This window comes from Synechococcus sp. (genome assembly GCF_982614295.1).
Genome location: NZ_CEXBMR010000002.1, coordinates 11734 through 66662 on the forward strand (window position 1 = coordinate 11734; position 54929 = coordinate 66662).

The 54929-nt window shown below is 48.5% G+C and carries 61 protein-coding genes, 2 tRNA genes, 1 other RNA gene and 1 pseudogene (1 of these 65 running past the window's edge); 27 read left to right on the plus strand and 38 right to left on the minus strand.

Annotated elements, in window-relative coordinates; translation table 11 throughout:
* Positions 1 to 52 precede the first annotated feature (52 nt).
* Entirely contained in the window at positions 53 to 796 is a 744-nt protein-coding gene (locus AC2JC8_RS00525) for a TPM domain-containing protein (protein ID WP_484400801.1), read from the minus strand.
* 113 nt (positions 797 to 909) lie between these two features.
* Between AC2JC8_RS00525 and AC2JC8_RS00530 the strand changes: the two genes are divergently transcribed.
* Positions 910 to 2061 carry a class I SAM-dependent methyltransferase gene (locus AC2JC8_RS00530; protein ID WP_484594030.1) on the plus strand — a complete coding sequence of 384 codons (1152 nt, stop codon included), beginning with the start codon at positions 910 to 912 and terminating at the stop codon, positions 2059 to 2061.
* Here the strand turns inward: AC2JC8_RS00530 and aroB are convergent.
* On the minus strand, positions 2051 to 3166 hold the full coding sequence (gene aroB, locus AC2JC8_RS00535; protein WP_484594031.1) for a 3-dehydroquinate synthase: 1116 nt from the start codon (positions 3164 to 3166) through the stop codon (positions 2051 to 2053). The genes AC2JC8_RS00530 and aroB overlap by 11 nt on opposite strands.
* Before the next feature lie 72 nt (positions 3167 to 3238).
* Between aroB and AC2JC8_RS00540 the strand changes: the two genes are divergently transcribed.
* The 3 genes from AC2JC8_RS00540 to ssrS all read left to right on the plus strand — a co-directional run bounded on the left by AC2JC8_RS00540 (position 3239) and on the right by ssrS (position 5486).
* Positions 3239 to 4123 carry a carbohydrate ABC transporter permease gene (locus AC2JC8_RS00540; protein WP_484400775.1) on the plus strand — a complete coding sequence of 295 codons (885 nt, stop codon included), beginning with the start codon at positions 3239 to 3241 and terminating at the stop codon, positions 4121 to 4123.
* Positions 4124 to 4138: 15 nt separating this feature from the next.
* A complete protein-coding gene (locus tag AC2JC8_RS00545) occupies positions 4139 to 5287 on the plus strand; it encodes a 5-(carboxyamino)imidazole ribonucleotide synthase (protein WP_484400777.1) in 1149 nt (382 codons plus the stop codon).
* A gap of 15 nt (positions 5288 to 5302) precedes the next feature.
* Positions 5303 to 5486: non-coding RNA, 6S RNA (gene ssrS / locus AC2JC8_RS00550), on the plus strand.
* A gap of 48 nt (positions 5487 to 5534) precedes the next feature.
* On the opposite strand, the gene AC2JC8_RS00555 is transcribed toward ssrS, so the two are convergent.
* Positions 5535 to 5807, minus strand: a complete 273-nt coding sequence (locus AC2JC8_RS00555) for a DUF2103 domain-containing protein (protein WP_255130791.1) — start codon at positions 5805 to 5807, stop codon at positions 5535 to 5537.
* 8 nt (positions 5808 to 5815) lie between these two features.
* Positions 5816 to 6121 carry an ATP-dependent Clp protease adapter ClpS gene (clpS, locus tag AC2JC8_RS00560; RefSeq protein ID WP_484400778.1) on the minus strand — a complete coding sequence of 102 codons (306 nt, stop codon included), beginning with the start codon at positions 6119 to 6121 and terminating at the stop codon, positions 5816 to 5818.
* A gap of 68 nt (positions 6122 to 6189) precedes the next feature.
* Here clpS and petN point away from each other — a divergent pair, with 68 nt between their 5' ends.
* The 3 genes from petN (at position 6190) to AC2JC8_RS00575 (ending at position 7687) form a co-directional block, all read left to right on the plus strand.
* Entirely contained in the window at positions 6190 to 6291 is a 102-nt protein-coding gene (petN, locus tag AC2JC8_RS00565) for a cytochrome b6-f complex subunit PetN (protein WP_106499011.1), read from the plus strand.
* 17 nt (positions 6292 to 6308) lie between these two features.
* The gene (locus tag AC2JC8_RS00570; RefSeq protein WP_484400779.1) at positions 6309 to 6485 is read left to right on the plus strand and encodes a hypothetical protein; all 177 of its coding nucleotides are present in this window, start codon (positions 6309 to 6311) and stop codon (positions 6483 to 6485) included.
* An 83-nt stretch (positions 6486 to 6568) separates the two neighbouring features.
* Positions 6569 to 7687 carry a hypothetical protein gene (locus AC2JC8_RS00575; protein ID WP_484594032.1) on the plus strand — a complete coding sequence of 373 codons (1119 nt, stop codon included), beginning with the start codon at positions 6569 to 6571 and terminating at the stop codon, positions 7685 to 7687.
* Here AC2JC8_RS00575 and psb29 read toward each other — a convergent pair.
* Positions 7654 to 8319: a photosystem II biogenesis protein Psp29 gene (gene psb29, locus AC2JC8_RS00580; protein ID WP_484419845.1), complete on the minus strand. Its 666-nt coding sequence runs from the start codon at positions 8317 to 8319 to the stop codon at positions 7654 to 7656. The two genes, AC2JC8_RS00575 and psb29, sit on opposite strands and share 34 nt — an antisense overlap.
* Before the next feature lie 105 nt (positions 8320 to 8424).
* Here psb29 and clpP point away from each other — a divergent pair, with 105 nt between their 5' ends.
* Positions 8425 to 9015 carry an ATP-dependent Clp endopeptidase proteolytic subunit ClpP gene (gene clpP, locus AC2JC8_RS00585; protein WP_295457799.1) on the plus strand — a complete coding sequence of 197 codons (591 nt, stop codon included), beginning with the start codon at positions 8425 to 8427 and terminating at the stop codon, positions 9013 to 9015.
* A gap of 3 nt (positions 9016 to 9018) precedes the next feature.
* Here the strand turns inward: clpP and AC2JC8_RS00590 are convergent, their stop codons facing one another.
* From AC2JC8_RS00590 to pyk, 5 genes are all read right to left on the minus strand, one after another.
* Positions 9019 to 9291, minus strand: coding sequence for a DUF7219 family protein (locus tag AC2JC8_RS00590; RefSeq protein ID WP_484594033.1), 273 nt, complete (start codon positions 9289 to 9291; stop codon positions 9019 to 9021).
* 35 nt (positions 9292 to 9326) lie between these two features.
* Complete coding sequence (gene ftsH / locus AC2JC8_RS00595; RefSeq protein ID WP_484400784.1) at positions 9327 to 11246, minus strand: ATP-dependent zinc metalloprotease FtsH; 1920 nt, start codon at positions 11244 to 11246, stop codon at positions 9327 to 9329.
* Between the two features lie 70 nt (positions 11247 to 11316).
* Complete coding sequence (locus tag AC2JC8_RS00600) at positions 11317 to 11745, minus strand: NUDIX hydrolase (RefSeq protein ID WP_484400786.1); 429 nt, start codon at positions 11743 to 11745, stop codon at positions 11317 to 11319.
* Positions 11742 to 12971, minus strand: a complete 1230-nt coding sequence (locus tag AC2JC8_RS00605; protein ID WP_484400787.1) for an ABC transporter permease — start codon at positions 12969 to 12971, stop codon at positions 11742 to 11744. The genes AC2JC8_RS00600 and AC2JC8_RS00605 overlap by 4 nt, the downstream gene beginning before the upstream one ends.
* Positions 12972 to 12992: 21 nt before the next feature.
* Entirely contained in the window at positions 12993 to 14777 is a 1785-nt protein-coding gene (pyk, locus tag AC2JC8_RS00610) for a pyruvate kinase (protein WP_484400788.1), read from the minus strand.
* A 45-nt stretch (positions 14778 to 14822) separates the two neighbouring features.
* Between pyk and AC2JC8_RS00615 the strand changes: the two genes are divergently transcribed.
* Positions 14823 to 15152, plus strand: coding sequence for a nucleoside triphosphate pyrophosphohydrolase family protein (locus tag AC2JC8_RS00615; protein WP_484400789.1), 330 nt, complete (start codon positions 14823 to 14825; stop codon positions 15150 to 15152).
* The gene (locus tag AC2JC8_RS00620) at positions 15149 to 15622 is read left to right on the plus strand and encodes a hypothetical protein (RefSeq protein WP_484400791.1); all 474 of its coding nucleotides are present in this window, start codon (positions 15149 to 15151) and stop codon (positions 15620 to 15622) included. The genes AC2JC8_RS00615 and AC2JC8_RS00620 overlap by 4 nt, the downstream gene beginning before the upstream one ends.
* Before the next feature lie 42 nt (positions 15623 to 15664).
* Here AC2JC8_RS00620 and AC2JC8_RS00625 read toward each other — a convergent pair whose 3' ends face one another.
* Genes AC2JC8_RS00625 through ilvA form a run of 3 tightly spaced genes read right to left on the minus strand, consistent with a single transcriptional unit; the run spans position 15665 to position 18013 of the window.
* Positions 15665 to 15958 (minus strand): YggT family protein, encoded by a 294-nt coding sequence (locus AC2JC8_RS00625; protein WP_484400792.1) that lies wholly within the window; start codon positions 15956 to 15958, stop codon positions 15665 to 15667.
* Positions 15959 to 15994: 36 nt separating this feature from the next.
* Positions 15995 to 16486, minus strand: a complete 492-nt coding sequence (scpB, locus tag AC2JC8_RS00630; RefSeq protein ID WP_484400793.1) for an SMC-Scp complex subunit ScpB — start codon at positions 16484 to 16486, stop codon at positions 15995 to 15997.
* A gap of 3 nt (positions 16487 to 16489) precedes the next feature.
* Positions 16490 to 18013: a threonine ammonia-lyase, biosynthetic gene (gene ilvA, locus AC2JC8_RS00635; protein WP_484400794.1), complete on the minus strand. Its 1524-nt coding sequence runs from the start codon at positions 18011 to 18013 to the stop codon at positions 16490 to 16492.
* A 76-nt stretch (positions 18014 to 18089) separates the two neighbouring features.
* Between ilvA and dxs the strand changes: the two genes are divergently transcribed.
* On the plus strand, positions 18090 to 20009 hold the full coding sequence (gene dxs, locus AC2JC8_RS00640; protein ID WP_484594034.1) for a 1-deoxy-D-xylulose-5-phosphate synthase: 1920 nt from the start codon (positions 18090 to 18092) through the stop codon (positions 20007 to 20009).
* A gap of 30 nt (positions 20010 to 20039) precedes the next feature.
* Positions 20040 to 21254: an NAD(P)/FAD-dependent oxidoreductase gene (locus tag AC2JC8_RS00645; protein WP_484419843.1), complete on the plus strand. Its 1215-nt coding sequence runs from the start codon at positions 20040 to 20042 to the stop codon at positions 21252 to 21254.
* On the opposite strand, the gene psaK is transcribed toward AC2JC8_RS00645, so the two are convergent.
* The 3 genes from psaK to AC2JC8_RS00660 are packed head-to-tail and all read right to left on the minus strand — an operon-like array spanning position 21240 to position 22161.
* Complete coding sequence (psaK, locus tag AC2JC8_RS00650) at positions 21240 to 21515, minus strand: photosystem I reaction center subunit PsaK (protein ID WP_484401555.1); 276 nt, start codon at positions 21513 to 21515, stop codon at positions 21240 to 21242. The genes AC2JC8_RS00645 and psaK overlap by 15 nt on opposite strands.
* Positions 21512 to 21859, minus strand: a complete 348-nt coding sequence (locus AC2JC8_RS00655; RefSeq protein ID WP_484594035.1) for a DUF3593 domain-containing protein — start codon at positions 21857 to 21859, stop codon at positions 21512 to 21514. Before AC2JC8_RS00655 ends, psaK begins: the two co-directional genes overlap by 4 nt.
* Positions 21856 to 22161 carry a DUF2499 domain-containing protein gene (locus tag AC2JC8_RS00660; RefSeq protein ID WP_484401557.1) on the minus strand — a complete coding sequence of 102 codons (306 nt, stop codon included), beginning with the start codon at positions 22159 to 22161 and terminating at the stop codon, positions 21856 to 21858. The genes AC2JC8_RS00655 and AC2JC8_RS00660 overlap by 4 nt, the downstream gene beginning before the upstream one ends.
* 67 nt (positions 22162 to 22228) lie before the next feature.
* Between AC2JC8_RS00660 and csaB the strand changes: the two genes are divergently transcribed.
* Positions 22229 to 23326, plus strand: coding sequence for a polysaccharide pyruvyl transferase CsaB (gene csaB, locus AC2JC8_RS00665; protein ID WP_484401558.1), 1098 nt, complete (start codon positions 22229 to 22231; stop codon positions 23324 to 23326).
* Here csaB and rpmB read toward each other — a convergent pair.
* The 6 genes from rpmB to AC2JC8_RS00695 form a co-directional block, all read right to left on the minus strand.
* Positions 23279 to 23515, minus strand: a complete 237-nt coding sequence (gene rpmB / locus AC2JC8_RS00670) for a 50S ribosomal protein L28 (RefSeq protein WP_255130771.1) — start codon at positions 23513 to 23515, stop codon at positions 23279 to 23281. The two genes, csaB and rpmB, sit on opposite strands and share 48 nt — an antisense overlap.
* Before the next feature lie 56 nt (positions 23516 to 23571).
* The gene (htpG, locus tag AC2JC8_RS00675; RefSeq protein WP_484401560.1) at positions 23572 to 25509 is read right to left on the minus strand and encodes a molecular chaperone HtpG; all 1938 of its coding nucleotides are present in this window, start codon (positions 25507 to 25509) and stop codon (positions 23572 to 23574) included.
* Positions 25510 to 25595: 86 nt separating this feature from the next.
* Complete coding sequence (locus tag AC2JC8_RS00680; protein ID WP_484401561.1) at positions 25596 to 25820, minus strand: indolepyruvate ferredoxin oxidoreductase subunit alpha; 225 nt, start codon at positions 25818 to 25820, stop codon at positions 25596 to 25598.
* Positions 25821 to 25851: 31 nt separating this feature from the next.
* A complete protein-coding gene (locus tag AC2JC8_RS00685; protein ID WP_484401562.1) occupies positions 25852 to 27033 on the minus strand; it encodes an ATP phosphoribosyltransferase regulatory subunit in 1182 nt (393 codons plus the stop codon).
* A gap of 44 nt (positions 27034 to 27077) precedes the next feature.
* Positions 27078 to 27920, minus strand: a complete 843-nt coding sequence (locus tag AC2JC8_RS00690) for an inositol monophosphatase family protein (RefSeq protein WP_484419842.1) — start codon at positions 27918 to 27920, stop codon at positions 27078 to 27080.
* Between the two features lie 3 nt (positions 27921 to 27923).
* The gene (locus AC2JC8_RS00695) at positions 27924 to 28292 is read right to left on the minus strand and encodes a 2Fe-2S iron-sulfur cluster-binding protein (protein ID WP_484401565.1); all 369 of its coding nucleotides are present in this window, start codon (positions 28290 to 28292) and stop codon (positions 27924 to 27926) included.
* 54 nt (positions 28293 to 28346) lie between these two features.
* Between AC2JC8_RS00695 and AC2JC8_RS00700 the strand changes: the two genes are divergently transcribed.
* Both AC2JC8_RS00700 and AC2JC8_RS00705 read left to right on the plus strand, forming a co-directional pair.
* A tRNA-Ser gene (locus AC2JC8_RS00700) sits at positions 28347 to 28433 on the plus strand.
* An 84-nt stretch (positions 28434 to 28517) separates the two neighbouring features.
* Positions 28518 to 29558 (plus strand): PstS family phosphate ABC transporter substrate-binding protein, encoded by a 1041-nt coding sequence (locus AC2JC8_RS00705; protein WP_484594036.1) that lies wholly within the window; start codon positions 28518 to 28520, stop codon positions 29556 to 29558.
* A gap of 71 nt (positions 29559 to 29629) precedes the next feature.
* Here AC2JC8_RS00705 and pstB read toward each other — a convergent pair whose 3' ends face one another.
* The 4 genes from pstB to pstS form a co-directional block, all read right to left on the minus strand.
* The gene (gene pstB / locus AC2JC8_RS00710) at positions 29630 to 30445 is read right to left on the minus strand and encodes a phosphate ABC transporter ATP-binding protein PstB (RefSeq protein ID WP_484419840.1); all 816 of its coding nucleotides are present in this window, start codon (positions 30443 to 30445) and stop codon (positions 29630 to 29632) included.
* Positions 30446 to 30490: 45 nt separating this feature from the next.
* Positions 30491 to 31384: a phosphate ABC transporter permease PstA gene (gene pstA, locus AC2JC8_RS00715; protein ID WP_484594037.1), complete on the minus strand. Its 894-nt coding sequence runs from the start codon at positions 31382 to 31384 to the stop codon at positions 30491 to 30493.
* Between the two features lie 26 nt (positions 31385 to 31410).
* Positions 31411 to 32367: a phosphate ABC transporter permease subunit PstC gene (gene pstC, locus AC2JC8_RS00720; protein ID WP_484401928.1), complete on the minus strand. Its 957-nt coding sequence runs from the start codon at positions 32365 to 32367 to the stop codon at positions 31411 to 31413.
* Between the two features lie 87 nt (positions 32368 to 32454).
* Positions 32455 to 33444, minus strand: a complete 990-nt coding sequence (gene pstS, locus AC2JC8_RS00725) for a phosphate ABC transporter substrate-binding protein PstS (protein WP_484594038.1) — start codon at positions 33442 to 33444, stop codon at positions 32455 to 32457.
* Between the two features lie 115 nt (positions 33445 to 33559).
* Here pstS and dnaK point away from each other — a divergent pair, with 115 nt between their 5' ends.
* Genes dnaK through murQ form a run of 4 tightly spaced genes read left to right on the plus strand, consistent with a single transcriptional unit; the run spans position 33560 to position 37706 of the window.
* On the plus strand, positions 33560 to 35515 hold the full coding sequence (gene dnaK / locus AC2JC8_RS00730; RefSeq protein ID WP_484401016.1) for a molecular chaperone DnaK: 1956 nt from the start codon (positions 33560 to 33562) through the stop codon (positions 35513 to 35515).
* A gap of 8 nt (positions 35516 to 35523) precedes the next feature.
* Positions 35524 to 36372 (plus strand): DnaJ domain-containing protein, encoded by an 849-nt coding sequence (locus tag AC2JC8_RS00735; RefSeq protein ID WP_484401017.1) that lies wholly within the window; start codon positions 35524 to 35526, stop codon positions 36370 to 36372.
* Between the two features lie 9 nt (positions 36373 to 36381).
* Positions 36382 to 36783, plus strand: coding sequence for a DUF3110 domain-containing protein (locus AC2JC8_RS00740; protein ID WP_484401018.1), 402 nt, complete (start codon positions 36382 to 36384; stop codon positions 36781 to 36783).
* Positions 36780 to 37706, plus strand: coding sequence for an N-acetylmuramic acid 6-phosphate etherase (murQ, locus tag AC2JC8_RS00745; RefSeq protein ID WP_484401020.1), 927 nt, complete (start codon positions 36780 to 36782; stop codon positions 37704 to 37706). The genes AC2JC8_RS00740 and murQ overlap by 4 nt, the downstream gene beginning before the upstream one ends.
* Here murQ and mtnP read toward each other — a convergent pair.
* Positions 37685 to 38623 (minus strand): S-methyl-5'-thioadenosine phosphorylase, encoded by a 939-nt coding sequence (gene mtnP, locus AC2JC8_RS00750; protein ID WP_484401021.1) that lies wholly within the window; start codon positions 38621 to 38623, stop codon positions 37685 to 37687. The genes murQ and mtnP overlap by 22 nt on opposite strands.
* A 20-nt stretch (positions 38624 to 38643) precedes the next feature.
* Between mtnP and AC2JC8_RS00755 the strand changes: the two genes are divergently transcribed.
* Positions 38644 to 39081, plus strand: coding sequence for a peptidylprolyl isomerase (locus tag AC2JC8_RS00755; RefSeq protein WP_484401022.1), 438 nt, complete (start codon positions 38644 to 38646; stop codon positions 39079 to 39081).
* 16 nt (positions 39082 to 39097) lie between these two features.
* Here AC2JC8_RS00755 and ribBA read toward each other — a convergent pair.
* Positions 39098 to 40327: pseudogene (gene ribBA / locus AC2JC8_RS00760) on the minus strand (bifunctional 3,4-dihydroxy-2-butanone-4-phosphate synthase/GTP cyclohydrolase II); the annotation flags it as partial.
* 80 nt (positions 40328 to 40407) lie between these two features.
* On the opposite strand from ribBA, the gene argC reads away from it, so the two are divergent.
* Positions 40408 to 41487: an N-acetyl-gamma-glutamyl-phosphate reductase gene (gene argC, locus AC2JC8_RS00765; protein WP_484401023.1), complete on the plus strand. Its 1080-nt coding sequence runs from the start codon at positions 40408 to 40410 to the stop codon at positions 41485 to 41487.
* Here argC and purN read toward each other — a convergent pair.
* Positions 41478 to 42053, minus strand: a complete 576-nt coding sequence (gene purN, locus AC2JC8_RS00770) for a phosphoribosylglycinamide formyltransferase (protein WP_484401024.1) — start codon at positions 42051 to 42053, stop codon at positions 41478 to 41480. The genes argC and purN overlap by 10 nt on opposite strands.
* A gap of 93 nt (positions 42054 to 42146) precedes the next feature.
* Here purN and AC2JC8_RS00775 point away from each other — a divergent pair, with 93 nt between their 5' ends.
* On the plus strand, positions 42147 to 43844 hold the full coding sequence (locus AC2JC8_RS00775; RefSeq protein ID WP_484401026.1) for a M61 family metallopeptidase: 1698 nt from the start codon (positions 42147 to 42149) through the stop codon (positions 43842 to 43844).
* 247 nt (positions 43845 to 44091) lie between these two features.
* The gene (locus tag AC2JC8_RS00780; protein ID WP_484401027.1) at positions 44092 to 44673 is read left to right on the plus strand and encodes an N-acetylmuramoyl-L-alanine amidase; all 582 of its coding nucleotides are present in this window, start codon (positions 44092 to 44094) and stop codon (positions 44671 to 44673) included.
* 93 nt (positions 44674 to 44766) lie between these two features.
* Here the strand turns inward: AC2JC8_RS00780 and AC2JC8_RS00785 are convergent, their stop codons facing one another.
* Positions 44767 to 45432 carry a helicase DnaB gene (locus AC2JC8_RS00785; RefSeq protein ID WP_484401028.1) on the minus strand — a complete coding sequence of 222 codons (666 nt, stop codon included), beginning with the start codon at positions 45430 to 45432 and terminating at the stop codon, positions 44767 to 44769.
* Positions 45433 to 45721: 289 nt separating this feature from the next.
* Here AC2JC8_RS00785 and AC2JC8_RS00790 point away from each other — a divergent pair, with 289 nt between their 5' ends.
* Together AC2JC8_RS00790 and AC2JC8_RS00795 are read left to right on the plus strand one after the other, a co-directional pair.
* On the plus strand, positions 45722 to 47344 hold the full coding sequence (locus tag AC2JC8_RS00790; RefSeq protein WP_484401029.1) for a glucose-6-phosphate isomerase: 1623 nt from the start codon (positions 45722 to 45724) through the stop codon (positions 47342 to 47344).
* A gap of 91 nt (positions 47345 to 47435) precedes the next feature.
* Complete coding sequence (locus AC2JC8_RS00795; protein ID WP_484594045.1) at positions 47436 to 48776, plus strand: MFS transporter; 1341 nt, start codon at positions 47436 to 47438, stop codon at positions 48774 to 48776.
* A gap of 44 nt (positions 48777 to 48820) precedes the next feature.
* Here the strand turns inward: AC2JC8_RS00795 and AC2JC8_RS00800 are convergent, their stop codons facing one another.
* Positions 48821 to 49522, minus strand: a complete 702-nt coding sequence (locus AC2JC8_RS00800) for an HAD family hydrolase (protein ID WP_484419837.1) — start codon at positions 49520 to 49522, stop codon at positions 48821 to 48823.
* 67 nt (positions 49523 to 49589) lie between these two features.
* On the opposite strand from AC2JC8_RS00800, the gene acs reads away from it, so the two are divergent.
* On the plus strand, positions 49590 to 51560 hold the full coding sequence (gene acs / locus AC2JC8_RS00805; protein ID WP_484594039.1) for an acetate--CoA ligase: 1971 nt from the start codon (positions 49590 to 49592) through the stop codon (positions 51558 to 51560).
* Here acs and AC2JC8_RS00810 read toward each other — a convergent pair.
* Both AC2JC8_RS00810 and AC2JC8_RS00815 read right to left on the minus strand, forming a co-directional pair.
* Positions 51539 to 52267 carry a DUF1350 family protein gene (locus tag AC2JC8_RS00810; RefSeq protein WP_484594040.1) on the minus strand — a complete coding sequence of 243 codons (729 nt, stop codon included), beginning with the start codon at positions 52265 to 52267 and terminating at the stop codon, positions 51539 to 51541. The genes acs and AC2JC8_RS00810 overlap by 22 nt on opposite strands.
* Positions 52267 to 52722 (minus strand): peroxiredoxin, encoded by a 456-nt coding sequence (locus AC2JC8_RS00815; protein WP_484401035.1) that lies wholly within the window; start codon positions 52720 to 52722, stop codon positions 52267 to 52269. Before AC2JC8_RS00815 ends, AC2JC8_RS00810 begins: the two co-directional genes overlap by 1 nt.
* 60 nt (positions 52723 to 52782) lie before the next feature.
* Between AC2JC8_RS00815 and AC2JC8_RS00820 the strand changes: the two genes are divergently transcribed.
* Complete coding sequence (locus AC2JC8_RS00820; protein WP_484419834.1) at positions 52783 to 53547, plus strand: 3'-5' exonuclease; 765 nt, start codon at positions 52783 to 52785, stop codon at positions 53545 to 53547.
* A 4-nt stretch (positions 53548 to 53551) separates the two neighbouring features.
* On the opposite strand, the gene AC2JC8_RS00825 is transcribed toward AC2JC8_RS00820, so the two are convergent.
* The 5 genes from AC2JC8_RS00825 to msrA all read right to left on the minus strand — a co-directional run.
* Positions 53552 to 53836, minus strand: coding sequence for a 2Fe-2S iron-sulfur cluster-binding protein (locus tag AC2JC8_RS00825; protein ID WP_484401038.1), 285 nt, complete (start codon positions 53834 to 53836; stop codon positions 53552 to 53554).
* Positions 53837 to 53923: 87 nt separating this feature from the next.
* Positions 53924 to 53997, minus strand: a tRNA-Pro gene (locus tag AC2JC8_RS00830).
* Between the two features lie 32 nt (positions 53998 to 54029).
* Positions 54030 to 54362: a hypothetical protein gene (locus AC2JC8_RS00835; protein WP_484400901.1), complete on the minus strand. Its 333-nt coding sequence runs from the start codon at positions 54360 to 54362 to the stop codon at positions 54030 to 54032.
* Positions 54359 to 54706, minus strand: coding sequence for a hypothetical protein (locus AC2JC8_RS00840; RefSeq protein WP_484400900.1), 348 nt, complete (start codon positions 54704 to 54706; stop codon positions 54359 to 54361). Before AC2JC8_RS00840 ends, AC2JC8_RS00835 begins: the two co-directional genes overlap by 4 nt.
* Positions 54681 to 54929 carry the final stretch of a peptide-methionine (S)-S-oxide reductase MsrA gene (msrA, locus tag AC2JC8_RS00845; protein ID WP_484400898.1) on the minus strand. Its footprint extends 423 nt past the window's final position, so the window shows 249 of its 672 coding nt (coding positions 424-672); its start codon lies off the right edge, out of view; its stop codon occupies positions 54681 to 54683. The genes AC2JC8_RS00840 and msrA overlap by 26 nt, the downstream gene beginning before the upstream one ends.

The window sequence follows — 54929 nt, forward strand, 5'->3', positions numbered from 1 at the left end:
TCCACCCTGCTCAGATAACAGCCTTGAATGTGCTTTAAAAAGTTTTTAAGCGTTAACTGATTTTTGCTGATCCGGGTTTTGGCAAAGTTTTAAGGGCAATTAGATATGCCAATCCAGCACTAGTTAAGAAACCGAGGCAATTTGCTGCTAACGGCATTAAATCTGAAGTGCGAGTGAGGATTGGAGCCAAACCAAAAAATCCAAAAATTAGTAGCCAAAGGGGTGCCATAAGTAAGAGCCAATTCCAAGCAACCCTGATGCCTTCTTTTCTAGGAAAAGCTGCAAAACCAGCAACAAGGCCTCCAAGTATTGAGGCGGCGAAAGTGAGAAGCCATTGCTCTTCGGGTAGTCCGGGCACTACCTGACAACCACCTTTGTTCAAACAGAATTCAACTGCAGCTAAAGAATCAACAATTGCCCCATCTTCGCCATTGTCTTTTACATAATATTGATTGCCAAATCTGGTTTGCAGTTCCACCCAATAGGTGCGTGGCATCAAAGCAAACAATGCTTCTCCCACGTTGAAATTAAGCAGGTTGCCGCCGCGGGGATCTGCAACCAATAGCAAGCTGCGTTCATCTAAATCCCAATATTGTTTTACCGCTAGGCCAGGGGTGCGGTCGTATTGGGTAAGAACCCTCAACTTCCAGCCGCTTTTGGCTTCAAAATCGGTGAGTTCCGTTTCAAGAGACTGTCTTTGCTGGTCTGTGAGGGCTTTAGCTAGATCGATTACTGGGGTTGGGTGATCAGGCAATAAATCGGCGTTGTCGTAAGCCATAGCAGGCTCCGCCTGCATAAATGCCGTAGAACAAATAAGCAATAGACCCAACAACCACCTGGAAACCGCCCCGATAGAAATCACAGCAACTCATCCACTAAAACTCATTGTTATCGATCCATGGAGCAGCTGTGGCTGACAACTCAGAACTTTGGTTGCAGCAGCTTTTAGCTCAACATGGCGGAAGGGCTTCCTTCGCTGTAGTGATGGACTGGCTGCTGAACGATTCCCAGCATGGTTTCTACGGTAGTGGCCGTTGTTGTTTTGGCCCAAGGGGTGATTTTGTTACGGCGCCTTCCCTTGGCTCAGGCCTTGCAGATCTGCTTTTAAAACAATTGATTCCCTGTTTTGATCTGCTTTCAGCACAGCCCGGCAAGCTCAGTTTGATTGAGTGGGGCCCCGGCAACGGTTTGCTGGCGCTGCAATTGGTTGAGGCTCTGCTGGCCCTTAGCCCTCCATGGCTTGCCCGCTTGGAAATTGTGTTGCTGGAATCAAGCGCTCCCTTGCGCATGGTCCAACAGGAAACCCTCAAGAATTCAACTATTCCCTGCTATTGGCCTGAGCCAGATGAACTAATTAGCGAACCTAGACGGGGGATTGTGCTGGCTCATGAGTTACTCGATGCGCTTCCAGTTGAGCGGTTTGTGCTGTTTCAAGGCAATTGGCATGGCCTTGATGTGGTGCTCTCTTCAAAAGGTGAATTTGAATGGCACACAGGCAGGCCGCTTGCAGCAAAAAGTGTTGAACAGCTAGAGGCTATGGGTTTAGAAACAAATGGTGGCAACAGGCCGGAGGGTTGGTGCAGTGAATGGTGCCCCAGCCTTGAACCTTGGTTGCAGCAGGTGCGCCAAGGTTTGCAGCAGGGTTGGCTGCTAACGATTGATTACGGCCATCCGGCAAAGCGTTATTACGCACCTAATCGTGATGGAGGCACCTTACTGGCCTACCGAGCCCAAGTCGCCAGCCCTGAATTACTTGCTGAGCCCGGCAGTTGGGACATCACAGCCCATGTTTGCAACACCCTGGTGGAACAACTCGCAACCACTACTGGTTGGTGTTGGCAGGGGGCAGAATTACAAGGCGAAGCCCTGCTGCGCTTGGGGTTGGCGCAACTCTGGAGTGAGCTATCTACCCCAGGTATTGCCCCGATTAGCTGGCGCCTTGCCCGCCGCGAGGAATACCAGCGATTGGTAGATCCTTATCAATTAGGTGGGTTTTGGTGGCTGCAGCTGTGTACTCCGGGATTGCCAGGGATGGTGCAGTTGTTATCTGTTAGTGGCTGATGCTTGCAAGGGCCTCGATTGCTGCGTCAAGGGTTACATCATCACGAATTACCACCGCGCCAATTCCAGTTGGCAACACAAATCGCACCCTGCCAGCAATTACTTTTTTATCGCGTAATAAGCAATTTCGAACCTCTTCAGCTTCAAATCTTGGTGTTGTTAAAGGCAAGCCACAGCGTTCAATTATTTGGCGCTGGCGTTGTTGATCAGCGGCAGGCCATAAACCGAGTTGAAGGCTTAATTCACCTGCCGCCAGCATGCCTAAAGCAACCGCCTCACCATGTAAATACTTCTCGTAGCTCGTAAGAGTTTCCAGCACGTGACCAAGGGTATGGCCGTAATTAAGGATCGCCCGCAGGTTTCCCTCCCGTTCATCTGCTGCCACTACCCGTGCTTTTGCTGCAGCAGACCTTTTCAAGATTTGCAGCAGCAATGATTCACCAATCTCATCAATACTGCCAAGTTTGGCATGTTGTTCAAGTGCATCAAATAGCACCGGTTCACCAATAACACCGTATTTGATAACTTCTGCTAGGCCCGCTCTTACTTCTCTCTGCGGCAGGGTACTGAGCGTATTTGGATCAATTAATACAAGTTTTGGTTGATGAAAAGCACCAATTAAATTCTTACCACCAGGATGATTTACGCCGGTTTTACCACCAATAGAGGCATCGACCATCGCCAAAAGGGTGGTGGGTACCTGCACTACGGCAATACCCCTCAACCAGGTGGCAGCCGCAAAACCTGCCATATCTCCAATCACACCTCCACCAAGAGCAATAATTAATGAGCTGCGCTCTAATTGATGCGTATATGCGGCGTTATGAATTTTGGAAATGGAGGCAGGATTCTTTTGATCTTCTCCACTCGGCAGAAGTAGTAATTCAGTGAGAAAGCCCTCGCGGTTGAGGCCGTTTAGCAGTTGCTGCCCGTAATGCTGAGCAACGGCTTGTTGGCTTACCACTAAAACCCGAGCGCCAGATTTGAAGCCGAGTTTGCTTATTTCTTGCCCCAGCAATTCAATGGCACCGCAACCGATCTGAATCGCATAAGAATTCTCGCCAAGCTCAACCAAAACCTTGCTCAAGGCCTTATCAACGTTCATTTGACGCCATTTCCGCAGTAATTAATGTATGGCCATCTAGCCCCAGAATGGAGCGGTTTGTGGGATTGATGATTGTCTAGATCACCCCTGCTCCCTTGGCTGTTCATTGCACCAGCCCTCCTGCTCGTGCTGCTCACTGTGCTGCTGCCAGCCCTGATGGCTTTAGTGATGAGTTTTACCCGATCAGGACTTGATCTAGATGCACCGTTGCAATTCATCGGGTTGTCAAATTTGAGGCGATTATCAACTGATCCACTTTTTTTACGGGTTCTCGGCACCACTTTTTTATATCTGCTGGGGGTGGTGCCGCCAATGGTGGTGGGCTCCCTTGCTCTAGCGGTTTTAGTAAACCGTGCTCTGCCTGGAATGCATTTCTTTCGCGGTGCTTTCTACACTCCCGTGTTGGTTTCTGTGGTGGTTGCGGCTATTGCCTTCCGCTGGATTTATGCCGAAAACGGGCTGTTAAACGGTTGGGGTGGTTTCATTTTTGGTGAAAAATTTCAAGCAATTGGTTTCTTAAGCGACCCTAGCCTTGCCTTGTTTGCGGTGATGTTTGTAACTCTATGGAAAGGAATTGGTTATTACATGGTGATTTTTTTAGGTGGTCTACAGGGAATTTCAAAAGATCTCTATGAGGCAGCCGAACTTGATGGCAGTCGCGGATGGCGCCAGCATCTTGATATCACCCTTCCGCTGTTAAAACCCTATGTGGCATTGGTGGCTGTGATTTCATCAATTGCTGCAACAAAGGTATTTGAGGAGGTGTTCTTGTTAACCCAGGGCGGCCCAGCAGATTCCACTCGCACAGTTGTTTACTACGTATACGACCTTGCCTTTCAGGAATTAGATATCAGCTACGCCTGCGCTGCAGGGCTCGCTCTATTCCTGGTGGTTTTACTGCTTAGCCTTTTGCAACAGCTTCTCAAAGGGGCAGGGTTGCCTAAAATGTTGGATTAAGCAACGCAGCTTTTGATGCCCGTTGGAATAGTTGGTAGTGGTCAGCTGGCTGGGATGCTTGCTGAGGCTGCCCAAAAGATGGGCCTGGAACTTCACCTCCAGGCCAGTGATCCTGATGATGCTGCAGTTGCTCTTGCAGCAGCTGCAGTTTTTGGGCCCTCTGAAAATGGTGATGCCACTGCCCAATTGGCAAAACAGTGCAGGCGAATTGGCTTTGAAAATGAATGGGTAGATCTTGAAGCAATTCAGGCATTAGAGGTTGAGGGAGTTGAATTTCAACCCTGCGCTGAAGTGTTGGCGCAGGTGGTGGATAAACGCCAGCAACGCAACTTGCTGGAAAGGCTCAATTTGCCAAGCCCAGGCTGGTGTGACCTGGCAACTGTTGTTAGTGCTGGTGGAAAGCTGCCTGCGCAGTTTGAATTTCCATTGATGGCAAAGGCCGCCGCTGGCGGCTACGACGGGCGAGGTACGGAGAAATTGCTCAACCGTGCTGCCTTCGAGGCTCTAATGATGCGAGTGGATTGCCGCGAATGGATTCTTGAGGAATTGGTGAATTATGAAAAAGAACTCTCAATTTTGGTGGCAAGAAATTCAGCTGGCGAGATCAGCGTTTTCCCTCTGGTGGAAACCCACCAACACCAACAGCAATGCGAATGGGTGCTTGCCCCGGCCCATGTGAACCACGGCGTTGAAGCCCGCGCTCGTTCCATGGCGGTTTCAATTGTTACCGCAACCAACTACGTGGGGCTATTAGCCGTTGAATTCTTTCTTTCCCCCCAGGGTTTGCTGATAAATGAATTGGCGCCGCGCAGTCATAATTCCGGCCATTACACAATCGAAGCTTGTGTTACGAGTCAGTTTTGCCAACAATTAAATGTGCTCAGTAACCAACGGCTTGGTTCAACGGCCTTGTTGGTGCCTGGGGCATTGATGGTGAATCTGGTGGGCTTTGAAGAATCCCATAACACCTACCAAGAACAACGCAACTTATTGCAGGCTCTACCTCAGGCCCATCTGCATTGGTATGGGAAACGCTTAACCAGGCGTGGTCGCAAGCTTGGCCACATAACTCTGCTCCTGCAAGCTTGCGATCCTGTTTTGCGCCGCCGCGAGGCCTTGGAATTACTCGCGAATGTGAGAAGTATCTGGCCTAACCCAGCTTGAAAGCCTTAGATTTGAGTTGAACTGCTGCGTTGGTGTTTGCCCTTTCCAGTGTTCTGATCTGACTCCCTTTTCGACATGGGAGTGGTGTCGCGATGGTGACGTATACCGGCCCCGTAGCCGGAAATGAAGCCCCGCTTTCCTCTCCCTTCTGGTTCTTCCAGGTCGAAGACTGAGGGCACCACGGCATGGCGGTTCACCCCTTTCAAACACTTTCTAAATACTCTTTAAATAGTTTTTAATTTTAATTTTAATCGATTGCAGCCAGCAGTTCCTTCAAAGCAGCTTGGCTCAATTTAGTTACTACAAATACCTCTTGGGCACTACTTCCCCTACGGGCAATTAGTTTGTAACCGCCTTTAATTTCAGTAGATACACGTATCTTTAATCCCTCACAGCGTCCGTTAACCCTGCTGATAACTGCTGGGGTAACTGTATCTATATACGGTTTACTAGCTAAAATTTTCAGCAGGGGAATCAAGCCATCGAGGTAAGTGCTGTGGGTAATAACCAGCCTTCCCAATTTTTACCTCAGGCGCGCTCTAACGGAGCCATTGATAAACCCTCTGATCCGAGCTGCATGTGATAGAGCTCTGCTTGTTCCATCGGCCCCACCCAAACCACTGCCTGGCCTTCGTTATCAATGGCTTGGGCAAGGGCCCAAGCGCGATCAGGATTCATTGCGGGTATGTATTTCAATAAACAATCCACTACATGTTGAAATGTATTTATCTCATCATTTAAAACCACCACCTTGTAAGCCGGGTATGGAGCCCTTTCAAGAGTGGCGCTCCCGGATGGTTTGAGTTCGGGTGTGCTTGTCGTCACGGTTGACATCTAGATATTTTTATTCTGCTCCGCTCAGCGCCCCTTTCGGTAGGATTAACGAAATTGAACGCTTTCATATGTTGATCACTTTGGGCTGGGCTGCTCTAGCAGCTACTTTTACCTTCTCTATTGCGATGGTGGTGTGGGGTCGCAATGGTGATGGTTCGATTAATTTCTAAATCTCAAGTCGGCTGTAATGCCTGAATTACAACTCGATTTAACCTTAAACTCGGCTTTAGCTGGAGTGGCGGCACTGCTGCTGTTGTTTGTTAGTGGTGGAGTTGTTTATCTATCGGCGATGGAATGGAAAGACAAACGTCGCCGGTCGGCAGTGAGTTCCCCTCGCGCTCCTCGACGCCCCGGCAAAAATTGAAAGCCAGCTTTGGGGTATGCCTCATTCCCCTATTTGGCGGTTTTATTTTATGGATCACGGCCCCTAAGCCTCCGCAGGGTGATTTGAAATCACTGTTGAGCCAGGCATCCTTAGCCCAGAGATTGCCGATTCAGCCGCAGCAACCATTGCCGCGGATCTGGAAACAACGCCTGCCTCCGCTTTTAGCAATGCGCTTGTGGCGGCAAGGCAACGGTTCTTGGTTGCAGATTTGGGGCCCTCATGCGGATTCATCCCCTCTGCTGTTGGTGAGGGCTGGTAAAGAAGCGGATACGGTTCCTTTAAGCCTGAGGTGGGGCCCATATCGCGTAGTGGCGGCTGATGCTTTGGGTTTACAGAGTTTGCAGCAATCGCTTCGCAATCCAGCTCAGCATCGTTTTAGCCCCCGCTGTGCGGCCTTGGAGAGCTCAGATGCAGCCTTGTTTTGGTCCGGATCTGGCTTGGTGGCAACAACGGCTAATTGGTCGCCGTTTTTAATGCCGTTGCAGCAGGGCTGTTTCCAGTTGCAAGGTATGCGTTGGTGGGGAAAAACAAGGGGTGGCGACGGGGTTTTGCGCTCCACTGGCCCTATGCCACAACCCCAAGAGCCCGTTTGGCCAACCAGTGCAGCTCCTTTGTTATTGCAGGGAGAATCAATGGCCCCAATATTGGGCCCATTGTTAGAGCCTTTGCTTGATGGGGCTAGCAAAAAACTTTTACTGCAAAGCCCTTTTCAGCTGCAGCTGCTTTTTAATCCAGCGAATAACCCCTATCAAGCCAGCATTTGGATCACCCTTAAGCCCCAAGGCAAGCGAGCCCGGCAAGATTTTGAACAGCTTTTAGAGCGTTTAAAAACACAATTGCCAGTTGAACTGCAGCTAAAAAGCCGCAACGGTGTTTCTGAACTGCGAAACCCTAAGGGTTGGGTGCAGGCCGGTTGGCGTTGGCAGCAGAACAACAAGCTCCTAATTGTGCTGGGTGCTTCTCCAAATAATCAGCTGGCGCCGGGGGTGGTTTTATCTGGTTTCAAGCAGTTGTCTGGCCTCACGCTTGTGGCTGCTCCCCGGCTTCTAGATCAACGCGGCCTGTTGCCAGGAAATATGCCTTTGGTATTAAAAAAATCGGCCCTGTTTAAGGGCCATTGGCGAGCGGGTAGGGCAGGAGCTGCTGCTCAAGTGATAGGTGTTTCAGAAACGCTGGATTGACGCTCCCGCCGGCGTTTTACCGAAGCCACGGTTTCTTCCATCATTTCCACCGCTTGGGCCATCTTTTCTAAATTGCTTGCATAAAGACCCATGTCTTTATCAAGTTTTTCTTGTTGGAGCCCCATTTGTTCGCCAACGCTTGCAGCGCGCTTACGAATTGCTTCAGGTTCTTGATCATTGCCGCCGCTGAGATCCTGGATTAGGGCTATTAAGCCAACGGCATGGAGCCGGGAGTAATGAAAATCAGCGCGAGTTGCCTGTTGCAACACTTGCTTAAGCGGTTCAGGGGCCCCCTCTCCGCGGGCTTCTAGCCAGCTGCTGATCTCCTTTTCACCGTGGGGGAAAATTCCGTTTGTGAGTTCTGAGGCTTGCCGCCGCATTTCTTCGGTGCTCAGGCTTGTGGAAACGCAGAGAGCTTCAAAAAGGTCTTCCCTGCGATCCTCCGGTTGGAAGCCCTTGGTGAAATTGTCGAATACTTGGGTGAGCCCAAGGGAGAAGAGAGCATCTGCTTGGAAGCCCTGTTGGCAGGAAAGAAGATGCAATTCCACAAGTAGCTCATCCACCACACGGCGATAGAGCCCGGGGATCACCCTTGGATAAGCGGCGAAGAAACGCCTTTTGCTGTCTGCCACGGTTTGGCAATCACCCACTGGATTCCCTTTCTGATAAAAACGACCTTAGCGCTCGGCAGCCATAGGGCAGTTAGTAGTATTTGAGCAAATACTTTGAAGAACGCCATGATCCCTATTGTTATTGAAGATTCAGGTAGGGGCGAAAGGGCTTTTGATATCTATTCAAGGCTGCTAAGGGAACGCATAGTTTTCTTAGGTGAACCAGTTACATCCGATTCTGCAAACAGAATCGTTGCCCAACTTTTATTTCTTGAGGCTGAGGATCCAGAAAAAGATATTTTTCTATACATAAATTCCCCAGGTGGATCTGTTTACGATGGCTTAGGTATTTTTGACACAATGCAACATGTAAAGCCCGATGTGCAAACAGTTTGCGTTGGTTTAGCTGCCAGCATGGGCGCATTTCTTCTTGCTGCAGGAGCGGCTGGAAAACGCAGTAGTCTGCAACATTCGAGAATCATGATCCATCAACCTTTGGGTGGCGCTTCGGGTCAGGCTTCTGATATACGGATTCAGGCAAATGAAATTTTATATCTTAAGAATCGCCTCAATGAAGAGTTGGCCAGCCGCACCAATCAGCCTCTAGATAGGGTTAAAAAAGACACAGACAGAGATTTTTTTATGTCTCCTGTTGAAGCTGTTAGTTATGGGCTAATAGACAAAGTTATAGATCAACGCCCAATTCACGCAGTGTAACAGTTATTTGCTCAAAAGCTCTGAGTGGCTTTCTTTGAGTTGTTTCCATATTTGTTTGATTTCGGAATAAGCATGATCTTGGCTCACTTTTCCGTTTCCTTGCAAGGCAACGATTAAACCGACTCGTTCCGCAAATTGCTCTAAATTTTGATGGAAGGCTAGCTTTTCTGGGCTCCAATCTTCACCTCTATAACTTGTATGTGCTTCCAGAGGTGAGTGAGTGCCATCTAAGCCAGGGAAAATCGGACCTACAAATGCATTTAAATCTTCTGACATTTTTTAAAAGTGATTGATGTTTGTATTTTGATATATCAAGAGCCCGCAGGTAGCAAAGGAGAAAATCTTTCTTTTTCGGGAATAGAGGAAAACTGACTCACCACCTCTCTAAATTTTTCGCCATCAAGGCTTTCGCTTTCTATTAAGAGTTCAACCAAGCAATCCATGCAGGGGCGCTGCTTCTCAAGGAGCGCCAAGGTGTCTTGATAGCACTTATCAACAATCAGCCGCACTTGCCCATCAATGCGATTTGTTATTGAATCTGATACGTCGCTGCGGGTCATTAAATCTCTACCAACAAATACCTCTTGATTACCAGCTTCTAACGACATTGGGCCTAAATCACTCATGCCAAAACGGGTAACCATTTGGCGGGCCATACCGGCCACCTGTTGAATATCGCCAGCAGCGCCAGTTGTTACCTCAGCATGGCCAAAAACGATTGCTTCAGCGGCCCTTCCCCCAAGCGCCCCCATGATGCGGGCCCTCAATTGTGCGCGGCTCACAAGCATTTGCTCTTCATCTGGAGCAAACCAGGTGAGGCCCTGGGCCTGTCCCCTTGGGATAAGAGTTACCTTTTGCACCGGGTCGTGGTGCTGCACAAGCGTGCCCACTAGGGCATGACCAACCTCGTGATAAGCAATCAAGCGCTTGCTGCGCCCATCTGTGAGGGGCGTGCCTTCCATACCCGCAATTACACGATCAACAGCATCATCTATCTCAGCAAGGCTGGTGGCTGTTTTGCGACGCCTAGCAGTAAGAATCGCTGCTTCATTTAGTAAATTGGCAAGATCTGCACCTGTAAAGCCAGGTGTACGCCTGGCAATCATCTCTAGGCTTACATCTTCTGCAAGTGTTTTATTGCGGGAATGAACTTTCAAAATAGAAAGACGACCCTTTATATCTGGCGCATCAACAGTTACTTGGCGATCAAACCGGCCCGGGCGCATCAGAGCTGAGTCCAACACATCGGGGCGATTTGTTGCGGCAATAATGATTACACCGTTATTGCCTTCAAAACCATCCATCTCAGTGAGAAGTTGATTCAAAGTTTGTTCCCTTTCGTCATTGCCTCCACCAATACCAGCCCCACGCTGGCGCCCAACTGCGTCTATTTCATCAATAAAGATCAAACAAGGTGCGCTCTCTTTGGCGCGCTTAAACAAATCTCTAACCCGGCTGGCACCCACCCCAACGAACATTTCAACGAATTCAGAGCCCGCAAGTGAGAAGAAAGGAACCCCTGCCTCCCCCGCGATCGCTTTGGCAAGGAGAGTTTTACCTGTTCCAGGGGGGCCAACTAATAGAACACCCCGAGGAATTGTTGCGCCAACAGCTGTAAATCTTTCTGGTTGCTTGAGGAAAGTAACTACTTCCTGAAGATCTTCTTTTGCTTCTTCTACACCTGCCACATCATCAAATTTCACGCCGGTTTCTGCTTCCATTGCAAAACGAGCTTTGGTTTTACCAAACTGCATCGCTTGGCCAGGGCCGCCGGGCATGTTGGAAGAACGGCGAGCCAGCAGAATAAGAGAGCCAATAAGTAATAACGGAAATAATAAATTGCCTAAAACACCTAAGGCAGGTGGGGTAGTGCGGGGGGGGTGTATATCAAAACTAATTCCTTCTTCTTTTAATTTGTTAACAAGCTCTGGAGCAAGGCCAGGAAGATCTACCCGTAAACGTTGCACGCGGTTGTCAATATCTGGATCCACCGCTTCAACAACAGCGCTGCGGCCGCCATCAAAAATATCAACAGATGTAACCCTGCCCGCGTCCACGTAATCGAGGAAGCGCCCGTATGTCATGCGGGCAACAGCACTGTTGCGAGGAGCAAGGTTTGGTTGAGATACAACCTTGGCTGGGCCACCGTTAGACACCACTTGCCAGAGCAAAAACAAACCGAGGCCAATGGGAAGGGCCCAGAGAAGAATTGTGCGCCAGCGATTATTCATGGATGCGGTTGCAGCCTATGGCTAAAAATGTTTAGTAATTGTAAAGACCCAAAGAAGCCAGCGGAGTGATTTAGCGCGAATATTCTTGCAACATTTGATCTACAGCCCATTGCAGAGAAGGGGCAAAAGACCTTGTTTCGCCGCAAACCTTGCTGCTTACCTGGCCGCTGCAAAGCTCCTCAAGGCTGGCAAGCGCCATATCTTGCCCCTCCAACAGCGTTAGTGAGCTCAGCGGCACTGTTAGAGCAGCACGAAAGAAGTGGGCTGTGCGCTGGGGGCTTGATTGACTGAACCAAGGCTCGAGCTGCGAAGTGGTCCAATTGATTTCCTCCTTTAGCTCCCTTTGCACAGCTTGGTTGGGGCTTTCTCCGCTTTCAAGGTGGCCACCAAATAACGCCCAGGTGCCTGGATAAACAATTCCATCGATATCGTCGCGTAATTGCAAAAGCCATCTGCCTTCACGCTTAAGCATGGCAAGGGCAACCTCTGGGCATTTCATAGCCTGCGTAGGGCAACGATCGGATCCATTTTTGCGGCTCTGCGCGCAGGCACCACACCAAAAAAGAGGCCGATGGATCCTGAAAGCGCCACTGTGCTGGCCACATTCCACAAACCAATTGAAGCCGGTAGGGGTGTTACTGCGGCTACCGCCATCACCGCGCCGAGCCCAAGCAAACTGCCCACTAAGCCCCCCAAGCTAGAAACCACTAAAGCTTCAATTAAGAACTGCAGAAGTATGTCGTTACTGCGGGCCCCAACGGCTTTGCGTAAACCAATTTCTTGAGTGCGTTCGCTTACGGAAACCAACATGATGTTCATGATGCCGATGCCACCAACCAAGAGAGATATGGCACCAATGGCACCCAGCATCAATGTGAGACCGCCAGTGATAGTTCCTACGATCGAAAGGGCATCTTTTTGTGAACGCACCGCAAAATCATCTTCCCGCAAGATTTTGTGACGCAAACGCAGCAAATTACTAATTTGAAATTTAGCGGCGCTCACAGATCGTTCATCTTTTGCTTCCACACTTACGAAGCTCAGAGAAGTGCCAAAAGTTGGATCACGGCCACTTAAACGGCTCACCATCGTGCTTAACGGCACGTAAACAGCATCATCTTGATTTTGGCCGAGGAAGGCACCTTTGGAGGCCATGATTCCCACCACCTGAAAAGACTGGTTGCGAATCCGTACCTCCTTGCCAATCGGGTAACCACCTGGGAGCAATCTTTCAGCAATGTCTGGTCCTAACACCGCCACATTGCGGGCCCCTTGCATATCGGCTTCGCTGAAAAAACGCCCTTGGGCCATATCAAAACGACGCACCGCTAAAAAATCAGGCGTAATCCCCGAAATTGTTGCTGTGGCGCTTAAATCACGGGCCCTAACTGTTTCGCTAAGGGTTATTTGAGGTGCAATTCGGCTAATGCTTGGCACCTGTTCAAGAATCGCGTTTGCATCTTCTAAAACAAGTGTTTTTGGTGTTTCGATGCCACGGCGTCGAGTGTCGTTGTTGCCGGGAACCACGAATAAAACATTCGCACCAAGGGTGCTCAGTTGCCCCTCAGCTAGGTTTTGCGCCCCTTTACCAACGCCAACAAGAGTTATCACTGAAGCGTTCCCAATCACGATTCCAAGCATCGTGAGCGCGGAACGCAAGCGATTTGAACTCAACGCTCCAAGGGCCATGCCAATGGTGTCCCGCAAAGGCAGGCGCGCACTCATGGTGTTTCAACCAAAAGTTTTTCAGCCAATGTTATCGGCGCTGCTGTGGTCGTGAACATGGGTGCCCCGGTGAACTAACCCATTGCGGATATCAATGGTAACCACTTCTCCTTGCCTTACATCGCGGGTTGCATTGGCAACCCCTACAACTACGGGAATGCCGAGCCTTTGGCCAATTACAGCGGCATGGCTCTGGCTTCCATCCTCCTCTGTAATTACCCCACCAGAGCGACGAATTGCTTCTAGGTAGGAAGCTGTTGTGTGAGCTACCACCAAGATTTCTCCAGGTTCGATGCTGGCAGCTTCTTCAGGGGTTTGTGCTAATCGAACCTTGCCACTCACAGAAGAGTTTCCAAATCCTGTGCCACGGCCAAGCACCGCAGAAACAATGCCCACCTTCACAAGGTCGGTGGATCCGCTCACTCCGCTGAGGGTTCCAGCGGTTTGCACTACAAGATCACCATCTTCTAGTAATCCCTGTTCTTGGGCTACCCCCATAGCCATGCTGAATGTGCGGCTGGTGGAACTTTGAGTGCTGATTACTAAGGGATTTACACCCCATACCAATTGCAACTGCCGCGCCACTTTTACGTCGCTGGTTACGGCAAGAATTGGTGTAGATGGCCGAAATTTGCTCACGTTTCTTGCCGTGGCTCCTGTTTTTGTGAGCGGCAAAATCGCGGCAGCATCCAATTGATTTGCGATGGTGCTCACCGCATGGCTAATCGCGTTGGGAATGGTGCTTGCTAGCTGAGTATCGGGCTGACGATTTGGATAATTTTGTTCGATTCGTTTAGCGATGCGAGCCATCGTTTCTACCGCCTCTACCGGGTAGAGGCCTACGGCAGTTTCATTTGAAAGCATCACCGCATCAGTGCCATCAAGGATGGCATTGGCTACGTCGCTAACTTCAGCTCTAGTGGGCCTGGCGTTTGTTGCCATGCTGTCGAGCATTTGGGTGGCCGTGATGATGGGAATGCCCATCGAATTGGCTTTGCGGATAAGTTCCTTTTGCAGCAGGGGCACTTCTTCTGCGGCCATCTCAACGCCGAGATCACCACGGGCAACCATCACCCCATGGCATAAAGGCAAGATCGAATCGATTTGATCAATCGCTTCAAATTTTTCAATCTTTGCAATTACTGGTGTTCTGTGGCCGAGGGTGCGAATCAGTTCACGTATTTCTTCCATGTCTGATGGATTGCGCACAAAACTGAGGGCTACCCAATCAACCCCCAATTGCAAACCAAAGGCGAGGTCGTTGCGATCTTTGGGTGTGAGAGCCCTCACTGAAAGCAATACATCGGGGAAATTCACCCCTTTGTTATTTGAGAGAACACCGCCCACCGTTACTTTGCAGTGGAGGGTTTGTTCCTGGTGATCTATCCAATCAACCTCCATCTCCACCTTGCCGTCGTCCATCAGGATTCGGCTGCCAGGGGGCACCTCAGAGGCGAGTTTGTCGTAGGTAACGGTGGCGATGTGCTGATCGCAAGCCACATCCCTTGCCGTGAGCGCAAAACTATCGCCCTTGGCGAGGGTGATAGGCCCTGCGTTGAAGCGTCCTAAACGAATTTTTGGCCCCTGCAGGTCTTGCAGGATGCCCACATGTACCCCGAGCTGATGGGCTACTTGCCGGATTGTTGCTGCCCGCTGGGCATGTTCAGAGTGATCGCCGTGAGAAAAATTGAGCCGGAAGGTAGTGGCACCCGCAAGAATCAGTTCACGAATCATCTCCGGCGATTCGGTGGCGGGCCCGATGGTGGCGACAATCTTGGTGCGTCGCTGCAGGTCGGGCTTTGGCATTTACCTGGCTGGAGACGGTGCGGAAGCTATCACCCTATGGAACCAATGGACCTCAATTCGTATCAGTCGTTGGCCCGGCGCACCGCCAAATATCCCGATCTAGGTGCCAATATCCTTTACCCCACACTGGGTCTTTGCGGTGAGGCCGGTGAAGTTGCAGACAAAGTAAAGAAGGTTTTACGCGATCAGGGGGGAGATTTCAGCAGCGCCAATAAGCAGGCGATCGCCCTTGAATTAGGGGATGTTCTCTGGTATGTGTCGCAGCTAGCGGATGAATTGGGTTTTAGCCTTCAGACGATTGCGGAGTTGAATCTTGAAAAACTTCAGAGTCGCGCCGCCCGTAACGTGATTAGTGGAAGCGGAGACGAACGATGATGGCTTGCTTTTTGGGTTTTTTTATTGCGTTCGGCCTGTTTTTTTCTTTGCCAACAACCTCCTTTGCCGCAAATCTCCAGGTTTCAGGAATAAGCATTGAGCCCTGCCCCAAGGCTGATGTGGGGGCGCAACCCGATATGCGTCGCCCCTTAGGGGCCAGTTGTTACGCCTTGCGCGGTGAGGTTCTTAACAACGGTTCTAAACCGGTTGTGGATACCGATGTATTTGCCCAGATTCTTGATGCCAGCGGTGAACCCGTGCTGCAAAATCGCACCAGAGTTGGCTCTATTGGTGACGTGCCGCCAGGCAGTTCCCCCTTTGCCTTGCGCTTAGCTGTGCCAGCTGGCACTCCGGGGCCCCTAAAAGTAAGCAATGCAAAAGCAAAGGGATTCAATGCGCCAGTAAGGGCACGGGCCGCGGCAGATGAATTGGATTTGCTGCCACTTGAGCAAGAATTAGACTTGCAGTAATGGGTTTTGGCAAAAAACTATTAAAAAAACCATTGAAAAGAACTATTGAAAAGAACTAAGGCCTGGGGCTGTGCTCATGGCTAATTGACTCAATAGGCCTCCGCTGATCTGTAGGGCAAAGAAGGCTATTAATGCTGATAAATCAAGCCCGCCTAATGGCGGAATCAAGCCGCGAAAGATATTCAGGTATGGATCTGTTATTGAGCTCAGGGCCGAAAGCAAAGGGTTGCCCCAATCAAGATTTGGAAACCAGCTCAACAACACGCGCACCACTAAGACGAGCGTATAAATACTCAGGGTTTGAGCTAATACCTGCAAAAAGAAGCTGATTTCCATGGAATTAAGGAAAGGGGCTAACGAATTTCACCAAATCTATCCAGCTTCGGTGCCAGTACTGCTTTTTACGCTGAAAGTTCGGTGGAATTTTTCTGTAAGGCTGATCCAAAATGATCTGCCATCACTCTGGCGGCGCCTTTCGATGAACCCCTGCTCCACCAGCTCTTTGATGTGGTCGTAGGCGCCGCTGCCCCGTAAATCAACAAGTTCCGATTGGAGGATTCTTTTTTTAAGGGCAACAGTTGCCAGCGTGCGCAGGCTGGCGGTGCTCAGATCCACGGGTACTAATTCGCGCACTAATTCGCTTAGATCAGCCCTTAATTGCAAACTGAAACCAGCAGGCTCCTGACGAATTTCTAGGGCGGTATCGCGATGGGCATAATCGGCCATCAAAGTAATTAGTGCCAGTTCCACTTCTTCAGTGGGATAGTGCACCAATTCACTTAGCTGCCCCAAGCTGAGGCAGCGCCCCTTCAGGTAAAGCACCGCCTCTAGCTGTGCCGGCAAAGATAGATCGGGATTAGACAACGTTCACACCAAGAACAATTGATAAGCAGGGTTATCTGTTTCGTTTGTACAAGGCACTTTTAATTGATCCAGGAACTGTTGCCAATGGCTTAATTCATGGGGTGGCACCTGCACCCCCACAACGATGCGGCCCACATCAGAACCTTGGTTGCGGTAGTGAAAGATTGATATATTCCAATTCGGATTTAACTCTTCAACAAAAGCCATCAAAGCGCCTGGCTTTTCAGGGAATTCAAAGCGATAAAGCAGTTCTTGTGCAGCGCCATCGCTTTTATGGGGTTGCGGTAAACGCCCCCCCACCATGTGGCGTAAATGCAGCTTGGCCAGTTCATTACCTGAAAGATCAACACAGGCAAATCCCCCATTGATCAGCTTTTTTGCTAAAGCATCAGCATCGGCGCGATTAAGAATTTGCACTCCGATAAAAATCTGCGCTTTTGCGCCTGCCGCCATTCGATAACTAAATTCCGTGAGGTTGTGTTGGCCTAACAAACGACAAAACTGCCGCAGATGACCAGGACCTTCTGGAATCTCTACTGCAAACATTGCCTCCCTCTCTTCACCTAGTTCGGCTCTTTCCGCCACGAAGCGCAATCTTTCAAAATTCATATTTGCCCCGCAAGCCACTGCCACCAATTGTTGGCCCTTAGGGCGCCTCGAGGCATCGGCTTTTAAGCCTGCGATGGCAAGGGCACCAGCGGGTTCAAGAATTGAACGGGTGTCTTCAAAAACATCTTTAATAGCGGCACAAATAGCGTCGCTATCAACAGTTACCATCCGATCCACCACCTGCTGGGCAAGGCGAAAAGTTTCAACGCCCACCTGGCGAACTGCTACGCCATCTGCAAATAAGCCCACCTGTTCAAGGCAGATACGTTTACCAGCGGCAAGAGAACGGGTCATGGCATCGGCATCAACCGGCTCTACCCCAATTATTTCCACCTGGGGCCAGAGGGATTTCACGTAGGCCCCCACCCCTGCAATCAAGCCACCACCACCCACCGCCAGATATATCGCCGCTGGTGGCTCCGAGCATTGCCGCAGGATTTCAAGACCGATCGTGCCTTGGCCTGCAATTACATCAGGGTCGTCAAAGGGGTGAATAAAGCAGAGCCCCCGCTCTAATTCCAATTTCCGTGCTTCTTCATGGGCTTCGTCGTAGGTGTCGCCATGGAGCACCACCTCAGCGCCCCGCCTTTGCACCGCTTCCACCTTGGTGCGCGGGGTGGTGAGGGGCATCACGATTACTGCATGGCAACCAAGCTTTTGCGCTGCTAAGGCCACTCCTTGGGCATGGTTGCCGGCACTGGCGGCAATTACCCCCTGCTGCCGTTGTTCAACTGTGAGCTGCACCATCTTGTTGAAGGCACCCCGCAATTTGAAAGAAAAGACCGGTTGGAGATCTTCCCTTTTCAGCAACACCTGCTGACCCAGGCGTGCCGACAGGTTTGGGGCCAGCTCCAAAGGGGTTATTTGGGCTACGTCGTAGACCCGAGCCCTCAAAATTCTTTGTAGGTAGCCCTCCATAACGCCTCATTTCATCCTTATATCTTCGACCTTGGTGTGGGGGGCCTAGATTCAATAGCCACAGAGCCCCGGCGGAATGCACCTCAGCGAGCTGAGTCATCCGAATCAATTGCACGGCAGCAGCATCCAGGAATTGGAAGCAGTTGCTCGGCAGATCCGCGAAAAGCACTTAGAGACCGTTTCCACCTCTGGAGGCCACCTTGGCCCGGGCTTAGGAGTGGTGGAACTCACCTTGGCCCTTTATCAAACTCTCGATCTCGATCACGATCGGGTGGTGTGGGATGTGGGCCATCAGGCTTATCCCCACAAGTTGATTACCGGTCGCTATAGCCAGTTCCATACCCTTAGGCAGCAGGGGGGAGTCGCGGGCTACTTAAAGCGTTCCGAAAGCCGTTTTGACCATTTTGGCGCTGGCCATGCCTCCACGAGCATTTCCGCTGCCCTTGGCATGGCGATAGCGAGGGATCGCCAAGGGTTGAGCCATAAATGTGTTGCAGTTATCGGTGATGGCGCCCTTACAGGCGGCATGGCTTTGGAGGCGATCAACCACGCAGGTCATTTGCCCCAAACGAAATTCTTGGTGGTGCTAAACGACAACGACATGTCGATTTCACCGCCGGTAGGAGCGTTGTCTACTTACTTAAACCGGATGCGTTTAAGTCCGCCGGTGCAATTCCTTAGCGGCAGCGCAGAAGAGGCAGTGAAAAGTTTGCCATTTATGCATGGTCAGCTGCCATCGGAATTAAGTCGTTTAAAAGAGGGCATGAAGCGTTTAGCAGTGCCCAAAGTTGGTGCTGTATTTGAAGAACTGGGCTTCACCTACATGGGGCCGGTTGATGGCCACGATATGGGGGCGATGATCCGCACTTTCCAAGCGGCTCACCGCTGCGAAGGCCCTGTTTTGGTGCACGTTGCAACCACCAAGGGTAAGGGGTATCCATATGCAGAAGCAGACCAAGTTGGTTATCACGCTCAATCCGCCTTTGATCTTTCAACCGGTAAATCTTTCCCAGCGAAAAGGCCTAAACCTCCCAGTTACAGCAAGGTGTTTGGCCAAACTTTATTGAAACTTTGCGAACAAAATTCAAAGATCGTAGGAATTACTGCTGCCATGGCCACTGGCACTGGTTTAGATCTTTTACAGAAATCATTACCGGAGCAATACGTAGATGTTGGTATTGCTGAACAGCATGCAGTTACCCTCGCAGCAGGCATGGCTGCCGATGGCTTAAGGCCTGTTGCAGCTATCTACAGCACCTTCTTGCAAAGGGCCTACGACCAACTAATTCACGATGTGGGTATCCAAAACCTTCCAGTATGTTTTGTGCTGGATCGTGCCGGAATTGTGGGGGCCGACGGACCTACCCATCAAGGGCAATACGACATTTCCTATCTACGTTGTATACCTAATTTCACTGTGATGGCCCCCAAGGATGAGGCTGAACTGCAGAGGATGTTGGTTACCTGCATCGCTCATTCAGGGCCAACAGCTCTACGAATCCCCCGGGGAGAAGGGGAGGGGGTTCCCCTTCTAGAAGAGGGTTGGGAACCCATTGAGATTGGCCGAGCTGAACAATTAGCGGAGGGAGACGATTTAATGATCGTTGCCTATGGCGCCATGGTTGCTCCCGCTATGGCTACAGCGGGGTTATTACAGGAGCAGGGGGTGCGGGCTGCTGTGGTGAATGCCCGTTTCTTGCGCCCTCTCGATGAAACCATGCTGCTGCCGATGGCTCGCCGGATCGGCCTGGTGGTAACTATGGAGGAAGGTTGCCTAGCGGGCGGTTTTGGGGCGGCTGTGCTGGAAGCATTTCAAGACAACGATCTTCTTGTGCCCTTACTACGCATCGGAATTCCAGATCGGTTGGTGGATCACGCCAGCCCCGAGCAATCCAAACAGGCTCTTGGCTTAACACCTCCCCAGATGGCCCAACGGATCCTGGACAAATTTGGGTCTGCCTTAAAGCAGCAACACCGCGAAGCTCAACCGGCATGAGTTGAAATTCTCTAGCGCAGCAGCAGTTGGATGACCGATTTTGAAGTGGTTGTAGTTGGTGCTGGGCCAGCTGGGGCGGAGCTTGCCCGTTGTTTAGCTCAAGCAGGGGTAAGCGTTTGCCTAATAGATCGCTTGCCCCATATGGCAAAAGCTGCCTTCAGCAGCGCTGCATTACCCCTTGCCAGCATTGATCGTTTTGGTTTGCCAGCGGAACTATTGGCCGCCAGATGGTGTGGCTGGCAGCTATTAAGCCCAAATGGTGAATGGCACCACTGGCAACAAAGCCAGGCACTAGGTGCAGTTTTAGATTTCGCTGCTCTACGCCAATGGCTCACCGCCCAGGTGCAGATCCTGGGGGGTGAAGTAATGCTTGGCTGCACCGTTACCGCTTGTGAACTTGAGCGCAGCGGCATGAAGCTCATAACGCATATGAGAAATCACAAAGCTGAAAGCAGCTCAATACGTTCCGATTGGGTGGTGGATGCCAGCGGCCAAAGCCGTTGCTTAATTGCTGAAGCTGGCACAAATGCCAGGGATCCAGTTTTGCTGGGAGTGGGGCTCGAATGGCTCCTGGAGGTGGATCAAAACAGTTGGCAGCGCTGGAGCCAGCGCCTGAGCTTCTTAATCGGCAGCAATTGGGTGCCCAATGGTTATGGCTGGGTATTTCCGATGCAGCCCGGTTGCCTCAAGGTGGGAGTGTGTCGTTTGCTTAATCCGAATAAGCAAGCTGGTCCCTCTCTTGGGTTTCTACAAAAAAAAGTGTTGGGTTTGTTGGATTTAGACGGAGCAAGGGTGCTAGATCGCCATGGGGGTTTAATTCGCAGCCGAGTGGGTCGTAGCGATTGCCATGGCCGCGGCCGCTTACTAGCGATTGGAGATGCAGTGAGCACCGCCAACTTGCTGGGGGGTGAGGGCATCCGCCACGCAATGGAGAGCGCCAGAGTTCTCGCCCCATTACTGCTGGCAAACCTAGCTAACCCAAATAACTTAATTAAAAACTATAAAAAAAAGCTCAAATACCAACTCGGAGCTCGCTGGAACCTAAGTGGCCGCCTTGCCCAGCGCACTTGGCAAAAACTTCACACAAAGCAGGCCGATCAGCGCATGGAAAAATTGCTGCAGGGCTTAAAGCACTGCAGCGCCTCTGATCTTTCGGAACTGCTTTTTAACTATCGATTTGAACGGTATGGCTTGCGGGCCTTGCCGTATTTGTTTGGTATGGGTGGGCGCTCAAAGAGCTCCTGAGGCCGCTAAGCCTTGAATGGCACCAATACCAATGATGTGGCCAAGGCTGGTGGTGCCGAGCAGTGCGCCGTAGCCAAAACCACCAAAGAAACTGCTGTTGGGCAAACTAGGGCCCTCATTTGGATATTTGATGGTGGCCTTGCCTATAGCGATTGCGACCACATTGCAGAGAATCATCACGAGCCCCACTTTTGGTGTCCAAGAAACCACCGCAGGGGTGAGGGCTAGTAGTGGGCTGATCAGATGGGGAATAAAGGTCATTGCTCCGAGGGCATTCGTGCTGCGATCTGATCATCTAACCCATTGGTGGATTTTGCTTGCCCCCGTAAGACTTGTTTACTACCAAAACCCAAAAGCAATACCAAATTGCTAATGCTCAGAAATGCCTCAGCACCGCCATGAAGCCAATCCACATTTGCTAACTCTTCTCCGTAGCGGCTTAAGGCGATAGCAGCGGCAACAATTGTGATCGCAACAAATAAAAGGGTTAAGCCAAAGCCCCAAAGGGCAAGCACTGGAAACCTGCCACTTCGTTTTGCCCACCAAAGGAAAAGAAGGTATGGAAAGAGTGAAAGGGCAAATAAAGGGGCGGCCGGATCGTTCATCGCAGCCGCGCCAGAGGTGATCGAGCCAGCCACCAGGCAGCTGCAGCGAGGCAACAATTACCTAGAAGGGTTAAACCGGCTTGAAGCGTTACGAGCCAATGCAATTCCAGGCTGTTGTCGAAAAGGTGCCAGGTGCAGGCGCAAAGGGCACTAACTAAAGCTGGCAACATGGCTAAGGCGAGCCAGCGCCATTCAGGTTCTTGGCGTTGCTCACCCCAAACCACCACAGCGGCAATAGCAAGCAGCCATTCCAATACAGAGCTGAGATGTATCACCCAGGTATGAAAGGAAAGAATGTGCATTGTTTGTTTTATTAAAGCCAATCTAGGAAAGCCATGGCTCACACTGGCAGGCGCTCAAGCGATCGCCATGGTTTCCACTTCAAAAAAGCTGCTGATCTGCGGTTACTACGGCGAACACAACCTTGGCGACGACGCTTTATTGGAAGCCTTGCTAGCAGGGCTTCCAGCTGGATGCAGCGTTGTGGTTACAGCTGCCGATGAGGCTCAGGTGCGGAAACGCTTTGGAGTCCAAACTTGTAACCGGCGCAGTTTTGTTAACACGTTTAAAGGTTTAATTCGCTGTAATTTTTTGATTTTTGGTGGCGGTAGTTTGCTGCAAGACAGCACAAGTTTTAAAAGCTTGTTTTTTTATAGCGCCTTGATTATTGCCGCAAGATTGCAAGGCAAATCCGTACTGCTTTGGGGGCAAGGTCTTGGGCCTCTCCGGCGCTGGTACAGCCGCTTGCTGGTGCGATTGCTTCTAGCCAATGTGCAATCTGCAAGTTGGCGTGATCCAGATTCCGCTGCTCTGTCGAAAGAATTGGGAAGAAATCCCAACCCTTCAGATCCGGTGGGTGCTGATCCGGTGTGGGGGTTGGCAAGGGGGCATTGGCGCGGCAAGGGCGGTGCAATCGTGCTTGCCTGGCGACCAACCCCTTTGTTGCAGGCTCCTCAATGGCGAACATTGCTAAGGGCTGTTTCGTTGCTAGCGCAACAAAGTGAAAGGCAAGTGTTGTGGTTGCCGTTTCATGCAAATCAAGATCGCGGCATGCTGCTTGATTTGTATCAACAAGGGTTTATGCCTGAAGCCCTTTGGCAGTGCTCAAGAGAATTGAATTTAGAGCGGCCTGAAGAAGCAATGGCTGAAGCGTCTTTATCGGGATTGGTAATTGCGATGCGCCTGCACGCCTTAATTCTTGCAGCGTTAACAGGTGCCCCCTGTACCGCTTTGAGCTACGACCCCAAAGTTTCAGCAGCAGCAGCAGGATTCTCTTGCCAATGCCTTGAATTAGCTCTGCTTCAAAATGATCCAGAACAAATTAAAAATAATTGGTTTAATCAGCTAGATAAACCTTTATCAAGCAACCAGATTCAAAGCCAAATTAATAGCTCTAAAAACCATCACCGAGGCCTCGCTTTAGAGCTTGGCCAAATTAACTCCAAGCTCCTTAGCAAAGGCACCTAAACCTTTCTTCTGAACAGTGCGTAATGCCCTAGTGGAAAGGCGGATTTTGATCCAGCGATTGCCTTCAGCCCACCACAATCTGCGGTATTGAAGATTCACCTGCTGCAGCTTTTTGGTGCGCACGTGGGAGTGACTAACGGACATGCCGTTGTTGGCCCGTTGACCTGTTAGCTGGCACACCCGAGACATTTAATCGATTCCCAATCTGGATTAGCTAATTACTTTAGCAAAATAGCTGCCCTACCTCAGAGCCCCCTTTCCATCAGTTGTCCCATCAGATCGCAGCTGCGTTGCTGAAAGCCAGCCAATTGATTTGGTTCAAGGCCACCAACCGCGAGCCTCGCCATTTCATAGAGATGGCGGCTTAGCTGTTGTGCAAGCTCAAGGCTTGGGGAGTTGGCCCCAGGGCTGGTGGTAATCACTGCTCCGGCGGAGAGTTTTAAAAGGCCATCCACCAGCCTGTGGCGTCGATTAACAAGCAACACATGGTGATCGGGTAGGCCGGGTAAGCGTTGCTCCATCAAGGCGCCCATGTCATTTAGACGGCGCATCTGTTCTGGCAGCAAAATCAAGGCAGCGGGGGCATTGTCACCCTTGAGGCTCTGCACTTGAATGGTTATTTTTTCGTTTTCTAAAGATTGCTTGAAAAGGTCACGCAACTTTTCACTCGCTTCTTTGCCATCGGCATCAGCAAGGCTTGGCTCTTGCTCCTGGAGGCTGGCATCAAGCTCTGAATCAACCCGTTGGAATTTCAATTCGCTATGGCGCATCTCCAACCAGGGGATGAATTGAGCGTCGATTAAAGAATCGGCGAGCAGCACTTCTGTTCCTTGCCCTTGCCATAGAGCTAGAGCTCCAGCTTGAGCCGCTTCATCGTTGCAATAAAGAATTCGATCTTTGCAAGCTGCTTCAGTGCGAGAGCGATAACCAGAAAGTGTGGTGAATGATTTTTGGCCAAAAGCGATCGGATCTGGATCTGCAGGTTCGCTAGATTCTGGCTCAACAACATTGATGGAACTTGATTTTAAAGTAGTTCCAAATAAGATAATTTCAGCAATTTGCTCGGCAAATTTATCATCTTCCATGGCACCAATTTTAATAAAAGGTGCAATAGATTCCCAGATTTCGGCATATCTATTTGGGTTACTGCGTTTTAAATCTTTTAAACGATCCCCCACTTTTTTAGCTACAAAGCCTCCAATGGATCTTACTTTTCGATCGGTTTGCAATGCAGACCTACTTACATTGAGGGGAATATCTGGTGAATCAAGCACGCCCCTTAAAGGGAGCAGGTAACGAGGCACCACCTCTTTAATTGAGTCGCTTACAAATACTTGATTGCAGTAGAGGCGAATTTCACCTTTATCCCAATCGCCTCTACCAGCCATTTGTGGAAAATATAAAATACCCTGTAAGTTATATGGATAATCTGTATTCAAATGAACCCAAAGCAAAGGGTCGCCTTGAAAAGGGTATAAATAGCGATATAGATTTAAATAATCCTCATCACTTAAATCTCTTGGGCTCTGTCTCCATGGTGCTTCTCGCTTGTTGACTGTCTCGCCGTCTAACTGAACAGCAACTGGCATAAAGTCGCAGTATGTAGTTATTAGATTGCGAATTCTTGCCGGTTCAATGTATTCGAGTTCTTCATCTTGAAGATGTAAAATTATATCGGTACCAGCTTCGCTGCGATCGCCTGCTTGAAGGCTGAAATTTGGCGATCCATCGCAACTCCAGCGAACAGCTTCGGAGCCTTCCTTTGCACTTAGGCTGAGCAGCTCAACCTGCTTTGCCACCATAAAACTTGAATAAAAACCAAGACCAAAATGGCCAATGATTGCATCGCTTTCCCTTTTATATTTTTCAAGGAATTCTTCAGCACTTGAAAATGCAACTTGATTTATGTAGCGTTTTACTTCATCGGCATTCATGCCGATACCATTATCGCTAATGGTGAGGGTTTTAGCTTCGCGGTTAATTCGTATTTGTATGCAACCTTCAGGACCTTCGCTGCAATCCCCTGCCATTGCGGCCATTCGTCTTTTACTAATTGCATCTGTGCCGTTGCTAACTAATTCCCTCAGAAAAACTTCGTGGCCGCTGTAAACAGCTTTTTTGATAATTGGAAATATATTTTCTGTATGTATCTGTATCTGGCCGTTTTCTTCAAGCACCGTCATGGGTGGAACTTATAAAAGCTCTTGAACCATAGGCAGTTGTTGCTCCCTAGCTCAAGGGGCTTTGAGGGTGGGTTCTCCGAACCGATTTAATTGCGTTGTTGCAACTCGGGCCTTTCCTCCTGCAAAATCGCTCCCTCCACCGGACACACCTGTAAGCAAATGCCGCAGTCGATGCAGGTTTGAAAATCGATCCAATAGAACCCAGTTCCTTTTTGATTTGCCCCTTGGCCGGGATGGATACAAGCCACAGGACAAGCGTCAACGCAATCTGCAATGCCCTCGCACACGTTGCTAATAATCGTGTGGGCCATAGAAAGGAATTCAATCCTTAGATTTTACGGATTAGGTGAGCCAATCGAGCAACTTGAGCCCCCGCGAACTTGCAAGCTTTTCTGCGTCTTCTTTGCTTTCACAGGGTTGGGGCCACAGTTCCGCCTGTTCGCCGCGGCTGTGGCACTGTTGCAATAGATCGAGAGCAGGATTTAAGAGGGCTGAATTTTGAAAAGCTACCAACCAGCAATGCTTATTTGATTCTGGGGAATGACCGCTGGCGGATCCCAGTAATTGCCTCAAATCTCCAACTGCAAAACTAAAACCCACCCCTGTAGCGCCACTAGTTGATGGGCTAAAACGATTAACTAAGTTGTTGTATCGGCCCCCGTTTGCTACTGCCACAGGCGCATGGGGGCCCTGGCACACAAGTTGCATTACCAAGCCGTCGTAAAGAGCAAATTGGGGTTGAAAGCTTGGATCAAGTTGCAAACGAATGTCTTTAGCCACAGCTATCGGCGCTAAGGCCGCTAACAATTGCTCTAGTTGTTTTAAAAGAGGATCTTCTCCAAGCAACTCGCTGAGCTGTTTCAGCACCAGCGCTGGTGCCCCTCTCAATTTAATAACCCGCTCAAGCAGCAATAACTGATCTGGTGGCAGGGGTAATTGCTTTAAATCATGTTGGTTCCCTTGGCAAAGGGCCCGGCGACAACTTTGTTGCATCGATTTCTCCACCTTCGCTAGCACCAACTCAAGTAAGCCTTGATGGCCGATGAGTAGGCAGGGGGCGTGGTGCGCGGCCAGGGGTAGATGGCCGGCAGCATCAATTAGCAGCCTGAGCAGTTCTGCATCACCGGCCGGGCTAGCACTTCCCATAAGCTCCACACCGCTCTGGAGTTGCTCATTAATCCTGGGATTTTCCCCCTCTGTGCGTTCGGCAAGAAAAATTGAGCCGCTGTAGTGCAAGCGCAAAGGTCTTTGTAAACCGCCAAGGCGGGTACAGGCGGCTCGGGCGATGCTGGCGGTCATTTCTGGCCGTAGGCCCAAGGGCTCATCCGCCACCACCTGGAGCACCTGCTCTGAACAAATTGCACCACCGGCCTCGAGGGTGTCTAGTCGCTCGATACTGGGGGGTGTTACTTCGCTGTAGCCCCAAAGTTGATACACCTGCGCAAGGCGTTCGCAGATCCATCTATTCGCCCCCACATCCTGGGGCAAAAGATCCCGGGCGCCACTGGCGGGTTGTAAGGCCATGGGGCTTGTTCAACTTTGGCCAAATCTATGGAGCAACAAGCCCTTCAGCTTGCAATTGGTGGAAAACTGGCGCCATAGATCACGCCGGGCATCGGTTCACAACTTTTAAGCCCTTCTACTAGCGGTTGCAAAAGTGCTGGGCTGCAGGCCAATACCCTGCCGTTATTTAGATTTAAAGGGTTGTTGTTGTAGTCACAAACTATGCCTCCTGCTGCCATTATCAAGGCTGCACCCGCCGCTAGATCCCAAGGTTGCAGGCCCCGCTCCCAATAACCATCAAGGCGTCCAGCTGCCACAAACGCCAGATCTAATGAAGCGGCGCCACCGCGACGCACACCATGGCAGCGGTGAGAGAAATAACAAAACTCGGTGTAATTGTTGTTTTGTACCTCAAAACGGTCGTAGGCAAAGCCTGTAACCAAAAGTGCATTGGCTAATTGATCACAACCAGAAACCTTCAACTGTTCACCATTGCAGTAAGCGCCTAGGCCGATTCCGCCCCAGTAAGACTGTTGCAAAGCAGGGGCTTCTATTGCCCCCAGATGAGGTTGGCCGTTTTTGAGTAACCCCACTGAACAGGCAAATAAAGGAAATCCGTGGGCGTAGTTAGTGGTGCCATCAAGGGGATCAACACACCACTGCAAGGCACCAGCCGGACCTTGCCTACCAGCTTCCTCCGCCAATACACCAATTTCGGGTGTGTGCTGCTGGAGCACCTCAAGAACTGCTGCTTCAGCGGCGAGATCAGCTTCGGTTACTAAATCTCCAGGCCTTCCTTTACAGCGCACCTGCTCAAGTTTGCCCCAATGTTTTTTTAGGGCCAAGGCACCAGCGTTAGCTGCGGCTTGTGCAATTTCAAGCAGCTGTTGATCGGTTTGTATTGCCACGTTTCAGTGCTCCTCGAGGGGAATTGCTTTACGCACCCTGCCACGGGCAAATACCTGGCCGAATTGCAACATATAAACCTCATCTTCGCTTTGAGTTTCAGCCACCACAGCACCGCATACTTTGGCAACACAAAGCAATGCGTAGCCCTTTTCTTTAAGGGAACGCGATAAGCCAAGGGCTTCAGGCTGCTCAACGTTCCCCTCCAATACCTTTACGGCGCAGGAGGTGCAAACACCATTGCGGCAACTAAAAGGTAATGGTGTTCCTAGGGCTTCAAAAGCTTGCAATACATAGGCACCTTCAGGAAGATCAGCGCTATGGGTTTTACCCCGTTGGCGGTCGTAAACCGTAACTCGATGAAACGCTGCCATAGGAATAATTGGGTGAACTGCTAGGTTGCCAGCTGCGCAGGATTGCACTGCCGGGGAGAGGTGGCCGAGTGGTCGATGGCGCAGCACTGGAAATGCTGTATAGGGGAAACTCTATCGAGGGTTCGAATCCCTCCCTCTCCGTTTCAAAATCTTGCTCTTTGGGTAATCCTTAAAGAACTCACAAAGAAGCGCGGTCAAGATTATGAAAGTGAATTTGGGCTAACTATGGGTTTTGCGAGCAAACGCGCCGTTTCTGTTGTATTCGGGCTCGCTGTAGGGCTCTCCGCGGTTGTTACGCCACTTGAGGCCTTAAGCAAATCAGTGAGAATCAGCGGCTCCAGCACCGTGGCGCCAATAACAGAGTTAGCAGTTAAAGAATTTAGAGTTACCAGAGCAGGGAAAAAGGCTAAGTTTGAGCCAATAGTAATAAATGGAACTAGGGCAGGCTTTAGAGATTTTTGCAGTGGTAAAACTAGTATAAGTAATGCGTCTCGCCCTATAAATAGCAAAGAGCTCAAGGCATGTTCAAAGGCAAAGATTAGTTTTTATGAGTTGCCCATCGGCTTTGACGCTCTAACGGTTGTTGTTAATTCAGCAAATACCTGGGCTAAAGACATCTCTTTAGTTGAATTAAAAAGATTATGGTCTCGCGACGCTCAAGGTAAGGTAGAGCGCTGGAATCAAGTAAATTTAGATTGGCCTGCAAAACCCATAAATCTCTTTGGACCTGGAAAGGATTCCGGAACATTTGAATATTTCAATAAGGCAATAACTGGCGATTCGGAAAATTCAAGATCTGATTATGGCAGCAGCGAAAATGATAATATAATTGCAAAAAATATTATTGCAGATCCGAACGCCATGGGCTATTTTGGCTTTTCCTACTTCAAAGCAAATCAATCTAAATTGCGCGCGCTTGCAATTAAAGGCCCTAAGGGCAATGTAATTCCATCGCTGAAGAATGTTCAAAACGAATCATATCAACCGCTTTCAAGACCAATGTTTATTTATGTAAATAGTAGGCAGCTTGGCATGAATGCTAATTTGAGAAACTTTATTAACTTTTACCTGAATAATGCAGACAGCTTGGTTAAGAAAGAGGGGTCAATTCCTCTTTCTAGATCACAGTATTTAATGGTTGAAAATAAATTATTACGCAGTGTGCTTGGCAGTTCCTTTGCCGGAGATATTCCCGTTGGAACAAGGCTTGGTGAATTGCTGAATAGAAGTATAGATGCAATTAAAAGACCTGATTTTCGGAATTAAAATAAGTTGAATTAGTTGTCACAAAAAAAGCCTCCCATTTAGGAGGCTTATAAGGTTATTTATTTCAACTATTAGCCAAAACGGCCGCTCACGTATTCTTGAGTAGATTGTTGTTTTGGATTATTAAATATATTGGCAGTTTCATCAAATTCAACCAGATAACCCACCTTGCCACTGCCTCCTTCAACTGCCACTGCATTATAGAAAGCTGTCATATCTGATACGCGTACGGCTTGCTGCATATTATGTGTAACGATCACAATTGTAAATTCTTTTTTTAATTCGTGCATTGTTTCTTCCACTTTTAAAGTGGAGATTGGATCAAGGGCCGAACAGGGTTCATCCATCAAAATAACATCTGGCTGAGTCGCAATTGTGCGAGCGATGCAAAGGCGCTGCTGCTGGCCACCCGATAAGGAATAACCACTCTCTTGAAGTTTATCTTTGCATTCATCCCATACAGCTGCTCGGCGCAGGGAGCGTTCAACTAATTCGTCCATGTCACCTGTGTAGCCGTTAATTCGGGCGCCGAAAGCTATGTTTTCATAAATACTTTTTGGAAATGGATTTGGCCTTTGAAAAACCATTCCAATACGCCTACGCACCTCAACTGGATCAACTTTGGGCTCATATAAATCCTGGCCTTCATAGATAATTCTTCCCTTCAAACTGAAGCTTGGAATTAGGTCGTTCATTCGATTGAAACAGCGCAGCACTGTGCTTTTGCCGCAGCCGGATGGACCAATAAAGGCGGTTACCTTACCCCTGGGCACTTCAAGAAAAACACTCTTTACTGCTTCAAATGATCCATAGCTAATCGTTACGTTGTCGCAGGCAATTGCCACCTGGTCATTTGGTACGTCGGTGATGTGGGTGGTGAATGACATTTGAGTGGAAAATAGTGAGTGTTTTAAAAGTTTGACAGCGGCTTGTTAACGCTGGGCAAAGCCAGAGATCCAACGAGCAAATATATTCATTCCCAAAATCATTACCACCAAAACAAATGAAGCAGCCCAGGCCAGGGTGATCTGAGCCTCGTAGGGCATAATTGCAAAGTTGAAAATCAACACAGACATTGTTGCTAAGGGGTTAAAGATCCCCTCTGGCCAAAATGGTGAAAACAGAGCAGTGAAGATCAATGGAGCTGTTTCACCTGCTGATCTCGCAATTGCAAGAACCACACCTGTGGCTATTGGTGCCACTGCTGCAGGCAACACCACTTTCATCGTGGTTACAAAAGTTGATGCACCTAATCCTAAAGCACCCCAACGCAACTCTTGAGGTACAAGTTTCAATCCCTCATCTGTTGTTTTGATAATAGTTGGTAACATCAATACAGCTAAGGCGAGCCCGCCAGCTACCGCTGAATAACTATTACCAAAAAATACTCTTGTGGAAACAACTAATCCGTATATAAATACACCAGCAATAATCGAAGGAACTCCCGCTAAGACATTTGTGCCAAACCTTACAAATTCTGCAAATTTATTTCCTTGGGAGAATTCTGCAAGGTAGATACCTCCTCCAACACCCACAGGAACAGCAAAAACACATGATATGAGCGTAACAACAAGGGTACCAATCAACGCATTACCAATGCCTCCGCCATCTAAACCTGGCGGAGGAGGTAATTCAAAAAATATTGAGGGAGATAAAACCGTAATTCCTTTAATAAGCACATAAGCAATCACAAATATCAGCGGTAAAACTGCAATTGTGGCAAATGTAGCGGCCAGAGCAGTCATCGCAGCATTTGCACGATTACGAAGTAATCCAGGCTTTCGGTGCAGGGATGTGGTGCTGAAGTTTGGGGAGGAGAATGTCATGATTTTAATTAGTTAGAAGATTTAATTCAATCATATTTAAGGCTGAGACGCTTAACGATCCATTGCGCTAGCACATTTACTATTAATGTAATAATCATCAGCACTAATGCGGCATACATCAAGGCAGATACTTGAATGCCATCCGCCTCACCAAATTGATTTGCCAGTAGAGCTGCAATTGTGTTGCCTGGGGCAAACCAGGATAGGTTAAATGAAGTTGAATTGCCAATGATCATCGTTACGGCCATTGTTTCACCCATCGCCCTACCAAGTGCGAGCATTATTCCGCCGATTATTCCAGAAATGGCTGCTGGCAAAATAACTTGAAAAATAGATGTCCAGCGAGTTGCGCCAATTCCGTAGGCAGCTTGACGCAGATCAGGGGGTACTTGATTTAAACAATCCCTGGAGATAGCAGTGATGATCGGTAAAAGCATCACTACTAAAATCAACACGGCAGGCATAAATCCCGGGCCGTTAGCCGGTGTACTGAAAAATGGAATAAAGCCAAGTTTATTGTGTATTACGTTTAAAACTGGTCTAATCGTGGGCTCTAGCACAAAAATTGCCCACAATCCCAAAACAACCGATGGTATTGCAGCAAGCAATTCAACCATGTTAGAAATAATAGTTCTATATTTTTGATGTATAAAGTTTTCAGTTAAAAATATTGCTGTGCCAACCCCTAAAGGAACCGCAAGTAGCAAAGCGAGCACTGAAGTTAATATCGTTCCATAAATTGCAGTGAACGCTCCAAATTGTTCTTCAACTGGATTCCAAGTGGTGCTGGTAAGAAAATTAAGGCCAAATAATTGAATTGCTTCACGGCCTTCCCAAAAAACAACTAGAAAAATAGCTAATAAAATAATCCCTACTAAAGCGGCGAGAGCAGTAACCAAAGAACGAAAGCCGTTGTCAACTAACTTGTCACTTGCTGGTCTGTGGCGAAGCGTGTAGAGAAGGTCTCTGCGGGTTGCTTCCATAATTCGAAGTAGGGAACTTTTGCAATGTTGCTGTAAACATAAAAAAAGGGGCGGGAATCCGCCCCAAAATAAACAAGCTAAACTAGATTATTTACCAATCTGTTTAACTGCCGCTTTGGATTTCGCCAAAATTCCGCCTTCAAGGGGCACATAACCCAGATCGTCTGCAAGTTTTTGGGCTGCAGGGCTTAATGCATAGTTAAGAGCCTTTTGAATGTCTTTTACTTTGCCTTCGTTACCTGTTTTATAGGCAAGAATCCAAGTGAGAGTAACAATTGGATAGCTCTTGGCGCCTGATGGATTTGGATCTTCCCCGGCGTTCATCGCATCAAGCCTGATATTGTCTAAGCCGGCAGCTCCAGAAGCAGCTGTTGGTTTCACAAAATTACCAGCTTTATTTTGTACTGCGGCAGCTTTGATAACTCCGCGTACATAAGACTGATTTAAGTAACCAATTGAACCTGGGGTTTGCTTGATAACACCAGAAACTCCTTCGTTACCCTTGCCGCCTATGCCAACTGGCCACTGAACACTTTTGCCTTTGCCAACCTTGCTCTTCCACTCAGGCGAAAAAGATGAAAGGCTATTAGTAAATGCAAAAGTGGTTCCTGAACCGTCTGAACGGTGGGCTACAGAAATAGGGCCTGCAGCGCATTTCAGTTGCTTCCAATTATTTATGTTGCCAAGAAAAATACCTACAACCTGCTTTTGGGTGAGTTTCAAATCACAACCAGCCTTGTTGTAAGCAACGGCAATGGAACCACCAACCATTGGAATTTGAACTACACCGCGCTTAACCTTGGCAGCCGCTTTAGCCTTGATGGGCTCATCTGAGGCACCGAAATCAACGGATCCAGCAACGTACTGACGAACGCCCGCGCCTGAGCCAACGCTTTGATAATTAACTTGTCCGCCGCCCCTTGTTTTTGCGTAATCCGCAAACCAGCGTTGATAAATCGGTGCTGGGAAGGATGCGCCGGCACCACTGATGGTGGTTTGAGCAATTAAAGGAAGGAGAGTTGCAGTGCTAAGGGCCGCAATGGCACTGATAGCAATGGCTTTCTTAGCGACGGGCATGGGAGCCAAAATTTGTTCTCTTCATTAATAAGTGCAATTTCTTAAGACTGGATTATGGCCTTAGGGGCTGACTAAATGCGATCGCCCGTTAGCGTGAAAACATTCGCTCAGGTCCATGGGGAGGATCGTTGGCATAGACCTCGGCACCACCAATTCGGTGCTCTCAGTCTTGGAGGGCGGGCGTCCTGTTGTAGTAGCAAATGCTGAAGGGATGAGAACCACTCCTTCTGTTGTGGGCTTTAACCGTGAAAGGGAGCTGCTGGTGGGTCAGGCCGCTCGTCGCCAATTGGTGCTAAATCCGCGCAACAGTTTCAGCAATTTGAAGCGCTTAATTGGGCGCTTGTGGGATGAACTAGACGATGCCAGCCAAGCTGTTGCATACACCGTAAGAGCCAACGATCAAGGGCAAGTGCGGGTGGTTTGCCCAGGTATGGAACGGGAATTTGCCCCTGAAGAATTGGTGGCTTGTTTGCTGCGCAAATTGGTAGACGATGCCAGCAGCTATCTGGGTGAAACGGTTGAGGCAGCCGTTATCACTGTGCCTGCATATTTCGATGATGCCCAACGCCAGGCCACAAGAGATGCCGGCCGCTTGGCGGGGTTAAACGTTGAGCGGATTTTGAACGAACCCACCGCAGCGGCCCTTGCCTACGGCTTTGATCGCAGCCGTTCCCAAACGGTTTTGGTATTTGATCTTGGCGGTGGCACATTTGACGTATCTGTATTGCGGATTGCAAATGGTGTTTTCGATGTGAAATCAACGAGTGGCGACACTCAATTGGGTGGTAACGACTTTGATCAATGCATTGTTGATTGGTTAGCTGATGCTTTCTACAAAACCAACCAGATTGATTTACGGCGGGATCGCCAAGCTCTTCAACGCCTTTTAGAGGTGTCTGAAAAAGCTAAACAAGAACTTTCTGGTACTCAGCAAACCCAGATTTCGCTTCCCTTTATTGCTACTTCCGCCGATGGCCCGTTGCATTTAGAAATCAATTTAGATAGGCCCACCTTTGAATCGCTTTGCACCGACCTGCTTGATCGCTTGTTGAAGCCTGTGCAAGAGGCGCTTCAAGACGCGGGGTTAGCACCTGAAGATATCAACGAAGTTGTGCTTGTAGGTGGAGGTAGCCGGATGCCGATGGTGCAACAACTAGTGCGTACTTTGATTCCAAAAGAGCCGAGTCAGAATGTGAATCCAGATGAGGTGGTGGCGATTGGCGCTGCTGTGCAGGCCGGAATTCTCACTGGCGAACTCCGAGATTTGATGCTCAACGATGTAACTCCGCTTTCGGTGGGCCTTGAAACCATCGGAGGCGTAATGAAGGTGATCATCCCCAGAAATACCCCTATTCCGGTTAGGCGTTCTGATGTTTTCAGCACTTCAGAAATAAATCAATCCTCCGTTGATATTCATGTTTTGCAGGGGGAGCGCCAAATGGGAAGTGATAACAAATCACTCGGACGTTTTCGTCTTGCCGGCATCCCCCCAGCCCCAAGGGGGGTGCCCCAGGTGCAGGTTGCTTTCGATGTTGATGCCAATGGAATCCTGCAGGTATCCGCCACCGATCGCACCACCGGCAGGCGTCAAAGCGTCACCGTGCAGGGCAGCTCAAACCTCAGCCAGCAAGAAATTGATCTACTTCTTGCCGAAGCGGCCAGTAAAGCTATTGATGATCGCCGTCGCCGTTTGGAGGTAGATCGTCGTAATCGAGCTGAAACCCTGATCGCCCAAGCGGAACGCCGCTTACGGGATGCTGCCCTTGAACTTGGCCCCTACGGAGCTGAGCGGCAACAACGCAGCGTTGAAGGTGCTTTGCGCGATCTAAGGGAGGGTGTTGATCAGCTCGATGAGCGTGAATTGGATCTATTAATGAGTTCATTGGAAGAGGCTTTATACGGCCTTAATCGGCGCCTTACCTATGAACGTCGTGAGGCGGAACCTGCCGGGCCATTCCAGGGCATTCGCAGCACTTTGGGTTCCCTTAAAGATGAATTATTTGCAGACGATGATTGGGATGATTGGGATCGAGGTGGCAAGCGCCCTGATGATCCCTGGGGGCGCTATTGAGGCCGGTGATGGTTGCTCCAAACTCCCAAGACCACTGGGCTGCTTTGGGTTTAGATCCCGGCGCCAATCAGCAGGCGCTGAAGCAGGCTTTTCGCCGCTTAGCTCGCCGTTGGCACCCTGATCTAAATGCAAACGACCCAATTGCGGAGGAGCGTTTTAAACGCATAAACGAGGCCTACGCGGTATTGAGTGACCCCCGCCGCCGCCAGGCCTGGGAAACGTCTGAGCCCAGCGAAGAAGAAGATAGGTTTGCCGCCGGATTTCCAGAATTTGATGAGTACTTAGCGGCATTATTTGGTAAAAAATATGCACCGGAGCCAGCTGCTTGGCCCACTACAACCCCGCCACCTCCCCCTGCCCCCGTTCAGGTTCAGGGGGATTTCGAAAGCATCGTCAAGCTTTCGCCCAATCAGGCCCTAGAGGGCAGCACGGTGCAGGTTTCATTGCCTGATGGCTTAACGCTTGAAGTGCAAACCCCCCCTGAGGCGGGTGATGGCTGGCGTTTAAGGCTGGAAGGGGTTGCTCCAGGTGGCGGCGATCACTTTTTGTTGTTGCAGGTTCGCACTGTCGATGATCTTCGAATTGATGGTTTGAGGGTGCTTTATCGCTTAAATCTGCCGGCACCTCAAGGTGCTTTAGGGGTGCAGGCGGTGGTTCCCACCCTTGCGGGGCCAGTGCGGCTGAGGGTGCCACCTGGCACTTCAAGTGGGCAATTGCTGCGTTTGCGGGGCCGTGGCCTAGAGCGCCACGGCCGTAGTGGCGATCAGATCGTTGAAGTGAGGTTGGTGGTGCCTGAAACTTGTAGTGATGCAGAAGTTGCTTTATACCGGCGCTTGGCGGAATTGCTGGAAGAATGACGGTTCTGCGTGGGGGATAAGTTGAGCGAACGAGTTCATGTGCTGCTGTTTGATGCCGGCAGCGATGCAGAAGGGATCCATTCCCTTGAATTGAATGGCCGCACTGTTGTGTTGCTTTTTGCCAATCAAGACGATGCTGAACGCTATGCAGGCTTGCTGGAAGCCCAGGATTTCCCATGCGCCAGCGTTGAGATGCTTCTAAGGGAAGAGGTGGAAATTTTTTGCAGCCAGGCCGGATATGAAGCCCGCTTCGTGCCATCAGGTTTTATGCCGCAATCTGCTGAAGATCGCTTGCTGTTAGCTCCACCTGAGCAAAATCTTTCCACCGACAGCTGGAAAGAGCAGCTCAAAACAACATCAGAAGATGCAGACCTTGAGGCGTTTCGCCGCTCTTTGGAGGGTTTGTTGTGAATGTTGATCGCGGTTATTTGTTAACGGAACAGGTAAATAGGGCCAGTGAAAATCTTGATCAACTGAGCTCGCTGCAGTTGGCACAACTATTTGCGAATGAAGATAAATTGCCGCAGCAGGCGGTTGAAGCGGCGGTGCCAGAGCTTGCTGCAGCAATTGAGGCAATCAGTGCACGCTTGGCCAATGGTGGGCGTCTTTTTTACCTAGGGGCAGGCACATCAGGTCGATTGGGGGTTTTGGATGCTGCTGAATGCCCGCCAACTTTTTGTAGTGATCCAGAAATGGTTCAAGGGCTCTTAGCTGGTGGTGCTCCAGCGTTACTGCGCAGTTCCGAAGGTTTGGAGGATTTGTTTGATGCGGGGAGGGCAGATTTGCAAAAATCAGATTTCAGTGCGGATGATGCCCTGGTGGGTATCGCTGCTGGCGGCACCACCCCATATGTGCATGGGGGCTTGAGTTATGCCATGGAGCTTGGTGCTCTAGCGGTGGCATTGGCTTGCGTTCCCACCAGCCAGGTGCAAATGCCCTGTCATATCGATATCCGATTGCTCACCGGCCCTGAATTGCTCACTGGCTCCACACGGCTTAAGGCGGGTACCGCCACCAAGATGGCCCTCAACATCATTTCAACCGGCGTAATGGTGCGCCTTGGCAAGGTTTATGGGAACAGCATGGTGGACGTAGCTGTTACAAACACCAAGCTGGAAGATCGCGCTTTGCGTATCCTTTCAAGCCTTGCGGGGCTAGATCGCGAGCAAGGTTTGCATTTGCTAGAGCAGGGGGGCGGATCGGTAAAGGTTGCTCTTTTGATGAGTGCAGCCCAGTTGCCAGCAACTTCAGCAGTAGCACTACTAGAAAAAGCCCAGGGCAATTTGAGGCTCGCCTTAGAGGTAAACGGCTTTCAGTTGCATGGCCCCCAGTAGCTACTTGTGAATAGATCAAGACGTTGGCGAGTTTCAGCCGGCACATAATCCTTGTTTGTCATTAAGGCAAAAGCCAAGGCGCTGTGGGCTTCGCTGCTTGGCCGCTCTTGATCTACGAGTGCCGCTGCAGCCTGCACCACCTTTTGGGCAAGGCTGGCATTGGCCTTCAAATTGGCGATCACCATCTCAACCGTTACTGAGTCATGGTTTGGATGCCAGCAGTCGTAATCAGTAACCATTGCAAGGGTGGTGTAAGCGATCTCAGCTTCTCGAGCTAATCGTGCTTCTGTGTGGTTTGTCATTCCGATCACATCGCAGCCCAAGGAGCGATAAAAATTTGATTCGGCTTTAGTTGAAAAGGCCGGACCCTCCATGCAGAGATAGGTGCCACCTGTGTGTAATTTTCGATCTGCTGGCAACACCTCGTTGATGGCCTGGCAGAGCAGCTTTGACAACACCCCACAAAAGGGTTCCGCCAGTGATACGTGGGCTACAGCTCCTGCCCCAAAAAAACTGCATGGTCGTTGATGGGTGCGATCTAGAAATTGATCCGGCACCACAAAATCCAGAGGCTTAATTGCTTCCTGCAATGAGCCAACAGCGGAACAGGAAAGTATCCAGCGCACTCCTAAAGAACGCATTGCCCAGATATTGGCTCGGTAGGGAACTTCCGTTGGCAGAAAACTGTGGTGGCGGCCATGGCGAGCCAGAAAAACAACAGGTGCTGCTCCCAGGCGGCCTCTTAGCAGAAGGTCGGAGGGTGCGCCAAAGGGGGTTTCGATCTGTAGTTCTTCCACATCACTCAAGCCCTCCATCCCATAGAGACCACTGCCGCCAAGCACACCAATTAAGGCATCAGACAATTGGGGTTGATTTGGATTCGCAGGGGTCATCTCGATGTGCCAAGGTTCACCCATTCCACATGGGAACGCTTCCAATGACCAAGGCTTTGATGGAAACAGATGCAGGCCAACTTGAGATCGAGTTGTTCGACACCGATGCACCGCAAACCGTGGCTAATTTCGTCAAGTTGGTAAAGGACGGTTACTACGACGGCCTTGCCTTCCACCGGGTTATTGATGGATTTATGGCCCAGGGGGGTTGCCCCAACAGCAGAGAAGGGGCAAAAGGGGTAGCTGGCACCGGTGGCCCTGGCTACACAATTAACTGCGAGATCAACAGCAAAAAACATCAAGCTGGCAGTCTTTCAATGGCCCATGCTGGAAAGAACACCGGCGGGAGCCAGTTCTTCCTTTGCCATGGAGCCCAGCCTCACCTTGATGGTGTACATACAGTTTTTGGTGTTACTGGAAATCTTGACGTAGTTCTCGCCATTAAAAATGGTTCACGCATTAATAAGGTAACCATCCAATAAACAATGATCCTCAACCCATTAGGTGGCCGAGTTTTTCGGCCTTAGTGTTCAAATACGCAGCGTTATGTTCCCCTGGATTTATCACCAGGGGGCAGCGTTCCACCACTTCAAGGCCATAGCCGCCAAGGCCTGCAATTTTTCGAGGGTTATTGGTGATTAGCCGCAGGCGATGCACCCCTAAATCAAAAAGGATTTGGGCGCCAACTCCGTAATTGCGTAAATCTGCCGCAAAACCAAGTTTCTCATTTGCTTCAACGGTGTCTAAGCCTCCATCTTGAAGGGAGTAAGCCTTGAGTTTGTTTATCAAGCCGATACCGCGCCCTTCTTGGCGCAAATAAACCACCACACCACAAGTTTCTGCTTCAATCATGCGTAAGGCGGCTTCCAGTTGGGGCCTGCAGTCGCAACGTAAAGAGCCAAATGCATCGCCGGTGAGACATTCCGAATGAACCCGAACCAATACGGGTTTATTGCTAGCTTTTGGGTTCCCTTTAATAATTGCAAGATGGTCTTGTCCATCGAGACTATTGCGATAACCAATGGCTTCAAAATGGCCAAATTGGCTTGGTAAACTTGCTGCTGCTTCGCGCACCACGAAGCGTTCATTGCTAAGCCGATAACTTATTAAATCTGCAATTGTGATTAGGCATAGCTGATGTTGTTGCGCATATTTATGTAAATCTTCCAACCGTGCCATTGAACCGTTGGCATTTTGAATTTCGCAAATAACTCCAGCTGGATAAAGACCTGCAAGGCGTGCCAAATCGATTGCTGCTTCTGTATGGCCAGCGCGTTTCAACACCCCTCCGGCTTTAGCCCGCAGCGGAAACACATGGCCTGGCCTTCTTAAGTCTTGAGGGCGGCTATGGGGATTGAGGGCAACTTGAATTGTGCGGGCTCGATCTTCTGCAGAAATACCAGTGCTTACTCCCTGCTCTGGGCCAGCATCGATGCTCACAGTGAAGGCGGTTTGATTCGAATCTGTGTTGTTGTCCACCATCAGTGGCAACTCGAGTTCATCGAGCCTTGAGCCTTCCATCGCAATACAAATCAAGCCCCGGGCTTCTGTGGCCATGAAATTAATTTGTTGCGGCGTAGCAAATTGAGCAGCACAGATCAAATCCCCTTCGTTTTCACGATTTTCATCGTCTACCACCACCACGCAGGCCCCTTCCCGGATCGCCTGGAGCGCTTTTTCGATCGAATCGAATTGAATTTCAAGGCTTTTGGCAGTTGAGCTAACCATGGGCCGTAAACGCTGTTATTCCTTATAGAGCTTCTATCAGTTCTATCGATCCCTACAGTTTGCGCTCCTTGAGTGGTTCGATGGCTGGCACTAGCAATTCTCCTCGGCGGGTGGCAGTGATTGGAGCATCTGGTTATGGCGGGTTACAAACCTTGCGATTGCTGCAAGATCACCCTGAATTTCAGGTGAGTTTTCTTGGCGGAGAGCGCAGCGCAGGCAAACGTTGGAGTGATATGTGCCCTTTTTTACCATTAGCTGAAAATTTGTTAGTTCAAAACCCTGAACCAAAGGAAATTGCAGCTGCAGCTGATTTTGCGGTGCTAAGCCTCCCCAACGGCCTTGCCAGTGGCCTAGTGCCTGAGTTACTTGATTCAGGGGTAAAAGTGGTGGATTTATCCGCCGATTACAGATTTCCAAGCCTGGCTCAATGGGCAACTACCTACAGCGCTGAAGCAAAGGAATGCAATCGCCAAGATCAGAAAATTTGCTCAGAAGCTGTTTACGGCTTGGTGGAATGGGCGATGGAGAGCCTGCCGCTTGCCAGGTTGGTTGGGGCACCTGGCTGTTTCCCAACCGCAAGTTTGTTAGCGCTGATGCCTTTGTTGCAACAGGGATTAATTGAAGGGGATGGCATTGTTATCGATGCAAAAACCGGCACTTCAGGTGGGGGGCGGGCCCCAAAAGAAAATCTATTGTTTGCCGAGGCAGGGGAAGCAGTTGCCCCCTATGGAGTGGTAGGTCATCGCCACACAGCGGAGATTGAGTTATTAGCTAGCCGGGCGGCCGGTAGAACTATTCAGTTGCAATTCACGCCCCATTTAATTCCCATGGTTAGGGGGCTCTTGGCCACGGTTTACGGCCGCTTGCGCGATCCAGGTTTAACGGCCGAAGATCTCACTACATTGTTTCAAGTAACTTATAAGAATCATCCGTGCGTTGAGATTTTACCAGTGGGAATTTATCCATCAACAAAATGGGTAAGGAATACAAATAAAGCTCTTATTTCTGTGGCAGTTGATAAACGCACAAGTCAAGTAATTGTTATGTGCGTAATTGATAATATGATAAAGGGGCAGGCAGGTCAAGCAATTCAATGCCTTAATGTTATGTCTGGATTGGCCCCGGAAGCGGGTTTGCCGATGCTACCTTTCTACCCATAATTTTGAGTTAGATGCCTTGCTTTGGCAAGAACAATTGGAGGCAGTATCAAATGTTCTTGCTGATGTATTTTTGCACTTAAGGATTCATGATCATCTAGTTTTGTAATTAAAACTTCTGCCTGAGCCAGAATGGGCCCTGCATCAACGTCCAATACCACTTCGTGGACGCTGCAACCGGTTTTAACCACTCCAGCCAATAATGCATCGGCAATTGCCGCACCCCCTTTAAAAGCCGGAAGTAAGCTGGGGTGGATATTAAGTAAGCTCCCTTTAGGGAAGGCATTTATTAATTCTGATGTGATAATTCGCATCCAGCCAGCCAATACAACCAGATCAATGTGCTCTTTTTTTAATGTATTTGTTATAGCCGCATCATGATGCTCGCGATTATCAAAATCTCTATGATTTATAAGGATCCAGGGAATCCCAAGGCGCTCAGCTCTTGCCTCGGCGCCGCAGCCTGGGTTGTTAACGATTAACAAACAAACTGTTGCTATTAATACATCTTTTCTACGGCAGTAATTCACTAAAGCCTCAAAATTACTGCCCGATCCGGATGCGAGCACTGCAATTCTTAGCTTTTTGCAGCTAAGCTCAGAAGAGTTCACACTACAACTTTGGGGCATCTAAGTACACTCGATGTGAATGGCATTTAAGCGATGGATGGACCCCATTATTTTCTTAATCTAAAAGAGGCTAGTAGCCAACGTTTTGAAGTTGAGCTCAGATTCATTCCTCAAATGCAGCGTCTCAAGCTTCAGCTTCCAGTATGGACGCCTGGATCATATTTAGAACGTGCCTACAGTCGCCATTTAGAAGGTCTTACTGCGCTCCAGGGCTCAGCCCCCCTGAAACTAAAACGGTTTAGCAGTGATGCTTGGCTGCTTGAGGTGCAGCCTCAAATCGGTGTAATTGTTAAATACACGCTTTTAGCTGTTACCGAGAGCGTGAGAACAAATTGGCTCGATCACAACCACGGCTTTCTCACTGCAGCCGCATGGGCTTTAGAGGTGGAGGGGCAGCGCTGGCTCAGCCATAGGGTGAGCTTAGATCTGCCAAATGATTGGCAGGTTGCTACATCTCTCACTAAATGCTCGGCTAATACTTTTAGTGCTATAAATTTTGATCAGTTTCTCGATTCCCCCCTAGCGCTAGGGCATTTCTCAGAGCTTGTTTTTGAGGTGGGCGGCGTACCCCATCGCTGGGTGTGGCAAGGCTTGATTCAAGCAGCTCCCATTGATCAGTGGCGCTGGCAATTGCCCATTCTTTGCCGCAGCGTGTGTCAATTGCTCGGAGTTGAGAAACCGCCAACAAATAGTTATCTATTCTTGATTCGATTCTGCGATCAGGGTTACGGAGGCTTAGAGCATACTGATAACACCGCTTTAATATTTAGCAGGAACGACTTAAAAACCTCTGAAGGGCAGCGAAGCCTATTGCAGTTGGTAGCCCATGAGTATTTGCATCAATGGAATATTAAACGCATTAGGCCGCAGGAATTAAGGCCCTACAACTATTCAGATGAAACCATTTTCCCAACACTTTGGTTTGCGGAAGGTGTTACCAGTTATTACGATTCAATTTTAGTGCTCAGGGCTGGGCTTTGTTCCGAGCTTGATTATTTTAAAGATTTAGCAAAAGAGATAAGTAGATATCGGCTGACGCCAGGCAATAGGATCCAAAGCCTTGAGCAAAGTAGTGAAGAGGCCTGGGTTAAGCTATATCGCCGCGATTCTCATAGTGATAATCAGCAGATCAGCTATTACCTAAAAGGCCAACTGGTGGCATTGATGCTGGATTTACATCTGCTTGCTATCGGGTCATCTTTGCAGGCATTCTTGAAGGAAATGTGGAAAATTTATGGAATACAAGAGAGGGGATATACTCAGCAAGATTTAATTAATACTGCTGCTACTTTCGATTCTAGTTTATTCACTCTGCTGCCAGCGTGGCTTGAGGAAACCACTGATTTGGGCTTGGAAGAGCCACTGAAATCTGTGGGTATGAATCTTTTAGCTGATAATAATAAGCAGGCATATAGCGGAATAAATTTAGCTTCATGCGGCGCCGAGCTACGTATCAATATGGTAGATCGAAACAGCCCAGCAGAGAGTGCATGCCTATATGCAGGTGACGAAATTCTTGCAATAGACAATGTGCGCTGCAAAACGATAGATTTTTTTGAAAAAAATCTAAATGTTGATCAAGTTCATACCTTGATCGTGTCCCACGACGGCCTTGTGCAGAAGCGGCAACTTATTCCCCTGAGTCCCCAACCAAGAGCTTGGAGCCTAACAATTGATGAAAATGCAGTTGTTGAAATAATTAATCAACGCCAGCTTTGGTTGCATGGCTAGATTTTTCAACCGTTACAATAAAAAACTTTTTGCTCTAGGTCTCAGTTTTTGTTTTCTGCTTTCGAGTGGGGGCCTAATATATTTTATGCGCCAACAAAAAAATATTCCAAATCAATTAAAGCAGCCTATTAATATAGTTGAGCAAACCACAAAAACTCCAAAGCCCCCGTCACAGTTGCGATGGAAATCCCCTCTAATTACTAATTGCCACTCCGCTGATCTCAGGCTAAGGGCACATTTATTATCTATGCCATTAAGGATTAAGCAGATTGAGGCACATCCTACTAATTTTGGTTTGCGTCTAAGAAAAGATCTTTATTCCCAAAGGCTGAATCCAAATCCAACAGTAATTGTGCTTCATGAAACAGTATACGATTTGGATTCAGCTGTGAATACCTTGTTAACTCCTCATCCCAGTGATGTTGATCAAGTTAGTTATCACACTCTTGTTGGTAGATCTGGAAATATTGTTCAGTTAGTTGATCCTTCCTTCAGGGCGTATGGGGCTGGACATTCTGCTTTTAACGGTCGGTGGGTATTCTCAAACAGAAATTTAAGCGGCTCTCTAAATAATTTTGCATTACATGTAAGCCTCGAAACACCGCGGGATGGAAGCCATAATTTAGATGTTCATAGTGGCTACAGCCCAAGCCAATACGATTCCCTCGCTAGGGTGCTGGCGGATTGGATGGTGCGTTACAAAATTCCGGCAACTTCTATTACCACCCATCGTTACGTAGATCTTGGTGGTGCGAGGGCAGATCCAAGGAGCTTTGCTTGGAGTGAATTACAAAAAAGACTCACAGCATTGCAATTAGTGTGTAATTAAACTAAAATAAAAAACTAAAATAACAAACTAATATGAGCAACTAATTCAGATTAAATCACGTCAATCAAATTAAGTGAATTCAATTAAGTAAAATTAAATAATAGAACTGGGGCTAGGTTCTCTTGAGCTATAAACTAAACCGTGGAGTGCTGGATCTTGCATATATTTAAGAATACGAATTGGATAATCAAGCTTTCCATTGTGTAGATATGCAAGTGTTGCCATGAGATGTGCGTCTCTGTAGCTTGTGCTTGCATTTAAATTTGCTTTTGTTGATCCTTTGAGGGCTATTATTAGGCGCTGCATTTTTCCAGCCAGGATAGATACATTACGTTCCGGATTGAGAAGCTCCTGCTGTGCCCATGCCATTTGGCTAGGGCTTGGTTGTTTTGGAAGCAACCCTTGGTGAATCAATTCTTCAATTCCGAGTTGAGCCACTCCGTGAGTTTGGAATAAGCCTGATTGCATTGCTAATGCTGAATCTTCACCAGGTTTTGCATGCTGCATTTCGTCGTAGAGGATTGCAGTTAGAAGCATTGGATTTAAGTTCCGCTTTTTGGCTTCTTGTTTGATGAGAGGCATCAGTGCTTCCAATCGAGTGAGGGTGTGGCTCCGCAAAGGGATCCAATGATCAAGGCCGGCTGTAAACAGTTGAGCCAGAGGCGTTTGGGGGCCGTGCACACCAAATCTGCGTTGCAATTGCTGCAATTCAGCTGCACTGAAATCAGCAGGATCTGTCCGAGCGGTTTCGCTGATCAATGGAAGTGGTAAAAGTGTATTAGATGCTAAATCTGGCTGGTGAGTTGATCCGACTACAAAAAAATTTAAAGCCAAGCCAAAACCAGCTAGAGCAGTGGCTCTCAAGCATTCTGTAAGTGGCAGAGCTGTTTTTGGGATCTTCTAAATGCATGTTTATACACATTAAGCGATTTTTTTATGCGCTCTATTAAAAGGTGCCAGTAGTTCAAATGCTTAAGCCCTTGCCATGTCATAACCCCTTCTCCTCCAAAGCTGCATAACCTGAAGTGCAGATCGTTTTGGGCATCAGATGGGTACTACGAGAGGAGCTGGCTCCCTTCCTGATCTTGATATCACAGATGTAGCCGGGCAGTGGAAGCGGTTTTGTTCTTTGCTTTGGCACAACGACGCCCTCGGCATGTGGCTAGACGTCAGCCGCATGCAACTTAATGAAAAGCAGTTAGATCAGCTTGAGCAGCCCTTTAGCAAGGCGTTTGAGGCGATGAATGCCTTAGAAGCAGGTGTAATTGCAAATAAGGATGAAAATCGCCAGGTGGGTCATTACTGGCTGCGCAATGCAGCTCTAGCGCCCAATGCTGAAATAACAACCCATATCAATTCTGAAATTGAGCGCATGCAGCGCTTTGGCGCTGAATTGCTAGAAGGAAAGATAAAAGCTCCTAATGGCAGCTGTTTTACCAATGTGCTCTGGATTGGTATCGGTGGCTCCGGATTGGGGCCTGTATTGATGATTCGAGCCCTTCAGGAGCATGGCAAGGGTTTGCCATTCCATTTCTTGGATAACGTTGACCCAGATGGAATGAGTCGCTTATTTAATGCAATCGGCGAGGAAATTAAATCAACTCTGGTGGTAGTGGTGAGCAAATCAGGCGGCACACCAGAACCGCATATCGGCATGGTGCAAGCCCGCCACCGTTTGGAAATGCATGGTTGCAACTGGAGTGGCCAAGCTGTGGCAATCACCATGGAGAGCAGCAAGTTAGATCAAGAGGCAGCGGTTCAGAAATGGTTAAACCGTTTTGACATGTTTGATTGGGTTGGCGGACGCACATCAATTACCAGTGCAGTTGGCATTTTGTCTGCAATCTTGGCTGGTATCGATAGCAGTGCTTTTCTTGCAGGTGCAGCTGAAATGGATGCTTTAACAAGGATTCCAATTCTGCTTCAAAACCCTGCTGCACTTATGGCTGCCAGTTGGTATGTGGCAGGCGAAGGCAAAGGAAAACGCGACATGGTGGTGCTCCCCTATCGCGATCGCTTGGAGGTATTTAGTAGGTATCTGCAGCAATTAGTAATGGAATCTATTGGCAAACGCCTGGATCGCCAAGGCGTGGTGGTGCATCAGGGCATTGCTGTTTATGGCAATAAGGGCTCCACTGATCAACACGCCTATGTTCAGCAGTTGCGAGATGGAATTGATAATTTCTTTGCCACTTTTATTGAAGTATTAGAAGATCCAACTGATATTCCCATGCTTGAGGATTCATTCCCTGGTGATTATTTAGATGGATTTTTGCAAGGAACTAGAGCTGCACTTTCAGAGGGTGGCAGGCAAAGCATAACAATTACCCTTGAAAAATTTAACCCCAAGAATCTTGGCGTTTTAGTTGCACTATTTGAAAGAGCAGTGGGTCTTTACGGAGAGCTGGTTGATATAAATGCCTACCATCAACCGGGTGTGGAGGCCGGCAAAAAAGCAGCCGCTGAAATCCTTTCTCTACAAAAACAAGTTGAATCTTTATTGCAGGATGGCACTGAAAGATCTATAGAGCAAATTTCTCTTGAATTATCAAATGCAAATGCAAGTGAGGCCATTTTCTTTATTCTCCGGCACCTTTGTGGAAACTCTCGTGGTTTAACAGTAATTGGCAACTGGTCTGAACCAGAGAGTCTTCGTTTTCAAAAAAATTAAAACAACAATGAAGCGCTCTGTTCAGGCCTACATTGATGAAATTCCAACTTGGCAAGATGGCTCTTCAATGGGCAATGCCCCACTTTCAGCTATGCAATGGCTGGTTTGGAGCCTTGCTACAGCAGGAAAGTTTTTTGAAGGTTTAATTATATTTATGGGTGGCATTGCACTTCCTTTAGTATCTGATCAGTTTTCAATTGATCAAACAGGTAAGGGATTAATTACAGCTGCAACTTTAGCTGGAATACTTTTAGGGGCTTTGTTGTTAGGTGGTTTGGCTGATCGCTTTGGCCGCAAGCCTATTTTTATTGGTGAGATGCTGTTGTTGTTGGTTGGTTTACTAGGCGCTTCGTTTAGTTCTAGCAGCGAAGCGCTTACTTTTTGGTTGTTTGTTATGGGCTTAGCCCTTGGGGCTGATTACCCAACAGCCCATCTGGTTATTTCGGAAAGTATCCCTGCTTCAATAAGAGGGCGGCTGGTTTTGGGTGCCTTTAGCTTTCAAGCGCTCGGTGCAGTAATTGGAACTGCAATCAGTGCGGTATTACTCAGTGCAAAACCGGAACTAAGTACTTGGAGAATATTTTATTTATTGCCCGTTATTCCTGTTGCCTTAGTGGCTTGGGGAAGGTTGTTTTTACCTGAGAGCAGCCATTGGTTGCTTAGTAAAGGGCATCTCACTAAGGCTGAAAAACATTTGCGTAAACTTTTAAATAGGCAGGATATTGAATTATTAAAATTAGAAATTGCTGAGGAAATTTCTCTAAAATATTCTTCTACTAATTGGGGAAGTTTGTTTAAAGGTAAACAGCTGCGTTCCACTATCCTTGCCTCGTTGCCTTGGTTCCTTCAGGACATATCAACCTATGGCATTGGAATTTTCACCCCCATCATAATTGCTTCTGCTTTTGGCGCTCAGGCACAGGAGCACAATCTTGCTGCAATTATTCATAATGATTTAATTGGTGCAAAAGGTACAGCTTTAGTAGATGTAGGCTTTTTAATTGGCATTGGTTTTGCAATTTGGCTTTCGGATAAACTTGGCAGGATTCCTCTCCAGATTGCAGGATTTATTGGTTGTTCTATCGGTTTAATACTCGCTGCATTTGGAAGTAACCCAGATTCTTATAATTTTATTTTAATAGTATTTGGCTTCTTTTTGTTCCAATTTATGACAAACCTTGGCCCAAATTCTCAAACTTACTTAATTGCCGGTGAAGTATTTCCAACAAAAGTAAGAGGGATTGGAGCAGGTTTTGCCGCCGCTTGTGGAAAAATTGGTGCTGTTGTTACAGCGTTCTTCTTTCCAGCCTTATTAAATAGTATTGGGGCTGAGCGTTTATTGCCACTGCTAGCTTTGTTTTCTTTAGTAGGCGCATTAGTTACCTGGTTATATCGAGTGGAAACAAAGGGGATTAATCTTGAAACTATTTAAGTACAAATTAATAGACCTTATAAATTCTACTTTTTGATTTTATTTTAGATTGGCACATCTGCAAGTTTTGTGAGCATTTGAACCCGATCTGGATAATCTTTTACCCCAAGGCCTGGCACTGGCAGCACGAATACTTCGCAGCCTGCACTCAAAGCTGCAATTGCTCCCGCCGGTGAATCCTCAAAAGCCCAGCAATTGGAAGCAGGTATGCCTAGTTGGCGGGCAGCTTCTAGAAAGAGATCTGGAGCTGGTTTACCTTTTTTTATTGATGAATCATCGCCATGGACCCGCACAGTAATTTTCTCTAGCCAGGGATGTGGTTTTGTTTTAATTGCTACAGCCTCACGGCCGCTGCTGGTAGCTATTGCCATTGGAATATTTTTTTGCTGGCAACAAGCCACAAGATCTGATGCACCAGCCATCGCTTTTGCGTGGGCTACCAAGCTTTGAGAAATTGGTTGCTGAATTGCTAATAGTTGAGCCGTTGATATGCCTAGGTTTAATTGTTTTATCACTGCGGTTGCATTATCAACACGATTTCGCCCCCTTAATTCCATCAAAAGCAATGGGGAAATAGAAGCACCAAAATATTCAACGCTTTCCCGCCAGGCCTGGCTATGCAGCGGTTCGGTATCCAGCAAAAGACCGTCAAGGTCAAACAGGCAGGCGTTTGGCTGCGCTTGCCTCAAGTTGTGGAACACAGCCATAGAAAAGGCAATTGATGCCATATTGATCGCTGATCTCACTTTCACGGGGCAGCCCTTGTCGGTTAGATAACTGTTTAATCAACAACTCAAGCTTCCCCCTTCAGCGATGACAGACACATCAATTGAATCTGTTCTCAAGGAAAAGCGGCTATTTCAGCCGCCTGAGGCACTAGCGGAGGCGGCAACGATTGGCAATATGGCCAGCTATCGCAAGCTGGCAGCGGAAGCTGAGGCTCAGCCAGAACAGTTTTGGGGCCGCTTAGCGAACCAAGAACTTCACTGGTTTAGTCCATTTCAAGAAGTGCTCAATTGGAGCAACCCACCTTTTGCTCGCTGGTTTGAGGGGGGCACCACCAATATTTCTTACAATTGCCTCGATCGCCATCTTCTCGGGCCCAAGGCTGATAAGCGCGCATTGATATGGGAGGGGGAGCCAGGTGACACCCGTATTTTTAGCTATCGCCAACTGCATACGGAGGTTTGCAAGGCTGCAAATGCCCTTAAGGCTCTTGGTATTAAGAAAGGCGATTTGGTTGCCCTTTATATGCCAATGGTGCCTGAGGCTGCCATCTCGATGTTGGCCTGCGCTCGCATTGGTGCGGCTCATTCGGTAGTTTTTGGCGGATTTTCTGCAGAGGCTCTACGAGATCGTATTAACGATGGCGAAGCCAAATTAGTAATTACAGCCGACGGTGGATTTCGCAAAGACAAGCCGGTGGCCCTTAAGCCCGCCGTTGATACAGCCTTAGCTCAAGGTTGCCCAACTGTTACAAAGGTTTTAGTAGTGCAACGCACCGGTGAAGAAATAACTATGCAGGCTGGCCGAGATCATTGGTGGCATGAAATTGTTGATATTCAGCAACATCATTGTGAAGCTGAAGTGATGCAAAGCGAAGATCGTTTATTTGTACTTTATACATCAGGTTCCACCGGAAAGCCAAAGGGCGTTGTTCATAGCACCGCTGGATATAACCTTTGGGCACATCTCACATTCCAATGGATTTTTGATCTCAAAGAGGATGATATTCACTGGTGCACTGCAGATATTGGCTGGATTACGGGCCATAGTTATATTGTTTACGGTCCATTATCAAATGGAGCTACAACATTAATGTATGAAGGAGCACCAAGAGTTTCCAATCCCGGTGCTTTTTGGGAAATCATCCAAAAACATAAGGTGAGTTTGTTCTATACAGCCCCAACAGCAATACGTGCATTTATGAAAAGTGGCAGAGAGGTGCCCGATCAATTTGATATGAGCTCCCTGCGAATTCTTGGCACTGTTGGTGAACCGATAAATCCCGAGGCTTGGATGTGGTATCGCGATGTTATTGGTGCTAACCGCTGCCCGATTATTGATACCTGGTGGCAGACAGAAACCGGCGGTGTAATGATTAGTCCGCTTCCCGCTGCAACACCAACAAAACCTGGTTCAGCCACCTTGCCATTGCCGGGAATTTCAGCAGCGATCATGAATGGCGAAGCTGAAATTGTGCAACAAAATGAAGGTGGTTATCTTGTAATCCTGCGGCCTTGGCCAGGAATGATGCGCAATCTACAGGGAGACCCTGAACGTTTCTGTTCTAATTATTGGAGATATCTAAAACCAGCGGATGGCTCATATGTTTATTTTGCTGGTGATGGTGCCCGTCAGGATGAGGATGGTTATTTTTGGGTGATGGGCAGGGTAGATGATGTGATCAATGTGTCTGGCCATCGCTTAGGCAGTATGGAGATTGAATCTGCTCTTGTGAGCCATCCTGCGGTGGCAGAAGCTGCCGTTGTTGGGCGTTTTGATGAATTAAAAGGTGAGGCGATTGTCGCATTTGTTACGCTTCAAACGGGCTGCAGTGGTAGCGAAAAATTAATTGCGGAATTAAGAGCTCATGTAGGTAAAGAGATTGGTGCTATCGCTAAGCCAGACGCTATTAGTTTTAGTGATTCGTTGCCAAAAACTCGTAGTGGCAAGATCATGCGTCGCATTCTTCGTGCACTGGCATCTGGAGAAGAGATAAGCGGCGACACAAGCACCCTGGAAGACCTTTCGGTTCTTGATCAGTTGCGCAATGATGCCTGAGAATTCCACCACTCGGTGATACTTACTGCTAGTCGATTTAATTCACGCTGGCGTGCACCATCAGTAATGCCGCCAAAAAATTGTTGCCTCAATCCAGCGCTTGCGGGAGTGAGATGATCGCCCGCCAGCTCCAGCTGCTTAACAGAACTATTATCTAATTTTTTCAGGCAGCTATATAATATTTGGCTTTGATCTAATTGATCATCACGAAATTTTATTATCAATTGCTGTTTTGGGCCAAGAATTTTTGAGATAATCTCTAAGGTTTCTGCCGGTGCCGGACTAAATTCACTTACTATTCCAAAGCGAGGAGCCAATTCACTGAATAATGGAATTGAACGCTCGGCTGAAAAATTATTAAAACTCATATGCACTTGGCCTCTACATCCCCGCCCTTGATCGGGTGCTAATAGATGTAGTTTGCAACCCATGCTATGACCAACCCTCAAGCAAGGTAACTTAATCTCTTGTTCTTGTTGAATCTTGCGAAATGAACGCCATGCTTCCACCGCAAGAAACTGATGATCAAAATTAGGCACAAAAGGCCAGCAATGCACCAGCCAGCCTTGCTTTGTTAAAGCCTCTAGAAGCCTGCGATAACTTAATTGTGGTGTGGCACCAAGGCCACTACCTCCTATGAATTGAAGTAAGGCTTTGGGATTACTTGGCCTAGATATCCAAATGTCATCAAGTTGTTGCCAGGACATCAGGAACCCAGCTGCTCTAAAATGATTTTTGAATTTGAAACGTGGCCGCTTGCATCTAGCATTGCATTGAATATCAAGCGAACGATCTGCTCTTTGTCAATTACATAAGTTACCCGCCCAGGAAGTACAATTAATGAGCGAGGTACCCCAAAAACTTCGCGCAATTTATTTTTCTCATCAACTAACAAAGGGAAAGGCAATTGATGCCTCTCGGCAAAGCGACGATGGCTCGATGCCCCGTCGCCACTAACACCCCACACCTCAGCATTTAGGCCTTGAAATATCGGATATTGATCTCGAAAAGCACATGCTTCCATCGTGCAACCAGGAGTGTCGTCTTTTGGATAAAAGAACAGCACTAGTGCTTTTGCACCAAGCGTATTTAGAGATCTCTCTACACCGTTTTGATCTTTGAGGCTGAAGGCTGGTACCTTGTCTCCAACTTTTATTGACACAGGACACACGCACAGGCTTACTGAGAGGATAGGTGGAGCGAATCGCATTCCATGGCCGATATGGAGCTTCCCGCTTGGCAGCAACCCAGTTTGTTAACTGCCTTGGCTGTGCCGCCTCCAGTGTTTCTGCCAAAGCAGTTATTGATTATTGATGTTGAAACAACAGGGTTAGAGCCGGATTGTTTCGAGTGTCTTGAAGTGGGAGCAATTCTTTTTTCCGTTCCACACCGCTCGGTGTTAAGCCAGCTTTCCTTTTTGCTCCCCGTAAGCGCTAATCCAGCTTTTGCAGTGAATGGCATTAATCCTTTAGCAACCCAGGAACCCCAACCTTGGCAGCAATGTTTGCTGCTACTTGATGCGATGGCCCGCGATGCTCAGCTAGCAGTAGCCCACAACGCCTCATTTGATCGACGTTGGTTTGGTTGCGGCGCCTTACCTCAGCTTTTTATGCCTTGGTTATGCACTATGGAAGATATTGTTTGGCCTAAATCCCTTGGCCTTCGCCCAAGGCCCTCATTAAGAGATTTGGCCCTTTCCTTTTCGGTTCCTGTATGGGCTGCTCATCGAGCTCTAACCGATTGCATCTACTTAGCCCAAGTATTTGAACGCTGCGATGATTTGGAATCTATGTTGCTTGAAGCTCTTGAACCGCGACAACTATATCGAGCCCAAGTGAGCTACAGCCAGCGCCAACTTGCTAAGGATGCGGGGTTTCGCTGGAACGAACCTGTGCGAGGAGCTTGGACCAGACGCTTAAGCGAAAAACAGTTGAAAAATATGGATCTACCTTTTGAAGCAGAACCTATTGAAAAAGAGGTTGCTTAAAAACTTAGCTGATTTCTTCTGCTGCATTGCTTTTGATTAAACAATCAGCAGTGGGATAACTCACGCAAAGCAAGGCATACCCTTTTTCCATCTGAGCATCGTCTAAAAAACTTTGGTCTGCTTGATCTACCGCACCGCTGAGCAACTTACCTGCACAGGTGGAGCATGCTCCAGCCCGGCATGAATAGGGGAGTTCAATACCTGCTTCATCGGCTGCATCAAGTATGTAACTGTCGTCTGCGCATGAAAAACTTTTTCCGCCATCAATTGTGATTGTGTAGCTAGCCATAGTTCAAATCATCAGCACCTCTTATTAGCAGAATTTTCAATTAATTGGCAAAAAAAAACCGGGATTGCCGGTTGTTTTAATGATTAATCGGAGCGGCGGGATTTGAACCCACGACCCCCACTACCCCAAAGTGGTGCGCTACCAAGCTGCGCTACGCCCCGACCTTTTAGAAATTACCACAGCAGCAAGATGATTAGCGCTGTTTTCGCAATTGCTTGAGCAAGCGAAGATTGAGTTCATCCCTTAGTTCCCGTTGGTATCCAAATAAACCGCGGCTGCGTGCTAGCCCCCTCAGCTCCTGCAGGCTTAATGAGGCCAGCATCAATTCAGGCACCCTTTTCCAGGCCGCAGAAGTAGCGGGTAGGGATGCTTCTGAATTGCTGTCTTGAAACTGAGCGAGGGCATTGCCCGCTAGCCATTCGGGCACCAACACAAATAAAACAGCTAGAAGGCCATAAAATTCCACCAAACCCTTCGGTAAAGGGTGTAAGGGCTTCCTTTCTGGGATGGGAGGGGGAGATGTCACACCTGTTCAGTGCGTTGGCAACGGGTTTTATTCAGGAGGTCCTCAATAATCAATTCATCTCCATTAAGTACAACACTCAAACGTTCATTGGCATAGCGTTTTAGAGCAAATGCTTTTTGATCACGAAATAAGTTTGATTTATAACCTTGGTGGTACAGCGATGCTTGGTGGTCGTTGTGCTCCAGAAGCAATTCGCTGCTGTCGCCGCAACGATAAATTTGCTTGCTTTCATAATTTTCCCACCATGGGGAAATTCCAGCCTGGAGCGTTAATGGGAACAAAAATATTCCTAAGGCAAGGGGCCTCAGGAATTCCCTCTTAAACAGTGATCGGGCTGTTGTCACCACGCAGAACACAGTGATTCACAGACCAGTCGTAGTTGCTCCAGACTGTTTCTGGAAGTAGATAGTGGCAGCCTGCAAAGGGGCCAAGCTTGATTTTTGTGGGCTGAGCGGAGCAGTAAGGCCGACTGCCTGGTTTAGCTAAATATTGCTGGTGTTCTGGTTCCGCGGCATAAAAAATTTGATCCAATTTGATTTCAGTAGTGATATCAGGAAAGCCCTTTTC

Coding starts and splice junctions, on each gene's coding strand:
- AC2JC8_RS00525 (WP_484400801.1), bottom strand. CDS start 796: ATGCAGGCGGAGCCTGCTATGGCTTACGACAACGCCGATTTATTGCCT.
- aroB (WP_484594031.1), bottom strand. CDS start 3,166: ATGAACGTTGATAAGGCCTTGAGCAAGGTTTTGGTTGAGCTTGGCGAG.
- AC2JC8_RS00545 (WP_484400777.1), top strand. CDS start 4,139: ATGCCCGTTGGAATAGTTGGTAGTGGTCAGCTGGCTGGGATGCTTGCT.
- clpS (WP_484400778.1), bottom strand. CDS start 6,121: ATGTCAACCGTGACGACAAGCACACCCGAACTCAAACCATCCGGGAGC.
- petN (WP_106499011.1), top strand. CDS start 6,190: ATGTTGATCACTTTGGGCTGGGCTGCTCTAGCAGCTACTTTTACCTTC.
- AC2JC8_RS00570 (WP_484400779.1), top strand. CDS start 6,309: ATGCCTGAATTACAACTCGATTTAACCTTAAACTCGGCTTTAGCTGGA.
- clpP (WP_295457799.1), top strand. CDS start 8,425: ATGATCCCTATTGTTATTGAAGATTCAGGTAGGGGCGAAAGGGCTTTT.
- AC2JC8_RS00590 (WP_484594033.1), bottom strand. CDS start 9,291: ATGTCAGAAGATTTAAATGCATTTGTAGGTCCGATTTTCCCTGGCTTA.
- ftsH (WP_484400784.1), bottom strand. CDS start 11,246: ATGAATAATCGCTGGCGCACAATTCTTCTCTGGGCCCTTCCCATTGGC.
- AC2JC8_RS00600 (WP_484400786.1), bottom strand. CDS start 11,745: ATGAAATGCCCAGAGGTTGCCCTTGCCATGCTTAAGCGTGAAGGCAGA.
- AC2JC8_RS00605 (WP_484400787.1), bottom strand. CDS start 12,971: ATGAGTGCGCGCCTGCCTTTGCGGGACACCATTGGCATGGCCCTTGGA.
- pyk (WP_484400788.1), bottom strand. CDS start 14,777: ATGCCAAAGCCCGACCTGCAGCGACGCACCAAGATTGTCGCCACCATC.
- AC2JC8_RS00615 (WP_484400789.1), top strand. CDS start 14,823: ATGGACCTCAATTCGTATCAGTCGTTGGCCCGGCGCACCGCCAAATAT.
- AC2JC8_RS00620 (WP_484400791.1), top strand. CDS start 15,149: ATGATGGCTTGCTTTTTGGGTTTTTTTATTGCGTTCGGCCTGTTTTTT.
- AC2JC8_RS00625 (WP_484400792.1), bottom strand. CDS start 15,958: ATGGAAATCAGCTTCTTTTTGCAGGTATTAGCTCAAACCCTGAGTATT.
- ilvA (WP_484400794.1), bottom strand. CDS start 18,013: ATGGAGGGCTACCTACAAAGAATTTTGAGGGCTCGGGTCTACGACGTA.
- dxs (WP_484594034.1), top strand. CDS start 18,090: ATGCACCTCAGCGAGCTGAGTCATCCGAATCAATTGCACGGCAGCAGC.
- AC2JC8_RS00645 (WP_484419843.1), top strand. CDS start 20,040: ATGACCGATTTTGAAGTGGTTGTAGTTGGTGCTGGGCCAGCTGGGGCG.
- psaK (WP_484401555.1), bottom strand. CDS start 21,515: ATGACCTTTATTCCCCATCTGATCAGCCCACTACTAGCCCTCACCCCT.
- AC2JC8_RS00655 (WP_484594035.1), bottom strand. CDS start 21,859: ATGAACGATCCGGCCGCCCCTTTATTTGCCCTTTCACTCTTTCCATAC.
- AC2JC8_RS00660 (WP_484401557.1), bottom strand. CDS start 22,161: ATGCACATTCTTTCCTTTCATACCTGGGTGATACATCTCAGCTCTGTA.
- csaB (WP_484401558.1), top strand. CDS start 22,229: ATGGTTTCCACTTCAAAAAAGCTGCTGATCTGCGGTTACTACGGCGAA.
- rpmB (WP_255130771.1), bottom strand. CDS start 23,515: ATGTCTCGGGTGTGCCAGCTAACAGGTCAACGGGCCAACAACGGCATG.
- htpG (WP_484401560.1), bottom strand. CDS start 25,509: ATGACGGTGCTTGAAGAAAACGGCCAGATACAGATACATACAGAAAAT.
- AC2JC8_RS00680 (WP_484401561.1), bottom strand. CDS start 25,820: ATGGCCCACACGATTATTAGCAACGTGTGCGAGGGCATTGCAGATTGC.
- AC2JC8_RS00685 (WP_484401562.1), bottom strand. CDS start 27,033: ATGGCCTTACAACCCGCCAGTGGCGCCCGGGATCTTTTGCCCCAGGAT.
- AC2JC8_RS00695 (WP_484401565.1), bottom strand. CDS start 28,292: ATGGCAGCGTTTCATCGAGTTACGGTTTACGACCGCCAACGGGGTAAA.
- AC2JC8_RS00705 (WP_484594036.1), top strand. CDS start 28,518: ATGGGTTTTGCGAGCAAACGCGCCGTTTCTGTTGTATTCGGGCTCGCT.
- pstB (WP_484419840.1), bottom strand. CDS start 30,445: ATGTCATTCACCACCCACATCACCGACGTACCAAATGACCAGGTGGCA.
- pstA (WP_484594037.1), bottom strand. CDS start 31,384: ATGACATTCTCCTCCCCAAACTTCAGCACCACATCCCTGCACCGAAAG.
- pstC (WP_484401928.1), bottom strand. CDS start 32,367: ATGGAAGCAACCCGCAGAGACCTTCTCTACACGCTTCGCCACAGACCA.
- pstS (WP_484594038.1), bottom strand. CDS start 33,444: ATGCCCGTCGCTAAGAAAGCCATTGCTATCAGTGCCATTGCGGCCCTT.
- dnaK (WP_484401016.1), top strand. CDS start 33,560: ATGGGGAGGATCGTTGGCATAGACCTCGGCACCACCAATTCGGTGCTC.
- AC2JC8_RS00735 (WP_484401017.1), top strand. CDS start 35,524: ATGGTTGCTCCAAACTCCCAAGACCACTGGGCTGCTTTGGGTTTAGAT.
- mtnP (WP_484401021.1), bottom strand. CDS start 38,623: ATGGGTGAACCTTGGCACATCGAGATGACCCCTGCGAATCCAAATCAA.
- AC2JC8_RS00755 (WP_484401022.1), top strand. CDS start 38,644: ATGACCAAGGCTTTGATGGAAACAGATGCAGGCCAACTTGAGATCGAG.
- argC (WP_484401023.1), top strand. CDS start 40,408: ATGGCTGGCACTAGCAATTCTCCTCGGCGGGTGGCAGTGATTGGAGCA.
- AC2JC8_RS00775 (WP_484401026.1), top strand. CDS start 42,147: ATGGATGGACCCCATTATTTTCTTAATCTAAAAGAGGCTAGTAGCCAA.
- AC2JC8_RS00780 (WP_484401027.1), top strand. CDS start 44,092: ATGCCATTAAGGATTAAGCAGATTGAGGCACATCCTACTAATTTTGGT.
- AC2JC8_RS00790 (WP_484401029.1), top strand. CDS start 45,722: ATGGGTACTACGAGAGGAGCTGGCTCCCTTCCTGATCTTGATATCACA.
- AC2JC8_RS00795 (WP_484594045.1), top strand. CDS start 47,436: ATGCAATGGCTGGTTTGGAGCCTTGCTACAGCAGGAAAGTTTTTTGAA.
- acs (WP_484594039.1), top strand. CDS start 49,590: ATGACAGACACATCAATTGAATCTGTTCTCAAGGAAAAGCGGCTATTT.
- AC2JC8_RS00810 (WP_484594040.1), bottom strand. CDS start 52,267: ATGTCCTGGCAACAACTTGATGACATTTGGATATCTAGGCCAAGTAAT.
- AC2JC8_RS00820 (WP_484419834.1), top strand. CDS start 52,783: ATGGAGCTTCCCGCTTGGCAGCAACCCAGTTTGTTAACTGCCTTGGCT.
- AC2JC8_RS00825 (WP_484401038.1), bottom strand. CDS start 53,836: ATGGCTAGCTACACAATCACAATTGATGGCGGAAAAAGTTTTTCATGC.